Annotated in this window: 59 protein-coding genes (1 of these 59 running past the window's edge); 10 read left to right on the plus strand and 49 right to left on the minus strand. The window is 39.0% G+C overall.

What is annotated here, in order from left to right; all coding sequences use genetic code 11:
* A partial coding sequence (locus ACFSR3_RS08955) for a T9SS type A sorting domain-containing protein (RefSeq protein WP_379820602.1) occupies positions 1-611 on the plus strand: 611 nt, incomplete at its 5' end.
* Between the two features lie 109 nt (positions 612-720).
* On the opposite strand, the gene ACFSR3_RS08960 is transcribed toward ACFSR3_RS08955, so the two are convergent.
* A complete protein-coding gene (locus ACFSR3_RS08960; RefSeq protein WP_379820672.1) occupies positions 721-1,587 on the minus strand; it encodes a DMT family transporter in 867 nt (288 codons plus the stop codon).
* Between the two features lie 112 nt (positions 1,588-1,699).
* Here ACFSR3_RS08960 and ACFSR3_RS08965 point away from each other — a divergent pair, with 112 nt between their 5' ends.
* Positions 1,700-2,263: a heavy-metal-associated domain-containing protein gene (locus ACFSR3_RS08965; protein WP_379820673.1), complete on the plus strand. Its 564-nt coding sequence runs from the start codon at positions 1,700-1,702 to the stop codon at positions 2,261-2,263.
* A gap of 51 nt (positions 2,264-2,314) precedes the next feature.
* Here the strand turns inward: ACFSR3_RS08965 and ACFSR3_RS08970 are convergent, their stop codons facing one another.
* From ACFSR3_RS08970 to ACFSR3_RS09005, 8 genes are all read right to left on the minus strand, one after another.
* Positions 2,315-3,655, minus strand: coding sequence for a deoxyguanosinetriphosphate triphosphohydrolase (locus tag ACFSR3_RS08970; RefSeq protein WP_379820746.1), 1,341 nt, complete (start codon positions 3,653-3,655; stop codon positions 2,315-2,317).
* 56 nt (positions 3,656-3,711) lie between these two features.
* Entirely contained in the window at positions 3,712-4,422 is a 711-nt protein-coding gene (locus ACFSR3_RS08975; RefSeq protein WP_379820674.1) for an AAA family ATPase, read from the minus strand.
* Positions 4,423-4,442: 20 nt separating this feature from the next.
* A complete protein-coding gene (locus tag ACFSR3_RS08980) occupies positions 4,443-4,667 on the minus strand; it encodes a hypothetical protein (RefSeq protein WP_114759060.1) in 225 nt (74 codons plus the stop codon).
* Positions 4,654-5,166, minus strand: coding sequence for an RDD family protein (locus ACFSR3_RS08985; RefSeq protein ID WP_379820675.1), 513 nt, complete (start codon positions 5,164-5,166; stop codon positions 4,654-4,656). Before ACFSR3_RS08985 ends, ACFSR3_RS08980 begins: the two co-directional genes overlap by 14 nt.
* A gap of 1 nt (position 5,167) precedes the next feature.
* A complete protein-coding gene (locus ACFSR3_RS08990; RefSeq protein ID WP_379820676.1) occupies positions 5,168-5,698 on the minus strand; it encodes an RDD family protein in 531 nt (176 codons plus the stop codon).
* Between the two features lie 82 nt (positions 5,699-5,780).
* Entirely contained in the window at positions 5,781-8,204 is a 2,424-nt protein-coding gene (locus ACFSR3_RS08995) for a ribonucleoside-diphosphate reductase subunit alpha (protein WP_379820677.1), read from the minus strand.
* An 87-nt stretch (positions 8,205-8,291) separates the two neighbouring features.
* On the minus strand, positions 8,292-9,269 hold the full coding sequence (locus ACFSR3_RS09000; RefSeq protein ID WP_379820678.1) for a ribonucleotide-diphosphate reductase subunit beta: 978 nt from the start codon (positions 9,267-9,269) through the stop codon (positions 8,292-8,294).
* A 244-nt stretch (positions 9,270-9,513) separates the two neighbouring features.
* Complete coding sequence (locus tag ACFSR3_RS09005; RefSeq protein ID WP_379820679.1) at positions 9,514-10,101, minus strand: DUF3109 family protein; 588 nt, start codon at positions 10,099-10,101, stop codon at positions 9,514-9,516.
* A gap of 113 nt (positions 10,102-10,214) precedes the next feature.
* On the opposite strand from ACFSR3_RS09005, the gene ACFSR3_RS09010 reads away from it, so the two are divergent.
* The 3 genes from ACFSR3_RS09010 to ACFSR3_RS09020 all read left to right on the plus strand — a co-directional run bounded on the left by ACFSR3_RS09010 (position 10,215) and on the right by ACFSR3_RS09020 (position 11,663).
* Positions 10,215-10,790 (plus strand): MarC family protein, encoded by a 576-nt coding sequence (locus tag ACFSR3_RS09010; protein ID WP_379820680.1) that lies wholly within the window; start codon positions 10,215-10,217, stop codon positions 10,788-10,790.
* 67 nt (positions 10,791-10,857) lie between these two features.
* Positions 10,858-11,055, plus strand: a complete 198-nt coding sequence (locus ACFSR3_RS09015; protein ID WP_114759070.1) for a hypothetical protein — start codon at positions 10,858-10,860, stop codon at positions 11,053-11,055.
* Positions 11,055-11,663 carry an FAD-dependent oxidoreductase gene (locus tag ACFSR3_RS09020; RefSeq protein ID WP_379820681.1) on the plus strand — a complete coding sequence of 203 codons (609 nt, stop codon included), beginning with the start codon at positions 11,055-11,057 and terminating at the stop codon, positions 11,661-11,663. The genes ACFSR3_RS09015 and ACFSR3_RS09020 overlap by 1 nt, the downstream gene beginning before the upstream one ends.
* A 124-nt stretch (positions 11,664-11,787) precedes the next feature.
* Here the strand turns inward: ACFSR3_RS09020 and ACFSR3_RS09025 are convergent, their stop codons facing one another.
* Genes ACFSR3_RS09025 through ACFSR3_RS09035 form a run of 3 tightly spaced genes read right to left on the minus strand, consistent with a single transcriptional unit; the run spans position 11,788 to position 14,457 of the window.
* On the minus strand, positions 11,788-13,368 hold the full coding sequence (locus ACFSR3_RS09025) for a S41 family peptidase (RefSeq protein ID WP_379820682.1): 1,581 nt from the start codon (positions 13,366-13,368) through the stop codon (positions 11,788-11,790).
* Positions 13,358-13,804: a deoxycytidylate deaminase gene (locus ACFSR3_RS09030; RefSeq protein ID WP_379820683.1), complete on the minus strand. Its 447-nt coding sequence runs from the start codon at positions 13,802-13,804 to the stop codon at positions 13,358-13,360. The genes ACFSR3_RS09025 and ACFSR3_RS09030 overlap by 11 nt, the downstream gene beginning before the upstream one ends.
* A 59-nt stretch (positions 13,805-13,863) precedes the next feature.
* Entirely contained in the window at positions 13,864-14,457 is a 594-nt protein-coding gene (locus ACFSR3_RS09035) for a HupE/UreJ family protein (RefSeq protein WP_114759050.1), read from the minus strand.
* Between the two features lie 167 nt (positions 14,458-14,624).
* On the opposite strand from ACFSR3_RS09035, the gene ACFSR3_RS09040 reads away from it, so the two are divergent.
* On the plus strand, positions 14,625-15,056 hold the full coding sequence (locus ACFSR3_RS09040; protein WP_114759049.1) for a tellurite resistance TerB family protein: 432 nt from the start codon (positions 14,625-14,627) through the stop codon (positions 15,054-15,056).
* A gap of 157 nt (positions 15,057-15,213) precedes the next feature.
* Here the strand turns inward: ACFSR3_RS09040 and fbp are convergent, their stop codons facing one another.
* Positions 15,214-16,224: a class 1 fructose-bisphosphatase gene (gene fbp, locus ACFSR3_RS09045; protein ID WP_379820684.1), complete on the minus strand. Its 1,011-nt coding sequence runs from the start codon at positions 16,222-16,224 to the stop codon at positions 15,214-15,216.
* A 111-nt stretch (positions 16,225-16,335) separates the two neighbouring features.
* Between fbp and ACFSR3_RS09050 the strand changes: the two genes are divergently transcribed.
* Entirely contained in the window at positions 16,336-16,809 is a 474-nt protein-coding gene (locus ACFSR3_RS09050; protein ID WP_379820685.1) for a GNAT family N-acetyltransferase, read from the plus strand.
* 12 nt (positions 16,810-16,821) lie between these two features.
* Entirely contained in the window at positions 16,822-18,075 is a 1,254-nt protein-coding gene (locus tag ACFSR3_RS09055; protein ID WP_379820686.1) for an aspartate kinase, read from the plus strand.
* Between the two features lie 57 nt (positions 18,076-18,132).
* Here the strand turns inward: ACFSR3_RS09055 and ACFSR3_RS09060 are convergent, their stop codons facing one another.
* Positions 18,133-18,726, minus strand: a complete 594-nt coding sequence (locus ACFSR3_RS09060) for a GldL-related protein (protein ID WP_379820687.1) — start codon at positions 18,724-18,726, stop codon at positions 18,133-18,135.
* A gap of 112 nt (positions 18,727-18,838) precedes the next feature.
* On the opposite strand from ACFSR3_RS09060, the gene ACFSR3_RS09065 reads away from it, so the two are divergent.
* Positions 18,839-22,255 (plus strand): hypothetical protein, encoded by a 3,417-nt coding sequence (locus tag ACFSR3_RS09065; RefSeq protein ID WP_379820688.1) that lies wholly within the window; start codon positions 18,839-18,841, stop codon positions 22,253-22,255.
* Positions 22,256-22,384: 129 nt separating this feature from the next.
* Here ACFSR3_RS09065 and ACFSR3_RS09070 read toward each other — a convergent pair whose 3' ends face one another.
* The 31 genes from ACFSR3_RS09070 to ACFSR3_RS09220 all read right to left on the minus strand — a co-directional run bounded on the left by ACFSR3_RS09070 (position 22,385) and on the right by ACFSR3_RS09220 (position 52,306).
* Positions 22,385-23,677: a phenylacetate--CoA ligase family protein gene (locus tag ACFSR3_RS09070; RefSeq protein WP_379820689.1), complete on the minus strand. Its 1,293-nt coding sequence runs from the start codon at positions 23,675-23,677 to the stop codon at positions 22,385-22,387.
* A 1-nt stretch (position 23,678) separates the two neighbouring features.
* The gene (locus tag ACFSR3_RS09075; RefSeq protein WP_379820690.1) at positions 23,679-25,346 is read right to left on the minus strand and encodes a C45 family autoproteolytic acyltransferase/hydolase; all 1,668 of its coding nucleotides are present in this window, start codon (positions 25,344-25,346) and stop codon (positions 23,679-23,681) included.
* A gap of 1 nt (position 25,347) precedes the next feature.
* Positions 25,348-26,871: a phytoene desaturase family protein gene (locus ACFSR3_RS09080; protein WP_379820691.1), complete on the minus strand. Its 1,524-nt coding sequence runs from the start codon at positions 26,869-26,871 to the stop codon at positions 25,348-25,350.
* Between the two features lie 4 nt (positions 26,872-26,875).
* Complete coding sequence (locus ACFSR3_RS09085; RefSeq protein WP_379820692.1) at positions 26,876-30,547, minus strand: MMPL family transporter; 3,672 nt, start codon at positions 30,545-30,547, stop codon at positions 26,876-26,878.
* A complete protein-coding gene (locus ACFSR3_RS09090; RefSeq protein ID WP_379820693.1) occupies positions 30,540-31,721 on the minus strand; it encodes a DUF2062 domain-containing protein in 1,182 nt (393 codons plus the stop codon). The genes ACFSR3_RS09085 and ACFSR3_RS09090 overlap by 8 nt, the downstream gene beginning before the upstream one ends.
* Positions 31,722-31,805: 84 nt before the next feature.
* Positions 31,806-32,291: a hypothetical protein gene (locus ACFSR3_RS09095; protein ID WP_379820694.1), complete on the minus strand. Its 486-nt coding sequence runs from the start codon at positions 32,289-32,291 to the stop codon at positions 31,806-31,808.
* A gap of 50 nt (positions 32,292-32,341) precedes the next feature.
* Positions 32,342-32,713 carry a 3-hydroxyacyl-ACP dehydratase gene (locus tag ACFSR3_RS09100; RefSeq protein WP_114759038.1) on the minus strand — a complete coding sequence of 124 codons (372 nt, stop codon included), beginning with the start codon at positions 32,711-32,713 and terminating at the stop codon, positions 32,342-32,344.
* Positions 32,714-32,766: 53 nt separating this feature from the next.
* A complete protein-coding gene (locus ACFSR3_RS09105) occupies positions 32,767-33,378 on the minus strand; it encodes an outer membrane beta-barrel protein (protein ID WP_379820695.1) in 612 nt (203 codons plus the stop codon).
* A 7-nt stretch (positions 33,379-33,385) separates the two neighbouring features.
* Complete coding sequence (locus ACFSR3_RS09110; RefSeq protein WP_379820696.1) at positions 33,386-34,009, minus strand: hypothetical protein; 624 nt, start codon at positions 34,007-34,009, stop codon at positions 33,386-33,388.
* The gene (locus ACFSR3_RS09115) at positions 33,975-34,604 is read right to left on the minus strand and encodes an outer membrane lipoprotein carrier protein LolA (RefSeq protein ID WP_379820697.1); all 630 of its coding nucleotides are present in this window, start codon (positions 34,602-34,604) and stop codon (positions 33,975-33,977) included. Before ACFSR3_RS09115 ends, ACFSR3_RS09110 begins: the two co-directional genes overlap by 35 nt.
* Entirely contained in the window at positions 34,594-35,364 is a 771-nt protein-coding gene (locus ACFSR3_RS09120) for a polysaccharide deacetylase family protein (protein WP_379820698.1), read from the minus strand. Before ACFSR3_RS09120 ends, ACFSR3_RS09115 begins: the two co-directional genes overlap by 11 nt.
* Positions 35,358-36,422 carry a beta-ketoacyl synthase N-terminal-like domain-containing protein gene (locus ACFSR3_RS09125; protein WP_379820699.1) on the minus strand — a complete coding sequence of 355 codons (1,065 nt, stop codon included), beginning with the start codon at positions 36,420-36,422 and terminating at the stop codon, positions 35,358-35,360. Before ACFSR3_RS09125 ends, ACFSR3_RS09120 begins: the two co-directional genes overlap by 7 nt.
* Positions 36,422-37,618, minus strand: a complete 1,197-nt coding sequence (locus tag ACFSR3_RS09130; protein WP_379820700.1) for a beta-ketoacyl-[acyl-carrier-protein] synthase family protein — start codon at positions 37,616-37,618, stop codon at positions 36,422-36,424. Before ACFSR3_RS09130 ends, ACFSR3_RS09125 begins: the two co-directional genes overlap by 1 nt.
* A gap of 2 nt (positions 37,619-37,620) precedes the next feature.
* The gene (locus ACFSR3_RS09135) at positions 37,621-37,878 is read right to left on the minus strand and encodes a phosphopantetheine-binding protein (RefSeq protein ID WP_114759032.1); all 258 of its coding nucleotides are present in this window, start codon (positions 37,876-37,878) and stop codon (positions 37,621-37,623) included.
* Between the two features lies 1 nt (position 37,879).
* Positions 37,880-38,491, minus strand: a complete 612-nt coding sequence (locus tag ACFSR3_RS09140) for a 3-oxoacyl-ACP synthase (protein WP_379820701.1) — start codon at positions 38,489-38,491, stop codon at positions 37,880-37,882.
* Complete coding sequence (locus ACFSR3_RS09145; RefSeq protein ID WP_379820702.1) at positions 38,481-39,626, minus strand: beta-ketoacyl synthase N-terminal-like domain-containing protein; 1,146 nt, start codon at positions 39,624-39,626, stop codon at positions 38,481-38,483. Before ACFSR3_RS09145 ends, ACFSR3_RS09140 begins: the two co-directional genes overlap by 11 nt.
* The gene (locus tag ACFSR3_RS09150) at positions 39,626-40,075 is read right to left on the minus strand and encodes an acyl-CoA thioesterase (RefSeq protein ID WP_169521940.1); all 450 of its coding nucleotides are present in this window, start codon (positions 40,073-40,075) and stop codon (positions 39,626-39,628) included. The genes ACFSR3_RS09145 and ACFSR3_RS09150 overlap by 1 nt, the downstream gene beginning before the upstream one ends.
* A complete protein-coding gene (locus ACFSR3_RS09155; RefSeq protein ID WP_379820703.1) occupies positions 40,050-41,330 on the minus strand; it encodes an ABC transporter permease in 1,281 nt (426 codons plus the stop codon). Before ACFSR3_RS09155 ends, ACFSR3_RS09150 begins: the two co-directional genes overlap by 26 nt.
* Positions 41,323-42,075 carry an ABC transporter ATP-binding protein gene (locus ACFSR3_RS09160; protein ID WP_379820704.1) on the minus strand — a complete coding sequence of 251 codons (753 nt, stop codon included), beginning with the start codon at positions 42,073-42,075 and terminating at the stop codon, positions 41,323-41,325. Before ACFSR3_RS09160 ends, ACFSR3_RS09155 begins: the two co-directional genes overlap by 8 nt.
* Before the next feature lie 3 nt (positions 42,076-42,078).
* Positions 42,079-43,074, minus strand: coding sequence for a BtrH N-terminal domain-containing protein (locus ACFSR3_RS09165; RefSeq protein ID WP_379820705.1), 996 nt, complete (start codon positions 43,072-43,074; stop codon positions 42,079-42,081).
* 4 nt (positions 43,075-43,078) lie between these two features.
* Complete coding sequence (locus tag ACFSR3_RS09170; RefSeq protein ID WP_379820706.1) at positions 43,079-43,480, minus strand: hypothetical protein; 402 nt, start codon at positions 43,478-43,480, stop codon at positions 43,079-43,081.
* A complete protein-coding gene (locus ACFSR3_RS09175) occupies positions 43,477-43,926 on the minus strand; it encodes an ABC transporter permease (protein WP_379820707.1) in 450 nt (149 codons plus the stop codon). The genes ACFSR3_RS09170 and ACFSR3_RS09175 overlap by 4 nt, the downstream gene beginning before the upstream one ends.
* A gap of 4 nt (positions 43,927-43,930) precedes the next feature.
* Entirely contained in the window at positions 43,931-44,362 is a 432-nt protein-coding gene (locus ACFSR3_RS09180; protein ID WP_379820708.1) for a hypothetical protein, read from the minus strand.
* Positions 44,356-45,489 carry a beta-ketoacyl-ACP synthase III gene (locus ACFSR3_RS09185; RefSeq protein ID WP_114759022.1) on the minus strand — a complete coding sequence of 378 codons (1,134 nt, stop codon included), beginning with the start codon at positions 45,487-45,489 and terminating at the stop codon, positions 44,356-44,358. Before ACFSR3_RS09185 ends, ACFSR3_RS09180 begins: the two co-directional genes overlap by 7 nt.
* 17 nt (positions 45,490-45,506) lie before the next feature.
* Entirely contained in the window at positions 45,507-46,418 is a 912-nt protein-coding gene (locus ACFSR3_RS09190; RefSeq protein WP_379820709.1) for a dialkylrecorsinol condensing enzyme DarA, read from the minus strand.
* Positions 46,419-46,538: 120 nt separating this feature from the next.
* A complete protein-coding gene (locus ACFSR3_RS09195) occupies positions 46,539-47,420 on the minus strand; it encodes an LpxL/LpxP family acyltransferase (RefSeq protein ID WP_379820710.1) in 882 nt (293 codons plus the stop codon).
* 1 nt (position 47,421) lies between these two features.
* On the minus strand, positions 47,422-47,673 hold the full coding sequence (locus tag ACFSR3_RS09200) for an acyl carrier protein (protein ID WP_114759019.1): 252 nt from the start codon (positions 47,671-47,673) through the stop codon (positions 47,422-47,424).
* A 1-nt stretch (position 47,674) separates the two neighbouring features.
* Complete coding sequence (locus tag ACFSR3_RS09205; protein WP_379820711.1) at positions 47,675-48,892, minus strand: beta-ketoacyl-[acyl-carrier-protein] synthase family protein; 1,218 nt, start codon at positions 48,890-48,892, stop codon at positions 47,675-47,677.
* Between the two features lie 25 nt (positions 48,893-48,917).
* Positions 48,918-49,649: a 3-oxoacyl-ACP reductase FabG gene (gene fabG / locus ACFSR3_RS09210; protein WP_379820712.1), complete on the minus strand. Its 732-nt coding sequence runs from the start codon at positions 49,647-49,649 to the stop codon at positions 48,918-48,920.
* Between the two features lie 12 nt (positions 49,650-49,661).
* Positions 49,662-50,765 (minus strand): WG repeat-containing protein, encoded by a 1,104-nt coding sequence (locus ACFSR3_RS09215; protein WP_379820713.1) that lies wholly within the window; start codon positions 50,763-50,765, stop codon positions 49,662-49,664.
* 23 nt (positions 50,766-50,788) lie between these two features.
* A complete protein-coding gene (locus ACFSR3_RS09220) occupies positions 50,789-52,306 on the minus strand; it encodes an HAL/PAL/TAL family ammonia-lyase (protein ID WP_169521952.1) in 1,518 nt (505 codons plus the stop codon).
* A 130-nt stretch (positions 52,307-52,436) separates the two neighbouring features.
* Here ACFSR3_RS09220 and ACFSR3_RS09225 point away from each other — a divergent pair, with 130 nt between their 5' ends.
* The gene (locus ACFSR3_RS09225) at positions 52,437-53,678 is read left to right on the plus strand and encodes an NAD(P)/FAD-dependent oxidoreductase (RefSeq protein ID WP_379820714.1); all 1,242 of its coding nucleotides are present in this window, start codon (positions 52,437-52,439) and stop codon (positions 53,676-53,678) included.
* A gap of 27 nt (positions 53,679-53,705) precedes the next feature.
* Here ACFSR3_RS09225 and ACFSR3_RS09230 read toward each other — a convergent pair whose 3' ends face one another.
* The 4 genes from ACFSR3_RS09230 to ACFSR3_RS09245 all read right to left on the minus strand — a co-directional run.
* The gene (locus tag ACFSR3_RS09230; RefSeq protein ID WP_379820715.1) at positions 53,706-54,311 is read right to left on the minus strand and encodes a hypothetical protein; all 606 of its coding nucleotides are present in this window, start codon (positions 54,309-54,311) and stop codon (positions 53,706-53,708) included.
* 143 nt (positions 54,312-54,454) lie between these two features.
* Positions 54,455-56,608, minus strand: a complete 2,154-nt coding sequence (locus ACFSR3_RS09235) for an Ig-like domain-containing protein (protein WP_379820716.1) — start codon at positions 56,606-56,608, stop codon at positions 54,455-54,457.
* Between the two features lie 34 nt (positions 56,609-56,642).
* Positions 56,643-57,161: an ankyrin repeat domain-containing protein gene (locus ACFSR3_RS09240; RefSeq protein ID WP_379820717.1), complete on the minus strand. Its 519-nt coding sequence runs from the start codon at positions 57,159-57,161 to the stop codon at positions 56,643-56,645.
* 7 nt (positions 57,162-57,168) lie between these two features.
* On the minus strand, positions 57,169-57,671 hold the 3' portion of the coding sequence (locus ACFSR3_RS09245; RefSeq protein ID WP_379820718.1) for a YceI family protein. 49 nt of this gene lie beyond the right edge of the window; 503 of the gene's 552 nt are visible here — the last part of the coding sequence; its start codon lies beyond the right edge, outside the window; it ends in the stop codon at positions 57,169-57,171.

The following is a 57,671-nucleotide window of genomic DNA, read 5'->3' on the forward strand; positions in this document are numbered from 1 at the left end:
CAGGTTCTACAGTAACAAGCACAACAACACTATATGTTTATGCTCAGGAAGGTATAGATATTGTATGTTTTGATGAGAATACCTTCACTGTTACTGTTGCTAACGTAGCTGCTCCAACAGGAAACGCTACACAAACCATCGAAGGTGGCGTAGCTACTGACGTGACGGTTGCTGATTTAGTAACAGACGCTGTAACAGGTACAGTAACATGGTATGCTACTCTTGAGGATGCTCAGGCAGGTACTAATGCACTTGCTCCTGACACACAACTTGTTCAGGGTGCAACTTACTATGCTACACAAACTATTGATACATGTACAAGTGTTGGTGTATTTGCAGTAACAGTTGACATCGTGCTTGACAGAGGAGGATTTGATGTGAAAGCATTCTCATACTATCCAAACCCAGTTAAGGATGTGCTTAACCTTACCTATTCATCTGAAATCACTTCGGTAACGGTATTTAACCTATTAGGTCAAAAAGTTATTTCTCAGGTAGCTAATGCTACTGATGTAAGAGTTGACATGGCATCTCTTGCCGATGGGGCTTACATCGTTAATGTAACTTCAGGTAATACTGTAAAAACAGTTAAAGTGATTAAAAAGCAATAATTTGAGATAGCATTAAACTTTCTACTATTAAAATTGAAAGGGGTTGTCACTAGTGACAACCTCTTTCTTATTTAGAATATGTAATCCATCTCATAAAGCCTTCAGTAAACTATTTTCTCGCTGAAAAATAAACCCCTACAAGAATAATTGCCGCACCCAGGCCTTGTACCGGTGTTAGCGATTCACCGTCTAACAATCCCCATCCAAAAGCAACAATAGGAATAAGATAGGTTACCGAAGATGAAAAAATAGGCGATGACATCTGAATTAACCTAAAGAAAACAATATTTGCTATACCTGTACCCAACACAGCCAGTATAGCGATATACATCATCGATCTGTGGGTCTGCGGTAGCGTGGCAATATCAAAAAAGCCGGAAAAGCATAATACGAGTATCGCCGGAACAAGCATCACGGCAAAATTACCCGTACTAATAGCCAGTGGTTTGAGATCAGACAGATACTTTTTTATAAGATTTACATTGGTAGCATAGCATACAGAAGCCATAATTACAAAAAGTGCATAATAGTAGTTTTGATTAGGATTGTTGATGGCTCCATTATAGATAAGCAATACACACCCAACAAGCCCAATTACCACTCCTATGAGCTGTCTTCGCTGAAAACTCAATCCAAAAACTGTAGCCCCCAATATAAGGGTATTGAGTGGCGTAAGTGAATTTAAAATGGCACTAACCGAACTGTTAATCTCCATTTGTGCAATAGAGAACAGAAATGCCGGAAAAAAAGTTCCCATAAGGGCAGTAAGTGCAATATACTTCCATTGTCCCTGCGGAATGCTCTTTAAAGTTCTAAAGCCAATAATAAGCAAAAAAACAGCACAGAAAATAATTCGTAATGACCCGAGCTGAAACGGATTAAGACCTTCGAGTCCACGCTTGATTAGTATAAATGAGCTTCCCCATATAAGCGAAAGCAAACCCAACAGGTACCACTTAAGTTGTTTTTGTTGCATGGTTGTTATTTTGGGTCAAAAATCCAACATAATAATCAGCGTTGCAAACCGTTTTTGTATAAATTTGTAAACTCTTTTGAGAGAAGCTTTTAAAATTAAATAACAACATACTATGAAACTAGTTAAAACACTTTCATTTTTTGCTTTAGCAGCTTTACTTTTTACCAGCTGTAAAGACACTTCTAAAGATGGCAACATCGAAACTCCTGCTGAAGGAACAGTTACGGACACTACTCACGCTAAAGAAACTGCTGAGAACCTTGAAACTACAACTTTCAAGATTGACGGAATGACTTGTCCTGAAGGATGTGCAAAAGTAATTGAGAACAAACTTGCAGGTATGGAAGGCGTTCAGGAGGCAAAAGTAGATTTTGATGCCAAAACAGCTACTATTTCTTTTGATGCTGCGAAACAAACTCCTGAAAAATTTGTTGAAACTGTAGAGCATATCGCTGACGGTGCTTACAAAGTATCAGACGTTAAAAACTCAGGTGATAAAGCTTACTTTTCTTTAGATCAGGAGAAAGAAAAAAAGACAGAAAAAAAAGAAAAAACCACTGATAAAAAATCAAAAGACGGTTCTTCTTGCTCAAAAGACTCTAAACCATCATGTGGTTCTGAGAAAAAAGGAGGATGCTGTTCTGCCGGTAAAAAAACTGAAAAAGGAACAATGTAATCTTACATTCTCTTATAAAACTAAAAACCTTCGCTGATGCGAAGGTTTTTTTTATTTAGCTCCTGTTATGGTATTATAAAGCAACACCGCTTTACCATCGGTTAATGTGGACACAAAGTGACAGATATGAAGCAGCCTGTCGTAAAGGCTCATTTTTTCAGTTATAAATTTCTCAGGCATCAGTTTCAGTACTAATTTGTCATAATTACTATCTGAACCATCAAACTTATTATTGTAAGCAGTACAGAAGGTATCTAGCAACGTATTAATAATGCGATAACCAATAACCTCTTTCTCTACCACTTCCCTGCTCTGGTAAATGTTTTTTATACTGATATTAATTATATCTTTCATCTGAGCAGTATATTTACCTCTCTCAGTAAGCGCATACGGATATTCACCCTTTAGTATTGCATCTTCATTTTCAATAAACACATCAACTGCATCATTGATAAGGCTCCCTATAGCCAAAGCACGCAGGTAACTTATACGGTCTTCTTTGGTTACTAGCGATTTGTACTTCTCAACATGAACGTTATCCTTAACCAGTTTAATAAGATATTCCAGTGCATAATCCTCCGAAATAACACCCAGATTTATACCATCTTCAAAATCGATGATAGTATAACAAATATCATCTGCAGCTTCTACCAAATATGCCAGCGGATGTCGTTCATAGCCGATATCATCACCTGTTTTATTAGGTATTAAACCCAAATCATTAGCCACTTCCTGAAAGAAAGCAGCATCGCTCTGAAAGAAACCATATTTTTTATCCGCAATGTTAGGAGTCGGTTTTTTAGGCAGTGACTCTTTAGGGTATTTCATAAAGGCTCCAAGTGTAGCATAAGAAAGACGCAAGCCACCTTCAATACCGGGACGGTTTGCTGTAAGCAGGCTAAACCCGTTGGCATTTCCCTCAAAATCGATAAGATCCTGCCATTCTTTATCGGTAAGCTGACCCTTATACATCTGCCCTCTTCCAGTCTTAAAATATTCGCCTATAGCTTTTTCTCCCGAATGCCCAAAAGGCGGATTGCCAATATCATGCGACAATGCCCCAGCGGCAACAATTGCACCAAAATCGTTCATTTGGTAACCATGTACTTCCTGAAGATAAGGATGTTTTTCTAATATCTTTTTACCCACAAGCCTCCCTAACGAACGACCTACCACCGAAACCTCAAGACTATGCGTGAGACGGGTGTGCACAAAATCAGTTTTAGAAAGTGGAATAACCTGCGTTTTATCCTGAAGGCTCCTAAAAGCCGAGGAAAATATTATACGGTCGTAATCTACCTCAAAACCCAAACGGGTATCATCTTGTTCCTTTCGTAACCTTTTGCCTGTATCGCCCTGTCTTTTTAATGACAGTAACTGTTCCCATTGCATCATATCCTATTTCAGATTTATGATTTTAGATTTCAGGTTCCCTGAACCTTACTATTTTAATTTATTCCTGACTTGGCCAGTTCGGCCTGTATGATATTATTCTTTACCTGTGTAAACACTTCTGTTTTGGCTTCAGCAAAAGAGATATCGTATTTACGCTCTATAAACTGAAACTCTTCAGGGTATTTTACCAATAACCTGTCATAATAACTATCCAGCACTTCTTTTGCTGGCGATGTAAACTCGAGCCTTAATTCAAAACGACGAATGAGTGCCTCATCAATAGCTTCTATCTGATTTGTTGCTGCAATCAGCACCGAGTTCGACGGAAAATTATCTATAAGCTGAAGAATAGCATTCACAACACGCCTCATTTCGCTGCTATCACGGCTATCATGTTCCCTCACCTGACCCAAAGTATCAAATTCGTCAAAAAACAGCACAGCGTCGTGATAACTCACTTCTTTGAACAGTGTGGCGACATTCTTTGCCGTCTCCCCGAGTTTAGACGAAACAATTTGTGCCAGATTTACCACGATGAGCTTTCTTTCAAGCACTTTGGCAATAGCTTTAGCTGTCATGGTCTTGCCGCAACCGGTTTTGCCGTACAACAACATTTTATTGTTTACCGGCAACTCATATTTTTCAAGGATATCACGAAATTGATATTCTTTTAAAAATTGTTCAATTTGCACAGCCGCCCCATCATTAAAGACAATATCTTTAATATCTACCTCACTCCTGTCTGTAAAAAATAATCCGTTCAACTGTTTATTGCTTTAAATGCTTATTTCTTCAGATTGAACAAAAAGAAATCACGTGATTTCTGTGGATATTGCTCAACACTCTTATCGCTAGGATTATCAATTACCGATTTGATAGTAATCTTATCCCCTATCTTAAAATCCTTTTCTACCCTTTGGTAATCCAAAAGGTATTGACCGCAAAAATAATTACCATTTTCATCCTTTTCTATCAGTCCTGAATACACTCCTTTTTTATCCTTGCTCATCGTTACTATTTTGTTCGTTATTTTCTTTATTCGCTTGTTTTATTTGTGCTTCCCTGAAGGCTGCAATATCAACTACCAGTGTTTTAGAAAGTCCATCGTGAAGACCAACCGGACGCCTGCCGAAGAAAGTAATAAATTCCAGCGGTATAAGCCTGCATAATGTCCTTAAGAAAATACGCATGCTATCAGGCCTCGTCCCATCGGCATTCACAACCATGGTATTCGTAATATATTTACCCAATGTACGCATATTTACAGTCTCAAATAAGCCATAATACACTATACTTATACCGAGAGCTAAGATTGTGTATTTGATATTACCTAACACAGGCGGACCTACCTGAAAACCCTTTATTCCATAAATTCCATAAAGCATGTCTCCCCCTTTGGCAAATCCAATTTGCAGTAGAGTGGTAACAATACTGTCAATAATAAAATTCTGGAACCGTTTGTTTCCGGTTGCCAGCATGCCATAGGTTATTTCAAAAGGTTTTCGCATATTATATTTGTTCGGCTACTGCCGCATCATTAATCTGGTTTGCACCAATTTCATCAAAAGAGTTTTTTAACTCTAATGCTGCTTTGTATTTTTTAGCATCGACAACATAAGTTCCCGATGCACTGTCGTGCCATCCTCTTGGATAAGATCCAATAAAAGACAAAGCTTCAATAGTCAGAATCCTGCAAAGCGCCCTGATAATTATTGATCTTGGTTCCGGCTTACTTCCATCTTCCATTACCACCATTGTTCCTGTAATATATTTACCAAAGGTTCGCTGAGTAAGCACTTCCATAGTAAAAAGATACAGCACCATAACAAGGGTTGTAATTACCCTATCGGTAAATCCATCCATTTCTGTAAGCCATATTGAAAGCCCATCAAATCCAAGTAACGAAAACAACACTGCAAATACACCCAATACCACAAAGATCAGATAAATTGTAGCAGCATCAATAATTAAATTCAAAAGCCTTTTGTGCCAGGTCACAAACATATCCGGGCTAATTGCAACATAATTGGACGTCTCCATAATAATTAAAAGTTTGATTGGTTAGAAAACAAAAATAAGGAGCAATTGCTCCTTATTCTATATTATGTGAGAAATATTTTTATTATGACCCGCACATTTCACAATCTTCAGGATCAGCAGTTCTTGAACGCTCCAGCATAGCCTGGAATTCGCTTACTGCAATTGGCTGAACTTCTTCAACCGGCGCCGCAACCGCTTTTGGTGCTGCTGCCTGTGCAGGAGCCTCTTCCACTTTTTTATCGTTATTAAGCGTAAACTTAATCGCATCAACTGCACTCTTAGTCCTTAGATAGTACATACCTGTTTTTAGGCCACTTTGCCATGCATAAAAGTGCATAGAAGTAAGCTTAGAGAAGGTAGCACCTTCCATAAACAGGTTAAGTGACTGTGACTGATCGATAAAGTAACCTCTTTGACGTGACATGTCAATGATATCTTTCATACTCATTTCCCAAACCGTTTTGTAAAGGTCTTTAATGTCCTGAGGAATAATATCTATATTTTGTATCGATCCGTTAGCTCTCATAACTTCTTGTTTAAGGCTTTCATTCCATATTCCAAGGTTTACAAGATCTTCAAGAAGGTGTTTGTTCACTACGATAAACTCTCCTGAAAGCACCCTTCTTGTATAGATGTTAGAAGTATAAGGCTCAAATGCCTCATTGTTACCTAATATCTGAGAAGTAGATGCTGTAGGCATTGGCGCCATCAATAATGAGTTCCTTACACCATGCTCCATAACTTCTTTACGAAGCGAAGCCCAGTCCCAACGACCACTTAGGTCATTATCGTTAAGCCCCCATAGGTTGTACTGGAATTCACCCTGAGAAATTGGTGACCCCTGGAATGTTGAGTACGGTCCTTCTTCTTTTGCCATTTCCATCGAAGCAGTAACAGCAGCAAAATAGATCGTTTCAAATATTTCCTGGTTCAGCGCTTTAGCCTCATCACTTGTAAACGGCATACGCATAAGGATGAAAGCATCCGCAAGACCCTGAACACCTAATCCAACAGGACGGTGACGCATATTAGAGTTTTCAGCTTCTTTAACAGGATAGTAGTTTCTGTCAATAACTTTGTTAAGATTGCGCGTTATACGCTTAGTAACCTGGTATAGGAAGTCGTGGTTGAATTTACCATTCTCCACAAACATTGGCAATGAAATAGAAGCAAGGTTACATACCGCAACCTCGTCTGGAGAAGTATACTCCATAATCTCTGTACAAAGGTTTGACGAACGGATAGTACCAAGATTCTTCTGGTTCGATTTTCTGTTAGCCGCATCTTTATAAAGCATATACGGAAGACCTGTCTCAATTTGAGATTCAAGTACTTTTTCCCAAAGCTCACGTGCCTTAACTGTTTTTCTTCCTTTTCCTTCAGCTTCATATTTCAGGTAAAGTGCATCAAACTCATCACTATGAACATCATAAAGACCAGGACATTCGTTAGGACACATTAGGGTCCATGTACCGTCTTCCTGAACACGTTTCATGAACATATCCGGAATCCATAGTGCCAGGAACAGGTCACGCGTTCTCATTTCCTCTTTACCATGGTTTTTTCTCAGGTCAAGGAAATCAAAGATATCCGCATGCCAAGGCTCAATATAAATCGCAAAGCTACCTTTACGCTTTCCTCCACCCTGATCTACATAACGTGCCGTATCATTAAACACGCGAAGCATAGGCACGATACCGTTAGATGTGCCGTTAGTACCACGGATATAAGAACCTGTAGCCCTTACATTGTGTATAGATAACCCGATACCACCTGCAGACTGCGATATTTTTGCAGTATTCCTAAGTGTATCATAAATACCATCGATGCTATCATCTTTCATTGTAAGAAGGAAACACGATGACATCTGAGGCTTAGGCGTACCTGCATTAAACAGGGTAGGCGTTGCGTGGGTAAAGAATTTTTTAGACATCAGCTCATAGGTCTCTATAGCTGCCGGGATATCGTTAAGGTGAATACCTACAGACACACGCATAAGCATATGCTGTGGTCTTTCCACAATCTGTCCGTTTATTCTCAACAGGTAAGAACGCTCAAGGGTTTTAAACCCAAAATAGTCATAATTAAAATCCCTGTTGTATATAATTGTTGAATCCAGTACTTCAGCATTTGCCATAATTGCTGCGTGCACCTCGTCAGACAAAAGCGGAGACTCCTGCCCTGTTCTTGGATTCACATAATGATACATGTCGTTCATCGTTTCAGAGAACGACTTTTTAGTGTTTTTATGAAGATTCGACACCGCAATACGCGCAGCAAGCTGAGCATAATCAGGGTGCGTAATTGTCATGGAAGCAGCAGTCTCTGCCGCAAGATTATCAAGCTCAGATGTGGTAACCCCATCATACAAGCCCTCAATTACACGCATTGCCACCTTAACCGGATCAACCAGTTCATTCAGTTCATAGCACAGTTTTCTTACACGATCGGTAATCTTATCAAACATTACCGGCTCTTTTCTTCCGTCTCTTTTAACTACATACATATGGCAATAAATTTTTGGTTAATAATCAGCCCGCCACCGCGAACCTCACATTCGTATAGATGATTTTTGTACTTGTTTTTCTACTGATTAAAAATCAGCATCAAAACTAATTTTTTGTGAATCCCCCTCGTTTTTGATAACACCCGCTTTTTGGTATTCCGAAACCCTTTTCTCAAAGAAGTTCGTTTTACCCTGAAGCGAAATCATATCCATAAAGTCAAACGGATTTCCTACGTTATATTGTCTTTCGCAACCAAGCTCCACAAGAAGCCTGTCGGTTACAAACTCAAGATACTGTGTCATTAAAACAGCATTCATTCCAATAAGACTCACCGGAAGCGACTCTGTAATAAACTCTCTCTCTATAGTTAACGCATCAACAATAATTTCTTTTATCCTCGCTTTAGGCACCTTATTTACCAGGTGGTGATTGTGCAGGTGTACCGCAAAATCACAGTGAACACCCTCGTCACGGGAAATCAGCTCATTCGAGAATGTAAGTCCCGGCATCAGGCCACGTTTCTTAAGCCAGAAAATTGAACAGAATGCTCCTGAAAAGAAGATACCCTCAACCGCTGCAAAAGCAATAAGCCTCTCAGCAAATGAATCAGACTCTATCCATTTAAGCGCCCAATCCGCTTTTTTCTTAATCGCAGGAAACACCTCGATAGCATGGAAAAGCTCATTTTTCTCGTTCTCATCCTTAACATACGTATCAATAAGAAGAGAATATGTTTCGCTATGAATGTTTTCCATCATAATCTGGAAACCATAAAAGAATTTAGCCTCAGCATACTGAACCTCGTTTACAAAGTTTTCAGCAAGATTCTCATTAACTATACCGTCAGATGCTGCAAAGAACGCAAGGATGTGCTTAATAAAATATTTCTCATCTTCACTAAGCTTATTATTCCAGTCGTTAAGGTCCTGGTGAAGATCAATCTCTTCAGCCGTCCAGAAACTCGCCTCCATTTTTTTGTACCAATCCCAAATATCATGGTGTTTAATGGGGAAAATCACAAAACGGTTTTTATTTTCCTGTAATATAGGTTCAATTGCAGACATATTGTTTTGACTTTTATAGTATTATAAAATAGATGATGTTGTCGAAAGGGGTAGTACAAAGATTGGCATTTGAAATAAAAAATGAAAGCCAAACTTATTCACAATTGGCTATAGTTTTTAACAACACTTAATTTTCCTACAACACAATAAACTTTTTACAACACATTGATAATTAACATGTTGTAAAATATAAATATACGTAAAATTATTTAGAAATATTCTAAAAAAAGAGGTTTTACAGGGCTTAGCGGCACTTTTGAACCGGATTTTCCTTCAACTCTTCAGCCACCTTTTCAAGTTCAGCATACCAGTCGGCACCAAAGCGGCGAACCAGCGCTTCTTTTACAAATTTGTATACCGGCACCTCGAGTTCCTTCCCAAGCGAACAGGCATCGCTACATATATCCCACTTATCGTAGTTTACCGCAGCAAATTCAGTAAAATCTTTTACCCTTATAGGATATAAATGACAGGAAACAGGCTTTTTCCAGTCTACAATTCCCTGATTATAGGCCTGCTCAATACCACAAAGCGCAGTTTTCCCATCAAAGATCACATAGGCACAATCTTTATTATCAATTAGCGGCGTTTCAAGATCGCCATCAGTTCCGGTAATCCATGTTCCCTGAGCCTCTATCGCAGCAATACCCTCTTTTCTCAAAAACGGTTTTACTTTCGGATAAATAGCCTCCAGTATTTTGGTTTCCTCCTCATTAAGTGGTGCTCCGGCATCGCCATCTACACAGCAAGCTCCTTTGCATGCCGAAAGATTGCACACAAACTCTTTTTCCAGTATGTCCTCAGACACTATTGTTTTTCCCAGTTGAAACATGCTGCAAAGGTAAATAAAAGTTAGGAAAACAACCAGTAGCCAAAATCCTCATAAATAGCTTGTAACTGTTAAATAATAAGAATAATTTTGCAGATTAAATAAATTCTAAACTTATGGGTTTCGACTGGAGAGAAATTTTTACCGTAAGCATGGTGCTTTTTGCTGTTATAGATATAGTAGGCAGTATTCCTATTATAGTAGATCTTCGCAATAAACTGGGACATATCCAATCAGAGAAAGCTTCAATAGTAGCCATGATTATCATGATCATTTTCCTTTTTGTGGGAGAAGAGATCCTTAAACTAATAGGCATCGATGCAAGTTCGTTTGCAGTAGCCGGATCTTTCGTACTTTTTTTCCTTGCGTTGGAAATGATCTTAGGCATACGCCTTTATAAAGAAGACAACCCAAGCACGGCATCTATAGTACCTATAGCCTTCCCTTTAATTGCCGGTGCCGGAACCATGACCACACTCTTATCTCTAAGAGCTGAATATGAAAAAATCAACATTATAATAGCAATAGTAATAAATGTAATCGTTGTTTACATAGTACTAAAGTCGTCATCCCGCATAGAACGTGCATTAGGCAATAACGGACTGGGAGTAATACGTAAAGTATTCGGTGTCATATTACTTGCGATAGCTGTTAAATTATTTGCTGCGAATGTTAAACAATTATTCGTATAGAATTATATTGTTTAATTTCACATGTTGAAAACCAATGATCACCTTACCAAAAGAAACTCACACTACAATGAAAATTCTTATTTACACATTAATGGGCCTTGCTGTTGCGCTCATCATTTTTAATGTAACTCTTCTTGATTTTAACAACCTGTTTGAAGGAAATAGTTTTGCAGCCGCAGTGGGCATAGTACTTTCGCTATGTGCAATATGTGCCCTGCTTATCCTGAAAATATCTAAAAACATCGAAGAAAAATCCAGGAACTAATGTTTGATGTTTTAATTATAGGAGGAGGCGTTTCAGGCGTTTCCTGTGCTCTTATTATAGGTTCAGCACTAAAAAGGCCTTATGCTGAAGGTAAAAAAGCAGGCATCTTTACCCATCAAAAATCAACTTCACTTCAGGACGCTGTTTTTAACAACGCGTATGGCATACCTGCAGACACATTAGGCTCAAGCCTTATGGAAACCAGCCTTGAGCAACTAGCTACGCTATATCCTGAAATGGAACAATTAGCTAACGAAAAAGTGATGAGCATTGAAGGTGACGTGGGTAATTTTACCGTAACCACTAACAAAGGCTCATACAAAACTAAAGCCGTAGTAGTAGGTATAGGCTCAGCCAATACATTTGCTATAGAAGGCCTTATGGATTATGTAATTCCTCACAAAAAAGCCATCCCTGAAAAAAACCGCATTCAGCTTAAGAATGAAGATCATCTGGTTGTTGAAGGAATTTATGCCATAGGAACTCTTGCCGGTCACCGCAGTCAGCTAGCAATTGCCGCAGGAAGCGGAGCAGCAGTAGGAACTGATATCCTGACGCTATGGAATGATGGCAAACAGACACAATACCACGACAGTATAAGAAAGTAATCAGTTTGCAGTGGTCAGTAGGCAGTAAGCTTCCTCGATCCATATATAACAAAACAACAAGCCCGGATTATTGTAATCCGGGCTTGTTGTTTATGAATCTACGCCTATTGCGACTGTAAAATGATTACTTTTTCTCAGTTAGCACAGCCTTCACCATATTATCTTCTTTAAGTACCATCTGGTAGTATGCTTTTTCACTCAACAGTTGTCGTGTAAATTCGGCAGCGAGATAATGCTTAACTCTTTCTTTGTGTTTATTAAGATGAAACACCAGTCCGTTTTTAGCAAGATATCCGCTAAAAGCATCAAAGTACTTATCTCCCGTCATGACTTTGTCGGTAATCATCTGTGAATTTTGCATTCCCTTAAAGCCATTCCTGTCTTTATCAAGCTGCTCAAATACAAAATAACTCACTATACCGCTTTGCATTACCATTGTCACAGCCTCATCGCCATGTTTACCTTCCTGAGGCACAAACCTATCGGGAATGATCCCACCGCCGCCATAAACAATACGCCCTTTAGCCGTTTTAAATTTCAGGGTATCTGCAATCTTTATACTATCAGCAGAGTATAACTCTCCGCTTTCATAACGTTTTTCAAAGTCATTAAAATATTCTTCTCCGCCATGATCATAACTACGCTGTATGGACCTACCTGAAGGCGTATAATAACGTGCAACAGTAAGACGCACTGCGCTGCCGTCACCCAAAGGCATTTCACGCTGCACAAGTCCTTTGCCAAATGAACGCCTGCCAACAATAACTCCCCTGTCGTTATCCTGAATAGCCCCAGCTAATATCTCGCTTGCAGAGGCACTATTTTCATTAATCAGCACATACAACTTACCACTCTCAAAGTCTCCTTTTTTAGTAGCATAGGTTCTGTCTTCACGGTTCTTTTTGTTTTTGGTCATTACAATAAGCTGACCGTCTTTCAGGAATTCATCAGCAATCTCAACTGCCTTTTCAAGATATCCTCCACCATTATCGCGCAAATCGACAATAAGCGAAGTTGCTCCCTGAGCCTTTAAGTTTATGAGTGATCTGTGAAACTCATCAGCAGTAGTCTCCGCAAATCGATTCACTTTTATGTAACCGGTATTGCTATCTGCCATTACAGCGGCATCAACACTTTTTATAGGCACCACATCGCGAGTAACATTTACTTTAAATTTTCGGTTCTCACTTTTCCTAAAAACCGTAAGTGTTACTTTAGATCCTTCTTCCCCTTTTAGTTTAGAGAAAAGAGTATCATTTGTCATTTTACGCCCAAAAAGCTTGCTGTTATCAGCAAAAAGAATACGATCTCCGGCTTTAATACCTGCCCTTTCAGACGGACCTCCCGGAATAGGTTTAATTACAGCCACCGAATCTTTGTACATATAAAAATTAACTCCTATCCCTACAAAGTCGCCTTTCATGCTCTGGCTAACTTCATCCATTTCATTCTTAGCGATATAAATGGAATGAGGATCGAGTTTTTCGAGTATGCTGTTTACCGTAATATCTACAATTGAATCGGTGTCAATATCATCTACATATTCTCTTTCAATAAAATCGATCAGCTTATTAAGCTTACTCTTGTTTGAGCTTGAAATCATACCACGCTTCTCCACCGGAAAGTTTAAAAAACTTCCCATAAGCAGACCTATGGCAAGCGCCAGAGACAAAGCAATCGGTAAATATATTCTTTTAATTTTCATGTAAATCAGCTTCCAGATTAGGAATATGTACTATATCTACTCCGGCCTTAAGCAAAAAATCAATCCCTGAATTGTCTTTGTAACCATCAAGGTAGACCACTCTGGTAATACCCGACTGATGTATTAACTTACTACAATCTTTACAGGGTGACATTGTAATATATAATGTTGCACCATCACACGACTGTGTTGAACGGGCTACTTTTAATATCGCATTTGCCTCGGCATGGAGTACATACCATTTTGTAGCACCCTCATCATCTTCACAACAATTTTCAAAACCTGAAGGTGTTCCATTGTAACCATCAGATATTATCATCCTGTCTTTCACAATAATTGCGCCAACTTTTTTTCGTTTGCAGTATGAAAGTTGCCCCCATTCTCTTGCTATCCTGAGGTAGGCTTTATCATACTTGTTTTGTTTTTTCTCTTTCATTCCAGGAAATACCCTTGTTATCAAATATAAGCCTTCAGGGCTTTTATTACGTTAAAAAATTACCAAAATTTATTATGTATAATCATCGGCACGACAACTCCGGCCACAAAAGCAGATGTTACCAATACCCAGTCACGCCTGTTAAGCTTGAAGAATTCCGAAAGAATATACGCCAGTATCAATACACAAAGCACAATGATAAGCTGTGCTGCCTCAATACCTAATGCAAATTCCAACAAAGGTAAAAACTTATCATCGGCATTCTTATCCAGTATCAGCTTAAAATAGTTGGAAAAACCAAGGCCGTGTATAAGCCCGAAAAACAGCGTAACAATAGCTATAAAATTAAGACTGTTACTGTTTTTCTGAGATTTTTTACCCGATTTTATGATGTTAAACAATGCCGTTATCAGTATGGTAATAGGTATCAGGAATTCTACCACCCCTGCGTTTACCCTGACTACTCCATAAACCGAAAGCATGAGCGAAAGCGTATGACCAATGGTAAATATAGATACAAGCAGCAACACATTTTTCCAGTCCTTAAAGGTATAGGGAACGGTAAGCACAACTAAAAACAGTATATGATCGTAGGCATTGATATCGAGCACATGACGCAAACCTGTTTCAAAATATAGCCAAAAATCTGACATAATTCAACTGATGATTATTTAAACTGTAAACTTACGGTATTTTTAATAAACTTTTCTTGCCACAATCTGTTATAAAAAGAACGCAGGAAAAAGCTAAAATCTTTTAAAAAATTATTTCAGCACAAAATATAGAAGTATATTTGCTGTTCAATTTTAACAGAAAAAACATGTCCATTTCAGATTTATTTGATAGTGGTTTCAAGAACAGGAATAAAGGGCATTTCTCTGCAATCGTAAGAGTTGCAATGGAGAACGGTCACCTTAGTACAGAAGAGCGCCACTTCCTTGACAAACTGGCTAAAGAGCTTGAGATCTCTCCGGAAGAATACAAAGAAATACTTGATAACCCATTAAAATACCCTATTAATCCGCCGTACCTTCACGTACACAGGCTTGAGCGTCTTTTTGACCTATCAAGAATGGTATATGCTGACCACGTACTTGGACCAAAACAAAAAGAAATCCTTACCCGTTTTGCACTTGCATTAGGTTTCACTCCGGGTAACGTTCACTATATTGTAGACAAAGCATTATCGCTACTGGTTCTAAATGTAGATTTGGATACTTTCCTTTACGAAATGCAACACATGAATAAATAAGAAAGTTGCTTAGGAACTTAGTTTCTTAGTTCTGTGTTTCAAATAAAAAATCCACATTTAAATGTGGATTTTTTATTTATAACCTATTTACCTTTTAATTATGAGTGAAGCTCGCTCTTATACATTTTGCTTCTTTTGTTTCAAGACAAAAGAAGAATTACTCACCATACTTCGCCATAAACTCTTCAGCCTTTGTTACCATATTAGAACTTCCGCAGAAGAAAGGTACACGCTGGTGCAGTTCCGTTGGTTGAATTTCCATAATCCTTCCAAAACCATCTGACGCTTTACCCCCCGCCTGTTCGGCAATAAAAGCCATTGGATTACATTCATACAAAAGCCTCAGCTTTCCTTTTGGTGCTTTAGAACTTGTTGGATAAATATAGATTCCGCCCTTAATCATATTCCTGTGAATATCTGAAACAAGGCTACCAATATATCGTGAAGTATATGGCCTGTCACCTTCTTCAGACTGACAATATTTAATATAATCTTTTACACCCTGCGGGAAATGAACGTAATTACCCTCATTAATAGAATAAATGTTACCGTCTTCTGGGAACGTAAGATTTGGATGTGAAAGATAGAATGTACCTATCGCAGGGTTTAAAGTAAAGCCGTTTACACCATTCCCTGTTGTATATACAAGCATGGTTGACGTACCATAAATTACATAACCCGCCGCTACCTGATTAACTCCCGGCTGAAGAAAATCTTCTATAGTCACCGGAGTTCCTACAGGAGTTATTCGCCTGAAAACAGAGAATATGGTTCCTACCGAAACATTCACATCAATGTTAGAAGAACCATCCAAAGGATCCATAAGGAGCACATATTTGTTATTATGTGACCCGTCATTACCCTGAATTGTGATAAAGTCATCATTCTCCTCAGAGGCAATACCGCATACAATTTCACGGTTTATAAGTGTCTGCATAAAGGTTTCATTCGCATAAACATCAAGCTTTTGCTGGTCTTCACCCTGTACATTCTGCTCTCCAAACTTGCCGATAATATCTACCAAACCAGCCTTATTTACCTTATAATTAACCACTTTGGCTGCAAGCCTGATCGAGTTGATAAGCTTTGAAAGCTCTCCCGAAGAGTATTTAAAATCTTCCTGCCTTTCAATGATAAACTCACCTAGTGTCTTGTTGCGTTCTTCCATTACTATAACGTTGTAGTTGTGTTGAGGGCACAAATATCGAAATTTTTGTGATATGAAAAGAATTTATTATTTCAATACCATTTTGCACGTATTTTTGCGCAAATTTGGCAAATGATTGTACGAAAAGGACATAGAGAAGATATGCCTGCCGTTTTAGAGCTTATAAAAGAGCTGGCAGTATTTGAAAAAGAACCCGATGCAGTAATAGTAACGGTGGAAGAACTGGAACGTGATGGCTTTGGCCCTAACCCGCTCTTCAACACTTTTGTTGCGGAAGAAGATGGTGAAATTATAGGCATGGCTTTATTTTATTACCGTTATTCAACATGGAAGGGCAAGACCATCCATCTTGAAGACCTTATCGTAAAAGAAGAAAAAAGAGGTACAGGTGCCGGCAGCGCACTATACAAAGAAGTGATAAAATTTGCCAGACAGGAAGGAGTACGCCGCGCCGAATGGGCGGTACTTAACTGGAATACCCACGCTATTGACTTTTATGAGCGTTCGGGGGCTACAGTCCTGAAAGACTGGTTTACCGTGCAAATGCACGAACAGGAAATTACTAAGTTTACGTTAGATTTATAAACAACCGGAAAAATGAAAATTTTCAAATTTGGAGGAGCATCGGTAAAAGATGCCGATGGTATTAAAAACGTGTTTAATGTTCTTGAACAAGTTGGCCACGAAAACGTGTTGCTGGTTATCTCTGCTATGGGTAAGACAACCAACGCCTTCGAGGTGGTTATAAAGAACTATTTTGATAAATCACCAGAGCTTCAGGCTTCTATACAGGAAGTTAAAAAATACCATAACCAGATTTTGATGGAGCTGTTTGAGGACGAAAACGATGCTGTTTTTGGTGCAATCAACACTATTTTCAGTGATCTTGAAAGTTTCCTACAGCATAATAAATCGCCTAATTACAACTTTGTATACGACCAGATCGTAAGCCTTGGCGAGGTGCTTTCTACAACAGTAGTGAGCCACTACTTCAATTCACGCGGACTTAAAAACCAGTGGATCGATGTACGTGAACTTATAAAAACCGACAACACTTACCGTGATGCTATTGTTGACTGGGATCTTACGCAGAAAAACATCAAAGGGCTTAAGAAAAAAACCCTTAACATTACGCAGGGATTCTTAGGATCGGACGAAAACGGATTTACCACCACTCTTGGAAGAGAAGGATCAGACTATACTGCTGCTATTTTTGCATACTGCTTAGGAGCAGAAAGCGTAACCATATGGAAAGATGTACCGGGTGTACTTAATGCCGACCCCCGTTATTTTGAAAATGCAATTTTGCTTAACCAGATTTCGTATCGCGAAGCTATCGAGCTTGCATTTTATGGCGCAACGGTTATTCACCCTAAAACGCTTCAGCCACTACAGAAGAAAGAAATTCCGCTTTACGTAAAATCATTCGTAAACCCTTTATTACCGGGAACACGTGTAAGCAAAGGTGCTGATCTTGAGCCACAGGCTTCTTGTTTTATCGTAAAAAAGGATCAGCTGCTAATATCATTATCATCGCTAGACTTCTCTTTCATCATGGAAGAAAACATCAGTGAGATATTCGGACTACTGCATAAATACAAGATCAAAGTAACGCTTATCCAGAATACAGCCATCAGCTTCTCTATTTGTGTTGAAGATAAATTTGGCAACTTCCCTGAACTGAAAAATGTACTTGCTAAGAAATTCCAGGTTACGTATAACGAAAATGTATCGTTATACACCATACGCCATTTTACCGAAGCCGCCGCAGAGACTGTTGCACAAGGCAAAGAGGTACTGGTAAAACAAATTAGCCGCGAAACAATGCAGATTGTTACTAAAGAAGCTTAAATATAAATGCCCTGCAAAGCAGGGCATTATTTTTTTATGTGCTTACTGCAATAAAGATTACTCAATTGCGTCGCCATTCATTTTTTTTCGTTCTTCAATTACTTTTTCCTGCAACGTCACATCATCAGGATTTTTATCTGCCTCTTTTACAGCGTTTATATAATCCGGACAACACCTGTATTTTATATCCATAATTGTATATGACGGAAGTAAATATAGTAAAACCGACGCCGATCCAAATACTATTGTTCTTAAGAATATCCTCTTGTAATATTCATCTTTATTCCCAAAATATTTTACTATTGTTATTAGTGTCAAAACAAAAAACGGCACAATTCCCACAAGGAGCATGACAGAAGCTCCCGGCCACATCATTACTTTAAATAATATTCCAATAACTGCAACTGACGATAGCATTCCTGTAAAAATCGCTCCAGGAATACGAATTCCTTTTATACCGGCATAACTACTTTTTTTAAACATATCCCTTGCTCTAATACCATTAAAAAAGGCAAATCCAAAATAGAAATAAAGCACAGACAGTAATCCCAAGGCTAGTATTGTAAGCATATTCCCTCCAGGAATTGGAATTAAGCTTAATATGATTCCGATAACGGCAAATAAGAGTAATATTCTTTCAGTGATTTTCATAAATGTGTAGATTGGTTATACTGCGAAAATAAACAAATTGTGTTATCAGAACAGTATTTAATTCTTCCCTTTAAATACACTACTTTTGCTTTTTTGGAGTTTATAGTGTACTATGCTGAAAAAAGGGCTTTTACTGTTGTTTTTATGTTGCTTTTCTGCACTTTACGGGCAGGAGATCACTACGCCCTATAAAAACCGTAAGATTGTCGTTGCACAGGACACCATAAAAATAGACAGCGTTAGCATTAACAAAGCCTTTTTTAAGCTTCAGGATGCTGACGGAACCGACATTGACACCTCTTTTTATAAAGTAGATTTTAAAAAAAGTACGCTGGTTTTCCGCAATGGCTTTACTTCTCAGGATAGCCTGACCCTGCGTTACCTGTCCTATCCTGAATACCTTACTAAAAAATACAGCATTTATGACAAGAACAGGGTTGTTAGCAACGATGCAGGTATTACAGATCTTTATAAAGTTACCCGTGATCCGCTTACCAGCTATAAGCCTTTTGACGGGCTTACCACTTCCGGAAGCATTACCCGTGGCATTACCGTAGGAAACAACCAGAATGCGGTAGTGAACTCTAACCTTGATCTCCAGATTACAGGAAAGATATCCGATAAGGTAAGCCTTCGTGCTTCGATACAGGACACAAACATTCCACTTCAGGAAGGCGGGTATTCCCAAAAGCTGGATGAATTCGATCAGATTTTCATAGAAATGTTCAGCGACAAATGGGCAGTACGTGCCGGCGACCTTTTCCTTGAAAACCGTCAGTCCCGTTTTCTTAACTTCAATAAAAAGGTTCAGGGCTTGTCTACTACTTTCAATTTTGGGAAGGAAGGCAATAAAACATCCATTTTCGCAGCTGCTGCGTTAGTCCGTGGCCAATATGCCAGAAGTACTTTTACAGGTCAGGAAGGTAATCAGGGTCCCTATAAATTGCGCGGCCCTAATGATGAGCTTTATGTACTTGTAATATCGGGATCGGAAAGGGTTTTTGTAAACGGTATATTACTGGAACGTGGAGAAAACAACGATTACATCATCGATTACAATGCTGGTGAGATCATTTTCACCTCCTTATTCCCAATCACATCGGAAATGCGTATCAACATAGAATACCAGTATTCCGAACGTAGTTATACCCGTTTTGTAACCTATGGAGGAGTTACTCACGAAGCTGAAGACTGGAGCATTGGAGGATTTGTGTATTCTGAGAATGACGTTAAAAATCAGCAACTGCAACAAAATCTTTCCGGTGAGCAGATAGAAATACTAAAACAGGCCGGTGATGACCCTCAAAAAATGACGGCACCTTCGGCCTATGTAGACAGTTATTCCGAAAATAAGATACTCTACAAAAAAGTAACTATTAATGGCGTAGAAGCCTTTGAATATTCCAACAATCAGGAAGATGAGCTGTACAATGTGCGTTTTAGCCTTGTTGGCAATAATCTCGGAAATTATATTCTGGCTAATGCCGCGGCTGTTGGGCGCATCTATCAGTATGTTGAACCAATAAACGGCATACCTCAGGGAAATTACGAGCCTGTCATACGCCTTACCCCTCCTACAAAAATTCAGATAGCAACGGTTTTGGGTAAATACAACCCAAGTGAAAAAACACTTGTAGATTTTGAAGCAGGAATAAGCAATAATGACCTTAACCTTTTCTCTCCGTTAGATGATGACAACAACAACGGCGTAGCAGGAAAATTAAATGCAAAACAGCGACTGTATACCGTAAACTGGGAACTTGATGCTTTTGCCAATTACCAGTTTATTCAAAAAGATTTCAGGACCATTGAACGGTTATTCAATATCGAATTCAGTCGCGACTGGAACCTTACCAACATTGTTACTACAGAAGGTAACCAAAGCTATCTAATTGCAGGAACTAACTTCAGGCTGCCTAAAAAAGGAGAAGTAAACTACCAGATCGAAAAGCTTGATTTCTCTAATGCGTTTACAGGAACGCGCCATGTTGTTGACGGCAGGCTAACCTTTAATAAATTATTGATTCAGGACAGAGGAAGTATCCTAAATAGTAACAGCGACTATTCTACCTCAACATTTGTGCGTAATGAAGCACTGGCAAAATACCATTTTGGTAAAAACTGGGTGGGTGGTACTTCCAGAATAGAAGACAATCAGGAAAAACTGAAACCTTCTAAAGAATTTACCTCACTAAGCCAGCGCTTTAACGAATTCGGTGCTTTTGTTGGCCGTGGTGACAGCACCAAGGTTTATATAGAGCTGGGTTACCTGCAACGAACCAACGACAGCCTTGTAAACGGACTGCTAAAAAAAGTAAATACTTCGAGTTCATACTACATGAAATCCCGACTGCTGCAAACCGAAAAAAGTGACCTTACCCTGTTTGTAAATTACCGCAGGCTTAAATTTGAAGATCCTGCCTTTAAAGACGAACCTTCACTTAATTCAAGGTTATTATACAACGATCGTTACTGGGATCAGTTGGTACAAGTTAACACTGCCTATGAAAACACTTCAGGTACCATCGCACAGCAGGAGTTTACCTATCTTGAAGTTGAGCCTGGACAGGGTACCTATACATGGAATGATTACAACGGAAACGGCATTCAGGAGTTGCAGGAGTTTGAGATAGCCCCATTTCCCGACAAGGCTACTTTTGTGAGGGTATTTTTGCCCAATCAGGTGTTCTTAAGAACGCATCAGAATAAATTCTCTCAGTCGTTAACGCTTAATCCTGTTCAGTGGCAAAACGCAACGGGCTTTAAAAAGTTACTTTCTTATTTTTACGATCAGGCATCGTTTCTCATTGACAGAAAGATTGAGCGCGATACTGATAACTTTGACCTCAACCCATTCTCAAACAGTGAGAAAAACCTGCTGGGGCTAAGCTCTGCCATTCGAAACAGTTTATTTTACAACCGTGGCAAACAGGATCATTCAGTTACCTATACCTATCTAAAAAACCGCGCAAGAACATTGCTTACGGCAGGCTCCCAGGAAAACAGCAACAGCAGCCATCAGTTGCAATATGCCCATTTAGTGCAAAAAACATGGCTATTTGGCTTTTTAGGACAAACTATTAACTCGGCATCGTCTTCGGAAAATTACGGCAGTAAGAACTTTAAAATTGAAGGTTTCGGACTTGCGCCAAAGGTGTCGTATATTTTTTCCCGCAATGCCAGCTGGGATATTTTTTATGAATACAGAAATAAGGAAAATCAGATTGGTGACATGGAAGCCCTGGATCAGCAGCGTTTGGGAACGTCTTTTAGTTATGCTTCCGAAAAGCAGTTTACCGCCAACGGCGAATTTTCTTTTTACAACAATGCTTTTACAGGTAATGAGCTTTCCCCTGCAGCCTACCAGATGCTCGAAGGACTTCAGGCAGGACAAAACCTTACCTGGAGACTATTACTGCAAAAGAACCTAACACAATTTCTCGATGTTAATGTAAGCTATCAGGGAAGAAAGAGTGAAACCAGCAAGGCAATACATACCGGCAGCGTTCAGTTAAGGGCTTATTTTTAATATCTTTCATTATTAATTCCCTTAGGGAAAATCGGTGTGGAATTTTTATCGCGTAGCGATTTAATTTTGGTAGAAAAAAAATTAAGCCAGCCTATATTTCCCGTAGGGAATTAATACAACCTTTTCAAATCAGCTCCTTTTATCAATAAAGTTTATCGGTTTACGGCTCATCGGATTAAACATCACGTTATTTACCTCCTCTGCCGATACAAAAACAATTTTAGGGGTAACTCTCAGCTTAGCCCTGAAATGATCTTTTATCTCTGTCAGTAACGCATCAGTAGGACTGGCTGCTACCGCTTTTATAAGTATCTCATCGGTACCAAGGTCGTTTGTGCTTATCTCAATGATATGATTTTGTATTTCAGGGAAAGACCTTAGCAAATCGATCATTGCAGGAGGATATAATGTCGTACCCTTGTATTTTATCATTTGCTGTTTCCTGCCTACAACAGGCCCTATACGCATACTGTTTCTTCCACACTGGCAGGACTCCTGGTGCAGCTGAACAATATCACCGGTCTTAAAACGAACAAGTGGCATAGCCTCTATCCCGAGTGTAGTCACTACAAGCTCGCCGGCACTGCCGTCTGTAACCGGAATATCATTTTCATCAAGCACCTCTGCAATGATAAGATCCGGATGATGATGCCCACCACAGGAATATTCACATTCGGCAAAGGCAGTACTCATCTCGGTAGAGGCATAGGTAGAGAATAATTTAATATCCCATTTATCCTTAATCTTCTGTGATAGGGTATTATTAGAGAAATCCTGATTTCTCAAGGGCTCACCAATACAGATAGCCCCTTTGATACCCAAATTCCTGTAATCTATATTATGGATTTCGGCATATTCTATAAGCTTAAGCAAAAAGGAAGGTACCGTAATCAGGTAAGACGGATTATATTTAAGGATAGAATCCCATTGCAACTCAGGCACACCTGCCCCAACACGAATAACTCCGGCTTTTATTTTTCGAAGTCCTAAAAAATAAGCCAGCCCCGCCATAAAACGACGGTCAATAGTTGTCATAAGCTGAACAACATCTCCTTCTTTAATACCTGAGCACAAAAAAGATATCGCTTCATTATATGCCAACCGGTCAAGATCCTTATCGGTGAGCCCAAAAGTAACCGGTTTTCCCGATGTCCCCGATGTCGTAGTGTAATCTATAATATGCGATTTGGGCACACATAAAAAATCGTCATTAAATTCCTGTAGCTGTTCCTTGGTGGTTACCGGAAGCTTTTGCAGTTCTTCAAGTGTTGTGATCACTTTTATATCAATATTCCCGCTATCAAAAAGTCTTTTATAATACGGCGAATTAGCTGCAACATATTGTAACGCTTCTATAAGCTTTTCTTCCTGATACGATTTGATTTCGGCCTTTGAAGCCATTTCTATAGAAGGGACGTTCATGCTAATTTAGTTTCTTGCTTATTTTTTTAAGATATTCTTCCGTTTTCTCTTTATCCGGAAGGGTAGTGATTTCTTTTGTGAGGGCTTTTTCAAATTCCTTTTGGGCAGCGGTATAATAGCCTTTATTGTAAAAATACACCCCTGCTTTGTAATACACCACCCAGAAATCAGGATTTAATGCCTGATATGCTCTCAGGCGTGACGACTCAAGGTTAGTTTTATTCTTAATGGCTAAATCCACCTTACGGTCTTCTACCCTGTAAGCCTCATAATTTTTATATTCCTGCGAATTTACAAATTCATCCTGAGGTATTGCGAGGGAATCTATTGCAAGAGATACAATATTGCCTTTATGTTTTTGGCTAAATATTTCATCCAGATCATACGCCACATACTCCCCTAACTGATAAGGATTAGCTGAAACCCACACCTGTCTTTCTTCCGGCCTGAATATAACAGAATGATGTGCCAGTAACTGATTTATTGCCTTTTCATTGCCATAACCCAAAACCATTTGGTTAAGCCCTTTTGTATTTCGCATAATTGCCGCAGCCTTTTCAGGGTTTATCTTATCCTGTTCCTCTAAAAGTTCTGTCATACGTTCAAACCTGTATTCGGTATGGCTGTTTTTTATGGCGTAATTATTTTTAGGATCATCTTTATAAGCATCACTCTGAAAATGATTAGAACAAATCAGTTGCGATGTATTAGCCACTTCATAAACCCCAAACTTATCGGGCGACACTTCTATCAAAATCGTTTTATTATCATTGGCGCTGCCTACCATAATGCTTTCCGAAACAAAAACTTCATGCTTTTTTGCAATAGCAATCGCTTCTTCTGTGTTTTTAGCATACTGCAAAATCTGTCGGGTAAGCAATGATATGGGAGTTTTTGCCACCAAAGGCATATCAGACTTCCCGGAATTGATGGTAACCGTCAATCCCTCGGTATTCATTCCTGAGAGAACACCTATCATTCCTCCCCAGCCCACCGACATAAAAGGATATCCCGTGGTTGGCTTTACAAACGACACCAACTTATTCTTTGCAAATTCGTCACCTACATAAAAATCAAGATTACGGGCTATGAGCAGTGAACCGTCTTCCGTTTTATCGCCCCATACTGCGAAAGATGTACATCCCACAAGCGAAAGATCGGTTAAGGCATGCCCTATATCGTGAGCAGCATGCAAATAAAGCGATCTTAAATAGGCCGGAGCAACATAATCGTAGTCGTGGGACAGGTGGCGGGAAAGGCCATATATCTCTGTTTTATACTCAGGCTCTACATGCAGGTACAGCTTTCGGTTATACCATTTTAAGAACTGACGCAGCATTTTTTGCTTAAACTTTGAAGGTACAATATCTTTAACCTTATTAAAAAAAGCTCCCTCCTGAAAATGGATAAGTTCCTCTGAAAGCGCTCCGGTTACCATACCTCGCTGTAGCGGATCCCCCTCTACATAAAGCTCCCAAAGCCCTTGTTTGTTTTTTAGCAAAAAATTATTACCGCTTTGCAGAGTACTGTCATTTTGTCTTTGCACAACCGGAACGGAAGCATCGTACCCTGCTGTTACCGGCTTATCATGAATGGAATTATATGTTCCGCACGAAACCAACAGCAAGGCTGTACTTACTAACGCAACAAAACATACAAACTTTTTCATCTTATTGATTTAATTCGGCGTTAATTTTATTGATCAGGTACTCTTTCCCTAAAATTTCGCTACAGGTAACAACAGCACCGATAGTAACCCCTAAAATGCCGTGCATATTAATGCTCTGTCCTGTAAAATAAAAATTATCAATTTTTGTCTTAGGCGATATAAAGGTCTTCATCGGATTATTAGCGTCTTTGACATAACCATACATATTGCCGTTATGCACCCCTATATAATCCCTGTAAGACAAAGGTGTCGAGGAATGAACCGATTTTATACATGCTCTTATTCCGGGAAATTTTTTCTCTATTTCTATAAGAAGCTGTTCTGTTTTGTGTTCTTTAAAACGTGAGTATGCTTCTCCCCTGTCAGATTCTTCAGCAGTAGTATTGTGCGTGTCTGCCCAGGGTTGTACTTCTTTAAAATCCATGGCAGCAATAAGGGTCATGCTTTCAGCCCACTCATCCTGCTTTGCTGAAACATTCATAGAAGCCATGTATGCCTCCGGCCAGGATTCCGGTGTTGCCTCTATGGCTTTCCATACTTTTGTACTGTCCTTAAAATGATAATAATTATAATTCCTGTATTTAAACGTTTCAGGCTTAAAGACTATGTAAAGGCTAAAAGCAGAATATACACACTCTAATTCCTGAATACGGTTATAGTATAATTTCCTGAATCTGTCTTTGCCAATAAGGTTTAGCGTGGTTTTAGGTTCAATGTTAGATATAAATATATCGCCAAAAACCTCTTCCCCTGTTTTGATCTTAGCTGAAACAGGTTTGTCGCCCTCAAAACCAAATCCGTTTACTTCTTTATATTTATAGGTTTCACCACCATATTTCTTTAGCTGTTTAATAAGCTGTTTGGTTATCTGGCTACCCCCGTTTATGCATCGCCATGAGCTTTGCATATATGAGTTGATACACAGGGCATGCACATACAATGGCGATTTATCTTCAACACCGGCATATAAAAAATTAGATCCCGCTAAAACAGCCCTGAGCTTTTCATTTTCGGTAATGCTATCTATATATTGTTTGGCATTCTGCAAAATTACGTCCTCCCTGTATCCGGCCTCTGCGTTCTTTAGGTTATATAGCGGAAATGAATCGCAGGTATCAATAAGCTTTTGACAGTATGCTTTCAGATTTTCTTCTTCTTCCGGAAAGAACTTTACCAGCTGCTTTACAAAGTTGTCATAACCCTGCGCATGAGGATATTCATTCTCATCATCATCAAACGAAATCATATCATAGGCATCCTCATCCATCTTTTTGAGCCTCAGCCCATCCATTATGCCTATGTACTTAAAATAGCTATTAAGGTTTTCTCCCTCTCCCAAACCGCCAATATAGTGTACACCGGTATCAAAAATGGTCTTATCTCTTACAAAAGTCTGCAGATTCCCTCCAAACTGATTATTCTTTTCAAGTACGCACACGCTATAGCCTTCTTTAGCCAGTATGATTGCACATACCAGCCCTCCTAAGCCACTTCCTGTTATAACAACGTCATACTTTTTTTTCATCTGCCTATTCCTTCACCAAAATCACAAAACCTTCATCGGCCAACTCAAACCTGAAATTTTCAGGATACTCTTTATCAAAAGGCTTCATCAGCACCACTAAGTCTGCCTTATCCAACAGAGCAAGAGGAACATTCATGTTACTGTCAATAATAACAACAGAGTAGTTTGCATCCACAACATCAGCCAAAGCATCAGGATATTTAATTTCCCTTTTCCTGTTAATGTAATTTGTCCGGGCAATATCCCGTTTTTCTTCATCGGTTACATAAGCTGCAATTTTTCGCTGTGGCTCCTGTAATGCAAGCAACACTGCTGTTTCACCATAATTGTCCTCTATATGCAAGATAGAACTTTTTGCTCCAATATGCTTATCCAGATGTTTATAGGCTTCCATCTTATTTCTGAGATTTTGTTTCACCTCATTAACAATATCCGACTCCTTAAATGCGAAACTATGCATTAGCTTACTCATAAAATAACCCGCGAGCTCGCACTCGTGGCGCATCAGTGAAAACTGTTCTTTAAAATAAGCACTTATTTTTTTTGCCCTTACGGCATATCCAGTGCCAAACCTCACATCGTCCGGTGTAATTCTTTCCAGTATCTTCAGTGTCAGGCTGCCGTCATAGATAATAAAATCGCCTTTAGGCAATACTTCCGAATTCCCATGTATCAGTATCGGTACAATATCCAGTTTAAATTCTTCCGCCAGATAAAATGCGCCTTTATGAAAACGCTGAATATGATTGCTCTTCGAGCGTGTACCCTCAGGAAATATAACCAGCGAATATCCCTCTTCTATCTTTTTACGCAGGTGTTCAACACCTCCTTCAATTCCCTGTGATACCGGATAGAATCCGGCAAGCTTAACCCCAATTCCAAAAACTGGTGAATTATATACCCAATCACTAACCAGATAAATAATCTTAGGACTAAGCATCCCCAGAGACAGTATATCCAGGAAAGAGGTATGGTTAGCAATAATGATGCAGGGCTTATCAAAAGTTTCGTTATATGGATTGAGTACTTTTTTCTTTACAAATGGATTGAGGTACAATACCGACTTCATGAACTTAGACATGGTATAACGGAAAGCCATGATCTTCCATTGTTTCTTCACAGGAAGAAGCCTGACAAATACCACACTGAATATTGAAAGTAAAAATGAGCCTATACCGTAATACGCAAAAAGCAGGACAGACTGTAATAACGTCCTCAGCTCAAAAGGAGCATTGCCCTTACTTACCCTTTTGCTAAGCGCAAATCTGAAAAGTATAGGATAAAATATAAAAGTTATGATCAGCGCGGCAAATACCCCTATAAGCGATACTGAAGAAATAGATTTTAAAGCCGGATGCCCCGCAAAAACAAGCGCACCTATACCAAGCACTGTTGTTAGCACTGCAAGCAGTATAGACGTCCTGTAAGTAGCCATTTCGTTCTTTCCTGTACTGTATTCCTTTTGAAGCGCACTGGTCATAAAAATACTAAAGTCAACTCCATGCCCAAAAACCAGCGTGCAGACAATGGTACTGAATATATTCAGCTTTACATCAAATATTGCCATGATACCCGTCGTGACAATACCGGTAATAATTATTGGAATACAGCTTATGATAACAAGTTCAATCCTTCTGAAGAACACAAAAAGTATTAATACGACTGCAATAAACGAGTAATTGATGAGTGCATTAAAATCGTCTTTTAAACCACCTAAAAAGGTTTCATTCATTTGCTGCCTGTCAATAACCATTACATTCTTTTTGCGCGAAAGCTCATTGACAATAGTTTCACGTTGCCCATCAGACACCTTAACTACTGAAGAAACCGTATAAAAACCGTCCTTTACCGTTATAAACTCATTAAGGAAAAGAGCCTTTATTTTTAAATATTCCTGCAGGGATACCGGTTTAAAATCGGCAGACAGCAGCCCATAAAAATCAGCATAGGCTTCCGGCTTGAATCCCAGCTTATTCCCTTCGGCAATAAGTCCTGCCTTCACCTGCTTTTTACGTTCGGGAGTCCAGAAGTCATTCCATCGTTTAATCTTTTCCAGTTGTTCTTTCTCAGAGAAAATAATACCTCCAACGGAGCTGTAACTTAACAACTTGTCTCTTTCCTTATCGCTCTCCAGTTGGGAATACAAGTTGTTATTATTCTGCAATACTTCCTCGGCAGAGTTGCCATAAACCGCAACATACAAAGATTTTGAAGTAACATTCGTAGAAGCCTCAAGATGTTTTTCTGCCTGTTTTATATCATCAGGAACAAAGTTAAGCTGCGAAATGTCTTTATCATAAACTACCTTATTAAAGGTAAAAAAGCTTACAATGATAACAATTACACTTATAACGATAAGGGCTTTATTATTATGAAAAGAAAATTTAGCCATCTTATCTAAAACCGTATTATGCTGTACATCTGCCGTCTCTTTAGGCTTATACAAATGCGGAATGATAAGTAATGAAAATAAGGATGACACCATTACGCTCACCGCTGCAAAAATGCCCAGATCCTGAAGTGCTCCCGAGTTTACAAACAACAGGCATAAAAAAGCCAAAGCTGTTGTTGTACTGCTCATGATTAGCGGTTTCGTTATATCCTTATACAGTACCTTTACATCACTATTGTGTTTGTAATGTGTAAGTATATGCAGGGCATAATCTATAGTCACTCCCAACAATATCGAACCGATACTTAATGATATTGCCGATATGGTTCCACGCAAAAAGTACAGTAATGCCACCGCAAACAATACCCCAAACAAGGTAGGGATAATAATAATGAATGGTATAAGAATCTTACGGTAATACACCATCAGTATCAGCATAAGCAGGGAGATGGCAATCAGAGTTGTGGTTTGTATGTCGCTTTTAATCTGCTTCGCATTAGCTACCGCAATATTTGTGGCTCCAAAATATTCAACCGTTGCCGTCTTTTCAAATTTCCTGTTCAGCTCATTCTTTATAGCATCGAGCTTATCTACAAAAGCCGTATTCTTTTTAGTCTCATTACCCGGTAATTTCGGACTTACAAAAAGCAATAATTTTTGATTGTCCTTTGTGACCACATAGCCATCCTGCAGGTGGAATTCATCCCCCATACCCAACTCGCGAAGCTTGTTAAGCCCAATAAACGAAATCCCAAAAGGATCCTTAAGTATGAAGTCTTTAGTAACTAAACCCGATGGAGAAATTATAGACCTGTAATTAGCGTTTACCGTTGCTGCTATACTGTCTGAGCTAAGTTTCTGTTCAATTTTCCTGTAATCAGATTCATCAAGAAACAAAGGAACATTGTTGTAAACAAAATCAAAAGTCTCTATAATATTCTCATCTTCAACCTTACCCTGAATTCCATTTACATATTCATCATACTGCTTATATCCCTTAAGACTGTCTAAAAAGGCTCCCGCTACTTCAGTGAGCTCTTCCGGGGCAACTCCCTTTTTAGCATTGACAATAACAGTTATTTTATCAGAGAAATTAAGCTGTCCTAATACCTTAGCTGCTTCATCTGATTTTTCGTTTTTAGGAATAAGCCTGGTTATGTCTTCCTCAAACGAAATTTTAGAAGCAAAATAGCCAAACAATAATAAAAAGGCGAAGGCTATAACAATGGATAAAATCCTGTTACGGGTCACAAAAAAATGTATGCCTATAAAGAATTTATGCATTGGTCTGAATTTTATTTTTGCTGAAAACAGTAAGCACAATATACCCCGTCATACCGAAAAGGAAAGACATTAGTGAAGCCAGTAAAATACTGCCAACAAGATATTGCGCTAAGTTTTGCTTAATGGCATCAAAAGTCGTTGCTCCTTCGGCAACAACACTATTTGGAATAAACAACGATCCCATTTTTAAAGAAAAATATATAATAACAGGGATTGCCGGCGGAATACTTACGTTTGAAAATGCAAACGCAATCAGTTTATTCAGGCGAAGCACATATGCCAGAAAAAGTACAAAAACAGTCTGTAGCCCCCATAGCGGAGCAATGCCTATAAAAACACCCAAGGCTATAGACAACGCCTTTTTTGCATTACTATCGCCACTTTCAAGTACATTTTCTAAAAAGAATTGCTTAAAACTTTTTTTTTTAAAGCTCATGAAAAAATCACGCGGCTTTATATACAAAAGACTGATAACCACCAATACCGTATTTAAAATACTGATACGTGTAAAGTCAGTAAACGGGCGAAAGTGCGTTACCCTTTCGTTCATGTCATAAAGTACTTTTACAGGAACATTTTTTACCGTTATCCCTTTCCATGCAGACCGTACTATTACTTCAATCTCAAATTCGAATTTGGGAGTAAAAAATCGTTTCGGCATCCTGTCAAGCGGATAAAGCCTGAATCCGGACTGTGTGTCTTCCAGCTTTATACCGGTTTCAAACCAAAACCAAAAATTAGAAAATTTGTTTCCAAAACTACTTTTTTTAGGCACTCCATCCTGAGCCATATTACGGCTACCTATAAGCAGTAAATCTCCTTCGGCCTGAACAGCTTCAATTAAAACAGGTATATCGTCCGGAAAATGCTGCCCATCAGAGTCTATTGTTATAGCATATCTGTAACCGGCTGTACGTGCAGCTGCAAAACCTGTCCGCAAAGCATTTCCTTTCCCCCTGTTCTTCGGAAGATGAATTTGGGTAATCTGAGTATATTCCTGAAGTATCTGTGTGGTTGTGTCTGTAGATCCGTCATTAACAACAATAATATTTCCAGTATAGTTCAGTACACCGTCTAATACCCGTTTAAGGGTTTTGTGGTTATTATAAGTTGGAATAATAACACAACACTTTAGCTTGTCTATCGAACTATAATATTGTGGAGCTATGCTCATTGCAAATGATTGGTTTAAAATGGTAGGGCAAAGATACCTTTTTAATCTTTTTTGCCAAAAACCGCAATATTAATACTATGTTGCCTAATTAAACAGCGCTTTTTCCTCACTATTAAATGAAGCCGAAACTTTTACAAAACCTTTAGTATATTCTTTAAGATCGGCCTTTTGAATTTTAAAATTCCTGATAAGAAAGGATTTATCTTCAGCAATTTTCTTATTGTATCCGGTAATCTTCGGTGCATTTTCCTGAATGCTCAGCCTGAGCAGTCTTGCTTCATAATTACTGGGATCCCTTTTAATTACGGCTTCCAAAAGTTTAGCCCCCTGCGTAAAAAGATCTTTCTTTTTAAGCAGTACTTTTTCATGCTTGGCCATAAGTGTATATGCCGCAGCTTTATAGGCCACTAAAGTATTGTCAGAACTGTCATCTTTAACCGCTTTTACAGATTCGAAAAGTTCTTCGGTTACTTCCGGTGAGTTAGGAGCACCCAAATACTGTTTGCGAACTGCCGTAAGATCGGATGATAAAAACAATAACGCCGTAAAGAAAACCGCCAGTAACTTCATGATATTCTGTTTAAAACTACAGTAAAATTGGTAAATATCTGTCCAAACAACTAATTTTTACGGTAAATACAACTTAATTTTAACGCTACCGTTTCATCAAAATAAGACGTATTCTTCACTTTTATTGTCGCATCATCGGCGGTAACTATATCAAGCTCCAGCCTTAGCAAAGGATTTATCTCCGGATTGATAAGCGCCATAAATTTAATGTTACTGGCGCTTATCATTATCAACGGAGTATTTACTGCCTGCTGCGTAAGTTCTTTAATAATTTGCATCATGCACACTCCCGGTGTTACGGGATTACCAGGAAAATGACCCTTAAACACATCATGATCCTTATTGAGCATAATCGTTGCAACATATTTTTGGCCATCTGTACTTTCAAATGACTTTATGGTATAAAAATCTTTAAGCAGCATTGTATATATTAAAATGTATTCTGAAATCTCGCCGCAAATATGCAGTTTATTTTTTATTTCGTTGTGCCTGTTACATCAAAACTATACGACACTCCTACCGAAAAAACGATGTTAGTAGCATAAAGATCATCATTATAGTTGTAGTTGTCCTGAAAATAATAAGAATCTACAGGCTCAATAATACCTTTCTTAACGCGTGCTTCAATAGTAAGTCCCATAGGCAGTGTATATCCTATACCTGCAGTAATACCCAAATCAACATCATTATAAACATAGCGCCCTGAATTTGCCACAATGTCAAATGTAGGACCAACATGGACATTAAACCTGTCATTAAATGTAAATTTGCTTAAAGCGCTAAGTGAAATATACTGAATGCTTATATCAACATTTTGAGGAGAATAACTTCCATCAATATCATTATAAACAAGTGCATCACCTTTAGCTCCCTGTCTCGAATAGGTAATTTCAGGCTGAAGGGTATAAAACCTTGAAAGCTTTAGAGCTCCAAAACCACCCACATAGAAATCAGTTTTTCCATCAAGATTAGTATCGGTGATTCTTGAAAAGTTAACACCTGCCCTTAAGCCCGGCTTAAAAGTAACCTGAGCCTCTGCAGCAAACGCAGCAAAAACCAGCATAGAGAATAACAAAAGTTTTTTCATAGTAATTTTATTGTATATAGTTAAGTGAAATCTTAAGTCTGATATTTTTATGGTCAATTACAATTTTTCTGGCTAATATATTATTTTCTTCGCTGAATTTTATTACAATTTTTTCTTTTGATTTTGTGGCGTTTACGATTTTAGAAAGCATGCCACTGGCTTTGTCTGTAAACAGGTAATTGTAGCGTCCTTTATCCGCCGATTTATACACAATATTATTTTCATTTTCATATTGTGCGCTTATACTGTGGTTTGCTTTTAGCAATAACGTAAAATCACGTTTTAGCGTATTTACAATTATTCCCTTATCCAGTTCTTCAAGTATGTAATTTACCTTAAAACTATTGTCTGTAATTTCAAAATCAAACAGCTTGTTACCAAACTCCGTAGTAAAGGCTGCCCGATAAAGGGTATCATTTATCTTTTTAGCAATAAATATCCCCCCAAAGTCTTTTCCGTAAACAGAAATGTGGGCTTTGTAAACATAATCCGTTTCCGGATTGGAAAAATAGGTGGTAGTATACGTCGTAGCCTGAGGTGTTTTTTCCTCCAGCCCTTTTACCGTCTGTACAGCACAGGACGTAAGCAGGCAACTGCTAATTAGTAAAAACAGAATCAGAAACCTGCGCATTGGCAACTTTGTTTTTAAATACGATTGTAGTATAATCGCCCGAAGGTTCTATCATTTTTACCTGAGAAACCATATTCGCCTTTTTATCGAAATAAAGTTCCATTTGCTTTATGTACTTTTTTAAAGCAGCATCCTTTGGCAATAGTTTGGTAATGGTATGTTCTGCCGATTTAAAGTAAGAAATCGTAAATTCATTTTCGTCAAACATATCGCCGCTAACACTGCCTACAATCAGTTTGTTAAGTTTTGCAAACATCTTGCTGTTGCCCACGTTCATTTCGCTTTTCTTTCCTGCATCGTTTATGGCAATCTTATTGTTTTTAAAAATCACACTGTACTGATAAGGCTTTGTATATTGCCATAACAGCATACCGGGAGTCTTAAAAGCCATCTTGCCCGATGTTTCTATATCCTTTGAAAGAAAATCCATGTGTTTGTACTGAACAAAGTCCGTGGTCAGGCTTTTAGTATTTTTAGCAACAGTATTTACAGCGTTTTTAAAAGCGGTTATTTCTGCTGTACTCATTTTTTGTTCCTGAGCCACCCCAAAGACAGTAGAAATCAAAAACAAAAAATAAAAAACACTATTCTTCATAAGCAGGTATGTTTAGTAATTCATTTACGGCAACAGCCTTTAAATTTTGCTCCTTCAAAAGTATCAATAATTGTTCCAACACATTTACCGTTTTTTGCGAAGTATCATGAAGCAATATAATACTTCCCGGAGCTAAACGTGTTGTTATACGTTTAAGAATATGGTTCTCGTCGTTTATTACAGTATCAAGCGAGCGAATATTCCAGCCTATAACAGCGTGCCCTGTTCGCTTTAGAGCTTTTGCCATATTAGGATTGGTAACTCCATATGGTGGCCTGAAAAGTTTTAGTTGCAAGCCATTTCTGCTTACAAGCTCATCTGTCTTAACGATCTCAGCAAGTATTTTATCCGTTGAATAAAATCCCATTTCAGGCAAATGGTTAAATGTATGATTGCCTACAATATGGCCTCCATCTATTATTTGCTTAAAAATATCGGGGTGTTTCTCTATTTGTTTGCCAATGCAAAAAAAAGTCGCCTTTGCATCATATTTGCTCAGCAGTTCGAGAACTTTTATGGTTTCAGAAGTTGGCCCGTCATCAAATGTAATGGCAATTTTATTACCCGACTTTTCTCCTCTGTTTAATGACTTTACATGATATCCCCACTGAACAAATGCAGATCCTAATCCTGTTATAATAAACCATAAAGCCAACGGGATTAAATAAACCCACCAGGATAGCGGATCAAAAACGGAATAAGCAACCAGAAAAGCAATTACAGCGAGAAAAAATCCTGTATTTATTTTATGGATTAGCATTGAGACACTAATGTAAAACTATGGTCTTTGCCCCTGTACTGATTGTAAAGCAATATATTCTTATATCCGGCAGCCTTAACATCGTTTGCTTTTAATACCTCCGGAGCCTCTTGTAATTTTACAACATGAGAAGCCACCCAAAGCCCAAAAGCTGAAGCGGTATTAAATTCTCCGCTCAGATGTTTATAGTATAGTTGTTGCGTATTTTTTAAAACACCGTCTGCCAGTATCGTATAATAGCCATCATACAAAGTATCACCGTTATAACCCAAAACTACAGCATCGATATCATTTACTGAGAGCCCGTTACCTTTAAGAAATGATTCAAGTTTTGCCTCTACCTCATCTTTTTCAAGGGTATTGTATATGGTCACATCATTGAGTTCGGCATAGGTAGTTTCCTTTTTTTCATCTTCAAGCACAAAAAACACAGCCCCCTCTGAAAATACTGCACCTGAAGTATCAGAGTCCAGAACACTATAGGATGACTGTTCTTTGGGTTTTATAATGCCTGTAAGCTGTAAAAAATTAGTTGTCGCCTCAGCATTCTCCTCTACTCCGCCAACTAATATCGTTGCGGCCTCTTCTTCATCAAGCTGCATTTTTGCATCAATAAGCGAAGATTCAAACGAAACTGCGCCGTTTACATACGTAAAATTATATGCTTTGCATTCCAGCCCCAAAGCAATTTGCCCTCCTACGGTATTGTGTGTTGACTGAATGAATGAAGTGGGAGTAAGAAATTCTTCTTTATTATCAATAAGTGCCTTTAAGAACTTCTCAGAATCTATGCAGCATCCCATTCCTGTACCTGTAATAATCGCATCTAAATTATGGACATCGGCTTCCTTCATTGCCCAATGCGAAGCAACAATACCATTTTTTACACCTTTGGCCATTCTTCTTGCAGCCGCCGGCGGAATCACTTCTTTATAATCCGGCACTGATAATTCAAGTACATTTTCATTTTCGTTTACAATGATATCCTGCAAAAAAGCAGTGTTAATGGTTTTTTGCGACGAAACGCATCCGGTACCGTTGATATAACACTTTTTCATTAGCTCTTTGAAAACAAAAGGGTTGAACAGTTACCACCAAATCCAAATGAATTTGACAGCACATGATTGATCTCTTTTTCTTTAAGCTCCGTTTGCGGAACAATATCAAATTCTTCCATCGGTGTCTTAAAATTAAGATTAGGATATACTACACCATTTTGAAGCGCTAAAACACTATATACAGCTTCTATAGCTGCTGCCGCTGCAAGGGTATGCCCCGTAAATGGCTTGGTAGAACTAAATTCCGGCACATTACTGCCAAAAGCCCTGATTATTGCCCTGCCCTCAGAAAGATCGTTATTAGGTGTAGCAGTACCATGAGCATTGATATAATCAATATCCGAAGGAGTTAATCCTGATACCTTAAAAGCTTTTTCCATTGAGAGGAAAGCACCATCACCATTTTCCGAAGATGCTGTTTGGTGGTAAGCATCATTTGCATTACCATAACCCGAAAGGTAGGCCAGCACTTTTTTGTTTTGTTGCTTTACCACTGCATCACTTTCCAGCACTAAAAAAGCTGCCGCTTCACCTAAATTCAAACCTTTCCTGTCATTATCAAAAGGAGTATTATAGGTATCCGAAAGTATCATCAGGGTCTTAAAACCATTTATGGTAAATTTTGATAAGGCATCCGTTCCGCCAACAATAACTCGGTCCAGCTTACCATTTTTTATAAGCCTTGCGCCAAGCATAATAGCATTTGCTGCCGACGAACAGGCTGTACTAATGGTAGTAACCAAACCCTTAAGCCCTAATTGATCGGCAATTTTATGGGCTACATCACCGGCATCGTGAGACATGATATACCTTCTGTGTTCATCACTTTCGGCATAATCATAAAAGAACCTTTCGGTCATGTCCATACCTCCAACACTGGTGGCAGAGATTAGTCCTGTATTAAATTCGTTAATATCTGTAATCCCGGCATTATTAACTGCCTGTTTTGCAGCAATAGCACCAAGCATTGCGGTTCGCGAATAGTTATTATCAGCAGCAAGGCCAAGCTCGGCAGCAAGTTGCGCGTTGGTCTTTTTTATCTCGCCAACCTTAATAACGTTCTTATGAACCGTTGCTATGTTTTCAATTACCGTAATACCCGGTTTGCTTTGAATCAGGGCATTAAAATTTTCTTCGACAGAATTACCTATCGAAGAAATGATTCCCATACCGGTTATGGCAACTCCCCTGCTCATTATTATTTTGTACGGTTTTCAGAGATATATTTTGCCATAGTCTCTATAGACTGGAATATAGCTTTACCTTCCTTAGGATCGGCAAGTTTAATTCCGTAATCTTTATCAAGCATTACTATAAGCTCAAGCGCATCGATAGAATCAAGTCCAAGACCATCGCCAAAAAGCGGATCATTATCATTCACATCCTCTACAGCAATGTCTTCAAGGTTAAGAACATCGATAATTTTTTCTTTTAATTCCTGTTTTAATGCTTCCATCTTAATTGTTATATAATGTTTGTATGTTTTCTTTTGTATGAGCCGCACCCTGTTCTTTAGACACCAGGTACATAAAAGCTTTATAATCGTCTTTCAAAAAATCTACCCATCCGCACAGCACCTTATCAGCTTTAGCTGTATCCAGTAAAATTTGAGCATACGCCGCAAAAAATTCCGGATTGAAAGCCTCAAATATAAAGAAACTATTTTCAGTATAAAGCTTATGTTTTATGCTTATCTCCCCCATGCAAATGTTAGGCAAAGTATATACAAATACCGCAGGGCTCGGAAAATAGTCGTTTTTGTCGGCAATAGAGTCATTGTATTTAATATCCGTATCTAGGCTTGATGATGCATTAGCAAACAATAAGGCTGTATTGTTCGAGCCGTCTGCAACATAATCCTTGAGCAATATATCGGCCGCCAGAAAAGACAATTTGCTCAGATTATCCATCTTAAAGAACTTTGCATAATCTGTACTCAGGTGTTTATAGGCTTGTTTGGCAAAATCGGGAAACGCGGCTTCAGGCATAGCAAAAACTTCCTGCCCGTTGTGCAAAATCTTTCCCTTTTCTATGATACAGTGATCTGTTATAAAATAATTATTTGCCATTGTTTGCCTTTTCAAATATCACTGCCGTATTACAGCCTCCAAAACCGGAAGCCGTTTTAAGAACGTAATTTATTTCCTTCTCTTCTGTTTTCTCAATCACATTTATAGCCTGAGATACTCCCGGTTCATCATAACCCATCGAAGCGAAAAGCTTGTTCTTTTCCATTGCTTCCAGAGCGATAACCGTTTCCAGTAATCCCGAAGCGCCAAGTGTATGTCCGTAATATCCTTTTAAACTATTTACAGGAACTTCATTCAACCCAAGCCTGTTAAAAGCTATGGCTTCCATCTCATCATTAAAAGGGGTCGCTGTTCCGTGAGCCGAAATATAATCGATCGCTCCGGCACTAATCCCCGATTCTTTCAGGGCACTTTCTATGCTTCTAACCAGTCCTTCTCCCGTACGCGATGGTCCGGATATGTGGTTAGCATCGTTTATAGATCCGTCGCCAATGACTACTGCTTTAGCATTAACCGAATCTTTTGTCACAAATACTGCTGCTGCTGCTTCGCCCAGTGTAACTCCTGTCCTGTTGGCAGAATAAGGCCTACATGGCTCGGCACTCATCGCCTGAAACGAATTGAATCCTGAAAGTACAAATTCAGAAACCTCATCTCCCGCAACCACAAAGGCATTATCATATATCCCTGCCTGTATAAGCCTTTTTGCTACCGATATTGCCATAATACCCGACACACAGGCGTTAGACACGACCACAGGTTCTGTACTAAAACCAAAGAAATTCGCAACATTCTTTGCCAATCCCTGAAGGTAAGCCTCCTCGGGCAAGTCATTGCCTTTTGAAAGCGAAGTAATATTTCCTTTAGTGGTTGAAAGCACCAAAGCCGTTTTACTGTCCGGTTTGACTCCCGATTTCTGAAATACGGGGTACAAAGCCAGTAATATCATTTTTTCCAATCGGGTATACGATTGATTATTGCTTATTTCAGCAAAAGCAGCCTCAAGTTTATCATTATTTACAACCCCTGCATAAAACGGCATGGGCAGCATACTGTTTTCCTGTTTGCTTATACCGGTAATACCATTAGCTATAGCCTCAATATTGCTATCTACATCAAAGCCAAGCGGGGTAATACAATTGGTATGGGTTATATATATATTCTTCAATTTCATTATTTATCCAGCCCCACTTTTTTTCTCCATTCTTCAAAAAAAGGAGGATAGTTTAACACCATCTGACCTTCATCATTTACAAAAACCTGAATGGTTTCGCCGGTACAGGCCAGATTTCCTTCACCGTCATATATTTTAAACCTGTAAATCATTTTTGCAGCCGGAGTATCTACAATAGTTGTTTCTATCGTAGCAACATCGCCATACTTTAATGGCAGTTTATGCTCACAGCCTGATTTTACAATCGGCGTGGTATAACCATGCTCATGCACATCAAGATAGCCAATACCGTGTTTACGGCCAAATGCCTCACGCCCATCTTCAAAATAGGTAATATAATAGCCGTGCCATACAATACCAAGCGGATCGGTTTCGTTAAAACGAACCCTTATTTCCTGCTTAACTGTAAGCTCTGTAACTTCCCTATATTGCTCTTTTCTTCTCATCATAAATTATAGACAGGCCTATCATACCTATAAAAAACACAAATAAAGCCAACAGTAAAGGCCATATTTCTGCTATTGAATTATTTCGTAAAAGCACATCATAAAAGGCCTCAAGCCCCCAGTTCATGGGCGATGCCTTAGCCACATACTGCATTATTTCGGGCATTGCAAAAACAGGCACCCATACTCCGCCTACGGCAGCAAGTATAACTACAGACGTCGCACCAAATGGCGCCGACTGCTCCTGCGTTTTAGCAATAGTTCCAAGCAGTATCCCAAAACCTATCGCTGCCAAACCGCTAAACAATGCAACCAGACTCATCATAAAAAAGGTGCCGTTCAGCTCAAGAACCGGCAGTCCAATTTTAGGGAAGATAAACATTCCTGTAGCAAGCATCAGGAAAAACTGCAGCATACAAATAATCAGATAGGTTACTGTTTTGCCTCCAATAACTGTAGCATATGACACAGGGTTTGTCCTTAGCCTAACCTGAGTACCCTGGTTTTTCTCTTTCACCAGGTTTATTGACAATGGCACTACAATAAAGAACATGGCAAACAACGTCCATGCAGGCACATTATGCTGCGTAGAGTTTGGCACCTGCTCTTTGTTATCGAACATGGGCACTATCTCTTTAAAGCTTATATAACTCTCCTGCTTAAATGCAGCGGTACTTTCTTCTCCTAACTGTTCACTGAAAGCATCATATATCGACTTTGTTTCAATCTGCGAGATCATTTTGTCTACCGTACTTTTCACAGCTGTTTTAAAAGCTGTTTGCGAGGCTGGGTCAAAATATAGACGTACCTCTTTTGGGGTTATTTTTTGGGCTTTAGCTGCCGTAACAGAGTCCGTTGCACCAAAACCTTCCATTATTTTGGCAACATTCTCCTCCACTTTGGTTTTTAAGCCCGAGCTTAATCCTTCAGGAATAACAATTGCCAGCTGGTAGTCGCCATCAAATACTTTTTCTTTTGCAAATGCTTCATCTATATTCTTACCGTTGCTTTGGGTAATAACACTAAAAGAATCATTACCGGCAAGGTTTTTCTGCACCATCTGAGACACTTCACCCTTATCGTTATCTACCAGTAATATAGGTATCTTGCTTTCGGTTGCCGTCTTAAAAGTACTATCCTGAATAAGTGTTATGGTAATAACAAGACACAGCGGCATGATAAATAATATAACAAGCCCACCCATGTCGCGTCTTAGCAACAACATCTCTTTGTATATTGATACTAATAACTTATTCATCTCTTAGCTCATTACCTGTTAATGATAAAAACACATCTTCCAACGAATGGGCATTGTGTGTTACATCTATAATCTCTCCAGGAGCACCTTTTATAATTACTTTGCCGGTATCAATTATGGCAATCGTACTGCATAAATCCTGTGCCTCGGCAAGGTGATGCGAGGTATAAATAATAGTAGTTCCTCTTTGGTTTATCTGTTTCAGATAATCTATGATCACGTTTCGTGACTGTACATCTACACCCACAGTAGGCTCGTCCAGAAACAATACAGCCGGCTCATGCAGCAATCCGGCAATAAGATTCACCCTTCGTTTCATACCCCCCGAAAAGGTTTCTATCTGTTTGTCGGCAAACTTAAGCAGACCCAGAAAATCAAGAGAATCATTAATTCTTTGTTTCAGGTCTTTGCCTTTAAGCCCATACATGCTGCCAAAATACATCAGATTCTCATAAGCCGTAAGCGTAGGATACAATGCATATTCCTGAGGCACGACCCCGATAATCTTCTTGATCGCTTTTGCATCGTTTTTATAGGACAGTCCATCAATTGTAAAACTTCCTGATGTGGGCTTTATCAAACCGCATAACATCGAAATAAGTGTAGTCTTTCCTGCTCCGTTAGGACCAAGTAATCCAAATATTTCGCCCTTCTTAACCGATAATGACAAATCATCCACCGAAAAGAAATCGGCGTCTTTGTATTTTTTAGAAAGCGATTGTATTTCAATGATGGTGCTGCTCATTTTTTATACCGCTTTTCTTAGTTTTTTAAAGAATTCTTCTTCCCTGCCTGCTATTTCGAGCAGCCTGTCGGCCAACAGGTTATACACATCCTGCTGAGCACTTCTCTTTTTGTATACGCGCGATGCCTCAAGTGCGAAGTCACGCCACATATCACCGATTTCGGTCATTTCAAACGAAAGTGTTTTTAATGCTTCGCTCTCCATAATTACCGATGCTTCCTGTAAAAAGGCCGCATATATAAATCGGAAACCACCTCCACCGGTACCTATCTCTTCCTGCATACGCACTATTTGCGCCAGATAATGATTGGCTTTTCGAACCCCGTGCTTAGCGGGCCATTTGCGAATTTGTTTCGAAACATATCGCATTCCCGCAACACCAATAATTGGCATAGGAGCCAGCATATCACGACAGGTAGCTTTAATAGCTTTGGTGATTGCCTTCTTAAAATCTATCTCTTTAGGGATATAAACCGGATAATAAATTTGTCCTTTAGGAGCAAAAGCCCCTTTGGCAAAACGCACCCTGTCAAGCTCTTCAGCAGTAAGGGTTGTAACGGTTTCCATAACCGGATCACTAATCAGGTAATTATTTTCTTCTTTACCATACACCACAAGATTGTGTGCATTAAAGTGAAAACGATAATCATCCGGAAAATAGGTAAGGTTATACACCCCTACCTGCAGTCCTGATGGTATGTTTTTTTTCAGGTTATCTTCAAGTGCCTTTTCTGCAGCCTGAGAGCCCGAAAATTTTTGTCTTTTTATCTTAATGCCAAGCCTTTTCGCCAGCCTGCTGAAGATTATTCCCGGCAATGGCCTGTAGCTAAAAGCCGGCGCATGATTTACCTTTATAAACGGAAGATATACAAAAAACAAACCTGAACCGATACCAAAAACCATTGGTTCGCTTATGTTTAGCCCATTATGCTTTAATAAGTTGGAAGCAACACCATTCTCGCAGTGCGCTGACTGGTGATGCGTAAAATCAGTCTTCATTATATCAACCCTTAAAATTTCTTAATTCATTGACGGTAATCAAAAAAGCATCCGCATATTTTTGAAGTACCTTATCACTAAGTCCGGCAAAAACTTTTGGTTTAAAATGCCTTTTTATACGCCATTGCCATAAACCGGTATATCCGGCAAGAATACCCACATCCATTTTACTGAACTCCATAAAATACAGTATTGGGCTTGCCTCACCGTTTGCCACCTTTTGCCTTGCCTCTTCTGTTCGTTCCTTGATATCATCGATGGCATTGCTAAGGGCAATGGTTTTAGGCTCCCATCCGGAACTTAAAGCTGTGATATAGTTCCCGTTCTCATCGGTCGCATAACATAGTTCGCGCATGTTTACCGACTCTATATTACTCTTGTCCTGTGGTACTTCACTCTTTTTCATCGCTCCTGTATAAATAGGTTAATCTCGCCTTCTAATAGCAGCTCATCGTTGCAATAGCTTTTACAGTTTACCATACAGGTAGTATAACCTCCTGTATCATATCTTGATATAAGATCTGCAACTGTAGTAATTGCACTCCCCAGCCTGGGCAGTTTATGTATCTTAACTGTTCGTATAGAACTTATAAACCCAATAACATCTACATTTGGGATATCTTTTGCCTGATCATCTACCAAATAGGATTTACCTACTATAGACGAACAGGTTTGTGCCGCATTCTCTATGAGTCCTGCTTCACAAAAGACCCCATTATCTAAAAAAACATTATCCTCTTTAATTGTAAAAACGGTCTCTGCCTTTTCAGCAGTTATATTAACAATAAAATCAACCATAAGCATCGGGTCGCGATGCGGAAGATAACTATGTATATCTATAGCCTTTTGCATATTGTTACTGTGCTAATACCGTTTTCATCTGCCCGGAAGCTATCTTTATATTATTTCTTTTTGTAACTATATCTACAAGGGTTACCCCCATAAACTCATGTAAAACATTTACTTCGGTAACGATATCTTCACCCGGAAGCGGAAGCTCCAGTATAACAACATCTTTAACTGAGCCTATATAACCTGTAGGCGCAGGTTCATTCTTAAGATAAAACTGGTATCCGGTATACAAAGCTACCGACTGAGCCATATGCTCTACAATACCCGACTCGTTAAACCTGCCATTTTCTACAAAAATATTATCCGAAGCTACGGTAAGTCCTGCTGTTATGGTATTTTCTCCAAAAGCCAGCATCTTGTCTATCATTACAAAAGGTGCCTTTTGAGGAATCAGATCCTGAACGAGTTGTACTGAAATTATCGGTTCCATTAGCATACCGTTAAATAAGCTATCGAATAGGTAAACCTGCCACTTTCCGGAACCACAAGCAGTAGCTTCTCCCCTTTTTTAAGCTTTCCTGAATTCATCAGTTCCTCTACCATAAGGTAAATTGAAGCAGCCCCTACATTACCCACCCTACTAAGGTTTAAAAACCATTTTTCCTCAGGAATATCAACACCATTAGCCAGTAAAGCCTGATATAATTTGCCCCCAAAGAAATTAGAAGAAACGTGCGGTAATAAATAATCAACATCAGCCGGATTTACTCCGTGCTTATCCAGTGCATTTTTAGTACTTAAAGACCCCAGTCTCATTACATGCTCGTCAAGCAGCTTTACATCCTGCTTTACCGAGAATATAGATTGCTTTAACCACTCTTCCGCATCATAATCCTGCCACGGCTTTAATGATCCGTCTTCAAGCTTATCGCCACCTGCATACATACAGGCTTCATATTCATGTGCGTAAGAGTACGACTCCATCCACTCTATCTTAAGCGATATCTCTCCTCTTGGCTTATCTTCAAGAAGCAATGCGCCTGCACCATCCGAAAGCATCCATCTCAAAAACTCTTTTTTAAATGCAATTACAGGCTGCTCTTCTAAACTCTTAAGATTAATGATCTCGTTATTGAATTTATTCGCCAGCATCCAGGTAGCCGATCTTTCAGAACCTGTACATACTGCATTTTTAGTATTGCCCGAGCGCACACTTAAAAAACCGTATTTAAGAGCATTCATTCCCGCACAACAAACACCTGATGACGCATTAAGCTCAATGGGTCTGTTATCCATCAGTCCATGCACCATCGCGGCATGTGAAGGAAAAAGATTATCAGGAGATGCTGTACCGCATGAAAGCAGTTCTACATCATTTTTTGTAAAATCCTCATCATAAAGCTCTTTTATCGCATTATGAGTCAGCTGAGCATTATTGTGGGTTATATTACCTTGTTTATCAACAGCATAGTAACGGTTTGTAATACCATTATTGCGAAGAACAATCCTTCGGGCCTTTGATGTGGTTTCATTTATCAGCCCTAATATGCCTTCCATATCATCGTTGGAAACCGGTTCGTTAGGCAAATATTTTCCCGCTCTTGTTATATATACATCAAACATAGTATCCTAAACTCCTTTTATGCGCTTTCAACGCCTTTATAATATTGTACAGTTTTTTTGTGTGCCCTTATTTTAAAAGGATACGTAAGCATGTGCAAGATATACACAATTGGCGATATAACCCAAATTGCAAGCACCAAATAAATCACAAAAATCCTGAGTAACTTCTTACGTTTATCAGGTCTTTTACTTATAATTTTCGTCCATTTGCTAAAAACATAATTCCCTTTTTTATCTACAGCAACGAGGTAAGGACTCACCTTAACAGCCTCCTGATCAAGCAATCTTGGCTGCAGGCTTTCAAAATCATTACTTTTTAAAGCTGTGTTTATTGTATTTCCAAATTTCACAGCATCCACAATATCGTTTTGCGACACTCCCGGTAATGGAAATACCCCCAGATGTTTTTCCTTTTTTCCGCTAAACATCCACTCCACAATAGTAATAACGCTAATAAGGTTACCGGCTCTGTCTACAAGAGCAATATTGCCTTTTAGCAAAGCTCCGTTTTGCTTAAGCAATGCTTTTACTTTTTCCTGTGCCAAAAACCACATATTACGACTTCCGCTAATGGTAACTACAGGCGTATTATTAAGCAGTTGTTTTGCTTCAGGACTTTTTAAAAATGAATTTACCGGAATAGAGGGAGATAAAAACCATACCTGATAATGAAACAGTATCAAATCATATTTAATATCAAGCACAGCCTGAGGAACAGGCTTTAACCTTGCCGGAATCTGCATGAATGATTCAGGAAAAGCATCAAAAAATGATTCTTTATTCCACGGAAAAGGAAATGGCGTTTCCATTTCAATGTTATAAAACACAACATTTACCTCAGGATCATCAATCAGGGGTTTCGCAATATTATCTGCAATTTCTTTCAATTGCCCCGATTGCGAAAAGTATATTACAAGAACATTTCTCATTTAAATCTTTTATCTAAAAGTTTGTCTTTTTTCTTACAAACCCTGTTTTTCTCATCACTCCAACAGGCGTTAAAGATAGAAAAGATGGTCTACATAACTATGAGACCTTTAAAGATTTATCTATTTTTTAAAGGATTGCCAAAAATCAAAGTAATTGAACCATTGCAAAGGATATTTTTTAATCATCCCTTCAAGATTTTCAACATAAGCCGCAAGCAGTGCCTTTTCGTCACGGTGCTTAACCTCAGCTTCTCTGGCATATAAGTGATAATGAAGTTTCTTTTCTTTCATCACGTATACAAAAACCACCGGCACCCTAAGGCGTGACGCAATTAGAAAAGGACCTGAAGGAAAATTAGCTTCTTCACCTAAAAGCGGATATGTAATATGTTTTACCCCCTCCATATAACGATCTCCTGTAAGACATATAAGTTCATTATTTGCAAGGGCATTGTTTATTTCATAGATGTGAGAAAGATCATCTTTAATGATAATAAACTTAACCGAAGATTTAGATGCAATGCTTTCCAAATACTGTTTTATGGCGCGATGCTCCATATCGGTAGTCAATAAATTAATTTGGAATTTATCGTCAAGATCAGATAAAAAATATTCAGCAATCTCAAAGTTCCCGATATGGGCACTTATAAGCACTCCGCCTTTTTTATCAGCCAACAGGCTTTTCAATCGTTCGATACCGTCAAACTCATAGGTAAAACTATTGCGCATTCCGGCAGAAATAGCTGTTTTATCTATGAGTACCTGACCAAAGGTATAGTAACTCATAAAAACCATTTTCCGGGCACGAGCCCTGGAATACCCCAGGCGGTTATGAAAATAGTAAAAAGTTACCCTGTTGGTTTTTTTAAGAAAAAGAAAATAATAAGACGCAACAAAATATAAAACCGCATAAGACGGCCTTATCCCAAAGTTCCTGATACAAAATACAAATATTTTATACCCAAGGAGATTACCCTTGGACTTACCGTCCCATTCGCTCATACTATTGCAGTACTTTCAGCTTATTCTCTATAAGGTCGTAAAAATTCTGGAATGTAGCAATCCCAACAAAATCAGCCTCTCCCAGCTTTACCCCAAAGTTAGCCTCTACAGCCACTACAAGATCTACATAATCAAGACTGTCAAGTCCTAAAGTATCTTTCAGGTTAGCATCAGGTGTTATTGTATCGGCATCAACCTCAAACTCATCAGCCAAAAAATCATTTATCTTACCTATAATAACGGCTTTGTCCATTTTAGTACTTTTTTACAATTAATGCTGAATTGGTTCCCCCAAATCCAAAAGAATTCGACAAAAATATATTAAATTCTTTATTTATTGTAGCAGTGGCTAAATTTAATTTAGCCGAATCTTCATCCGGTGTTTTAAGGTTAATATTGGGTGCGATGAATGAGTTTTGCATCATAAGTATCGAATAGATAACTTCACTGGCACCTGCCATCCAGCACTCGTGGCCCGTCATCGATTTGGTAGAACTTACATAAGGCTTCTCTCCAAAAATCTCAAAAATTGCTTTTGCCTCATTGCTATCGCCCACTGGAGTAGAAGTAGCATGGGCATTTATATAATCTACATCGGCAGCAGTTATCCCAGCCTGATCTAAAGCTTTTTGCATGGCACTTGCCGGCCCTTCAACGTTAGGTGTAGATATGTGCCCACCGTTAGACGAGAAACCGTAGCCTATAATTTCGGCCAGTATAGGTGCTCCTCTTTTAACAGCCGACTCATAACTTTCTAATATCAGTGTTGCTCCACCACCACTTGGAATAAGACCGTTGCGGGAAACATCAAACGGTCTGGATGCTTTGGCCGGTTCTGCTTCATCAGGAGAAAATACGCCAAGCCCGTCAAAACTTCCCATCGCATATTTATTGATTTCCTGAGCTCCACCACAAATTATGGTATCCTGAAGCCCACTCTTAATCAAATAATATCCCATTCCTAAAGAATGCGATCCGCTTGCACAAGCTGCACTCACCGTTAAATTGATGCCCCTTAACTTAAAGATAGTAGAAAGGTTCATTGTAACAGTAGAATTCATCGATTTAAAGATCGCTCCGGAACCTATTAAGGCTGTATCTCTCTTTTCGCGTATAATATCGGTAGCATCAATAATAGCTTTCGAAACGCTATCGTTTCCATACATGATACCTACTTCATTCTTTTCAAGAAAGTCTTCATCAATCCCGGCTTGCTTTAACGCCTGCACAGTAGCCATATAAGCATATTCGGTTTCTTCACCAATGCTCATACGCTGTCTCCTGTTTAGCATATCTTTCAGTTCAGGCCTGGGAACCATTCCGGTTAGAGACGATCTAAATCCAAAATCTCTTCTATCCTCATCAATCACTATGCCCGATTTCCCGTTGTATAATGAATCTTTAACTTCTTCAAGAGATGTGCCAATACAGGAATAAATCCCCATACCGGTAATTACCACTCTTCTTTCCATCTTTTCTACTTTTGGATTTGTTTATTTATGAATAAATCCCACCATTAATATTAATCACTTCTCCGGTTATATATCCAGCCCTTTTCGATGCCAGGAAACTTACCAGATCCGCTACTTCTTCTGCCTCTCCAAATCTATTCGCGGGAACCATTTTTACAAGTTCCTTCTCGTCAAGGTCACCGGTCATATCTGTTTTTATAAAACCCGGAGCTACAGCATTAACAGTAATATTTCGTTTTGCTACTTCCTGGGCTAATGCCTTGGTTGCAGCCACAACAGCACCTTTAGCAGCAGAATAGTTGGTTTGCCCCGGAGTACCTTTTACCCCCGAAACCGAAACCATGTTTATTATCCTGCCATATTTGTTTCTAAGCAATTTCTGAATGAAGAAATTTGTCACATTATAAAAACCGTTAAGGCTGGTATTTATAACACTCGACCAGTCTTCCTGTGACATCCACATAAAAAGACCATCTTTTGTAATGCCGGCATTATTTACTATAACCTCAACTATTGCATCAGGATTGTTTTCCTGCCATTGCCCCAGTGCATCCTTAACCTCATCGGCATTAGCCACATCAAATTTGATAAGCTCGCCTGTGGCTCCGTTTTCAATAACTTTTTTCAGGGTTTCTTCCGCAGCGGCAGCATTCGACTGATAGTTAATCAATATGTGATAATTGCTGTCTGCCGCAAGTTTTTGGCAAATTGCACTGCCAATTCCTCTCGATCCACCTGTTACTAATGCACACTTCATTCGTTACCTGTCTTAATTAAATAATTCTGCATTCTCATACCACTGATTACCCAACAGCATGCCTTTGGTATCCAGGAATCCCCATTTACCATTATTTTTCACTCTGGCTACACCTTTAACAAACCCTTTTGCATCAGAACTTAAAAAACTGAAAGCAATACTAATGGAGTAATTTGTTGGTATTACCATTTTTCCTTTTACATCAATAAAACCCCAGTCTTTTTCTTTAACCGGAGCAAGGCCATCGTTACTAAAAACTTCAGCATCATTATAAACAGGCTCAATAACCGTTTTTCCCTGAATATTTACATATCCCCATTTGCTACCTATACATACAGGAGCAAGATCTTTATTAAAAGCTCTGGCCTTATCAAATTTAGGTTCAATAATCCAGTTCCCTTTAGTATCGATAAAACCTATTTTTCCACCTTTACGGGCATACGTATTATCCTGATTTTCAAAATCCCATATTTTATCGGCTCCTTCAATAACCTTAAACTGCCCTCCAATAACCAGTCCAAATTCTTTACCCCTTCTTGCCCAGGTAACCCCTTTAAAGTAATTACCAATCTCTTCATATAAAGGCTCTACAATTTGTTTTCCTGTTTTATCTATAATTCCCCAACGATCATTATTCTTCACGCGGGCATAGTTACCCTCAAACTCTTTTATAATATCATATTTAGGTTCCAGCACTACCTCTCCTTTCGGATTGATAAGTCCCACTTTTTTAGCCTGCCTGAAGAAAGCTACTCCTCCCTGAAAGCTAAAATACTTATCGGTTGCCGGCGATTTTACAGTTTCGCCTTTTTTATTGATATAAAAACGCTGCTTATCTTTTTGCACAACACAAAGTCCGCTGTTAAAGTCTTCCGCATCATCAAAGGTAGCAGGAATAACCCATTTTCCTTTAGTATCTATAAATCCCCATTTAGACTGGTCTTTTACCGCGGCAAGTCCATCCGAAAAGCTTCTTGCCGTGCCATAAGCAGGTTTGATAACCATAGTACCTGTCTTATCGATATAACCTATATTACCATTTTGTTTGACAAGCGCCAATTCCTGAGCAAATGATAACTGAGTACATAAAATTAGAAAGAACAGAATTTTTTTCATGATTGTATTGGTTGATTGATTGATTACTTCATCAGGTAGTCTTTAATCTCCTGCACATACGGATACATTGGTTTGTCTTCAGAGAAGACAGGTAATATTGCCCTTACCTCATCATATATTTTTCGGGTAGCAGGAGAAACTTCATTTTTATAATCAAGCGCATCTATCGCCTGAACAATGGCCATTATCTCTATAGCAAGAACTTCAAAGGCATTCTCAATAACCTTAGCCGTAAGGACGGCTGAATTAGTCCCCATACTTACTATGTCCTGATTATCGTTGTTGTTTGGAATACTATGTACATACATAGAGTTGGAAAGCATCTGATTTTCCGCTGTTGTAGAAACCGCTGTAAACTGAACACCCTGTAACCCAAAATTAAACCCAAGCTTACCCAAATTCGTAAAAGGAGGCAACAGCTCGTTAATTTTAGCATTCATCAGGTAGTTTAGCTGACGCTCGGCAAGCATTGATAGTTTAGTTACCACAAGACGAAGCTTATCCATTTCAAGTGAAATATAATCGCCATGGAAATTACCGCCATGATATACCTGCCTGTTCTTAACATCAACAATAGGATTATCGTTGGCAGAATTGATTTCGTTCTCCAGTACCTTAGCCGTTTCATTAATAGTATCCAGCACAGGCCCCAATATTTGAGGAACACAACGCAGCGAATAATACTCCTGAACCTTTTCCTTAAAAATGGTTTCCTGATTTTCTCCTGTGTATAAATGATCCGCTCTTTTACGGATAAGTTTGCTTCCCTCTACATGATTTCTCATGCGCTCTGCAATTTCCTGCTGACCTTTATGCAGTTTAGTACTATTCAGTTCTGCCGACAAGTGGTCGTCATATACTCTTACCACTTCATTTATGGCTGCCGAAAACTTCAGGGAAAGCTCCGTAAGCTTCTTAGCATTAACAAGATTAACTATACCAATACCCGTCATTACCGATGTACCGTTCATAAGAGCCAAACCTTCCCTTATCTCAACATTTATAGGGCTTAAGTTTTCTGCTTTAAAAACCTCTGCGGTCTTTTTTCGTTCGCCTTTATAAAACACCTCCCCTTCTCCTATAAGCACTAAAGCCAAATGTGCAAGCTGAACCAGGTCGCCACTCGCCCCTACACCTCCGTGCTCAAAAATCAGTGGTGTAATATCCCTGTTTATGAATTCTTTCATGAGGTGGATTACCGATTCATGAACTCCTGAATTACCAAGGGACAAGGTATTAAGCCTGGCAAGCATTGCCGACTTTACAAAAACAGGAGATAACGGCCTGCCTGTTCCAGACGCATGGCTTCTTATCAAATTATATTGCAGCTGATTTCTGTCTTTATCTTCAACCCGGTATTGTGCCATAGGCCCAAACCCGGTATTAACACCATAGATAATTTTGTTTTCGGAAAATGATTTCAAAAAATCAAAACTTTCCCTCACTCGCTTAAGCACATCATCACTAACCTCTACCTTACTGCCTCCAAATACAATAAATTCAAATTCTTTAAGGCTTAAATATTGGTTTATACTGCTCATTCTGTCATTAATTAGGTTACTTGGCTTTCTGTAAAAATATAATTTCCAAGATATGCAAAATTCTCATATTTTTACAGGGTTACAAATGTAGAGTTTTTTAAGAAAACATTATGACAAATCCAACCTGTAAATGTTAAAAGAGAGCACAGAAGTACTAGTTATTGGAGCAGGGCCATCGGGATGTGTTGCCGCATCTTATCTCCATAACAATGGCGTAAAGGTAAAAGTTGTTGAACGTTCTAAATTTCCACGATTTGTAATCGGCGAAAGCCTTATCCCAAGGGTGATGGACCATTTTGAGGAAGCCGGACTGCTTGACGCCCTTATCGCAAAAGATTTTGAGAAAAAATTTGGTGCACGCTTCATTAGAGGCGAAGAACTTTGTGTGTTTGATTTCAGCATAAAATTTGGTGACGGATGGGATTGGACCTGGCAGGTGCCTCGTGCCGATTTTGACAATACCCTTGCGGAAGAAGTTGTTAGAAAAGGTATCGATCTTGAATTTGAAACAGAAGTGCTTGATGTCGTCTTTAACGGAACTGACTCGGTTACAACAGTTAGAAACAAAGAAGGTGTTACCCGCGAAATACATGCTAAATTCATTATTGATTCCAGCGGTTACGGGCGTGTATTGCCACGAATATTAAAACTTGATGCTCCATCGTCTATACCCGAAAACTCTTCGATGTTTACCCATGTAAAAGACATCAAAAGACCTGTAGGAGTTGAAGGCACCCAAATTACTTTTGACATTCTTGAAACAAAAGTATGGCTATGGGTCATTCCGTTTTCAAATGGCAACACCAGCATAGGCGTTGTAGGACCTACAAGTTATATAAATGCTATTGGCGGAGCCAATAACACAGAGGCTCTTAAAAAAATAATCGCGCAATCTGATTTTTATCGTGATCGCTTTGAAGGGGTCGACTTTTTATTTGAACCTCATAAAATAGAAAACTATTCCTGTTCGGTAACGCAACTATATGGGCCTGGCTATACGCTTACCGGAAACAGTTCAGAATTCCTTGATCCAGTATTTTCATCAGGCGTATGTTTTGCAACCGAGTCCGGAATGCTGTCGGCAAAACTATTCCTTAAAGAACGAAACGGCGAAAAGGTAGACTGGGAAACAGAATATTCAGATTATATGAGACGCGGGGTAAATGTGTTTGCCACCTACGTAAAAGAATGGTACACCGGAAACCTCCAGACATTATTCTTCCACCAACCTGAAAATCCTGATGTAAAACAAAAAATATGTTCGGTACTTGCAGGTTATGTTTGGGATGAAGAAAATCCTTTTGTAAAAAAACACGACCGGGTAATAAAATCCATGGCATATATGCTACAAAACGAAAAAAGCGCCGAATAAGGCGCTTTTTATTATTTCACAAACTGCTTATTTTAACTTTTTAACGATCATCTTACCAATTGTTTTGGCAGTTTTGGCAAAACCTTCACCAATTCTTGATTCGTTACTAAAGTTACTGCCCCATTGGTCGCCTGGAGCTTCTTCAGTTTCAATTTCCATTATAACATTGCTTTTATTTGATGTTTCAACAAAGCGAAGCACTGTCGAAACTTTTGCCGGCTGTTTCATTATAGCTGCGTCCCATCCCGGATAAATCCATACAGCATCTACAATAAGCGTGTATTTAGCAGTGGCAAGACCTTCTTCAATAGTAACATCTTTTTCTTTACCGTAGGTTTTAGTCAAAAGCTCTAAAAACTTCGGATTCCATATCATCTGAGGTGCAGCAACCCATTTCTTTTTCCAGATGTTGCCGTTACCTCTATCTTTTTCATTAAGGTCGTTTACCCTTTTCTCTACATATTGAGCCTCTGTAAGATTTTCCTTCATCAGCTTCAGGTGACTGTAATCAAATTCAACATTAAGCTCCTTTTGATCTTTTAAGAAACTGAAGTCACCTTTTTTAATCTTAACATCCTGAGCAAAGCCCGTTACCGAAGCAAATAACAATGCTGCAAATAAAAATTTTTTCATGGTTATAGTATGATTTAAGTGCGCCAAAAGTACATTTTTATTTGAGTATAAAGCAATAATGATTGTCAGCAAACTTTTGTGTTTTTTTAAATAAAAAAGCCTCTGCTTTCGCAGAGGCCTCTCGAATAAACCAATCAGATTCATTACTTAACTACTTTTATCGAAGCAATTCCCTGAGCTGTAGCGACCCTTAGGATATAACTTCCGTTTTGCAGTTTTTCTGTATTAAGTTCAACTTTATCAGTATTCACTTTTTTAGACATTACTACCTGTCCAAGCATATTTATAACTGAAATCTCAGTGATAGGCTCACTGTAAGATATTGTAAGCTTATCAACAACAGGGTTTGGATACACTACAAGATTTTTAAGGGTAAATGTAGGTGATCCAAGAACCTGTTCAACGGTAATAGCTAATGGCTCACTCTCACATCCTTCAATTGTTTGTGTCACATAGTAAGTAACACCATCCTGAAGTAAATGATCCGATCCTATTTCTTCAAGTTCATCTCCATCCATTACATACCATTGTATTTCTGCTCCTACAGCAACAGTAATTTCTAAATCGCTAACCGTAGCACCAGCTTCAAACTCCTGAACTGCATTACCTCCCGGAATACTCGGTGCCGGAAGAATAGTCACGTTTACCTCTTTAGCACCGCTTGTACATCCGTTAAGTGTTTGTTTCACATAATATGTTCCAGCTTCTACAACAGCTTCTTCATCAAGAGCAGGACCATCAGGAGTTGTATACCAAGTAAGCACTGCCCCCGCAAGACCTTCTGCCTCAATATCTTCAACTTCAGAACCTGCACATATTGACTGGTTTTCCTCAGCAACCGGAATAGGAAGCTCATCAATATTTATAATTACTTTTCGGCGTCCACTTACACACTCTCCAACAGTTTGGGTAACATAGTAATCTTCACCATCTACTAAAACAGTAGAAGTTGGAATAGCATTTCCTCCCGTTTCATTTTCATACCAGGTAAATGTAGCACCTGATAATCCTGTAACCGTAAGTGAAGTAATCGTCGAACCTGTACATGTAGTAGCTGTCTCGCTAGGCACACTTGGTGCATCCAGCGTTGTAAAACTAACTACAATATGCTTTCTTTCGCTCACACACGAGCCTACAGTTTGCGACACATAATAGTCTCCTGCTACCAGTAAAGTTGTACCTGCAAGAGGAGTACCGCCAGTAGCCACATCATACCAACTTATAGTAGAACCGGCCTGTCCGGTAGCCACAAGGTCTGACACATGACTCTCTGAGCAGAATGACTGAGACTCACTGGCTGTTGGCATTGGCACAGGAACAAACTGAGGCGTAATCATTAGCCTTGCACTTGTACATCCGTTTACTGTTTGCGATACATAATAATTCGTACCGCCTGCCAGTGCAGTAGTTGTTGGCAATACTGTTCCGCCATTTGGCTCATTATACCATGTAAATGTAGCTCCAGCCTGACCTGTTACTGTTAGATTTGCAATAGTGGAAGCTGAACAAAAATCTGGCGTAGTATCTGCCGTCTGTGGCAAAGGCACTGTAGTTACAGTAACCGCAACAGCAGTTCTTGTACTTTCACACTCACCCACTGTTTGCGATACATAATAAGTAGTACCAGTAGTTAGTACAGCTGTTGAAGCTAATGCCGTACCTCCTGTGGCTGCTGCATACCATTTAAAAGTTGCACCGGCTTCGCCTGTAGCTACAAGGTTTACTACCGTTGCACCGGCACAAAATGTTTGTGCTGTTGCCGTTGGAGCTGATGGAGCAATACAGTTGTAAGCGTTATTAAGACTATACCCACGGCTTGTTCCGTGACTGATAAGTGTATTTGTTGCCGAACTACCTTTTGCCCAGGCAAAATCTACATTGATATCGGAATACACAAAAGTAAAATCGTCAGCACTACCGGTATTAAAAGCTCTTGTAGCAATAATGGTTCTTGTAGTACCCGATACTGAGTTCGTGCTTGTCCAGTCGTTTGTTGCATCGGCACTTGGAGCAGATCCAAGTCCGTTTTGATTTCCATCTACAAGAGTAGTTCCGTTCCAGTACACCACATCAGTTCCGTTTTGCATACCGCCGCTATTAGTAAAAGAACCTATCTGAAGAGCAAACCATCGGTCTGACGGACCTGTAAATGTAAGGGTTGCCGTACTGGTCGTATTATTCAGCTCCAGTTTTGCAGTCATCCCCGAGGTGAGGGTAACTACAGCTGTTGCCTTACTCTGGGCATACGCTCCTGCCGCCCCGGCGAGTAAAGCTGTAAGTAGTAATAGTTTTTTCATTGCTTAGTTTTTATTTTATATTGGTTTTATGTTTCTATTTAAGCATCTCTATGATTTCCTGATTCTTATTGAAAACAGCAAAATCCATAGCCGATTTACCGTCGTTGTTTGTAAGCTTTTTATCAGCCTTATATTTTAACAATAGCTGGATCATTTCTTTATTCTCAAACTGCGAAGCATATAAAAGTGCCGTCATACCTGTGCCATCGGCAACATCAGGGTTAGCTTTATTATCAAGCAATACCTTAACGATAGCGGTATTGCCCTTTACTGCAGAAGCTGCAAGGGCACTGCCGCTCGGACTATTGTAGTTTATGTCCCTTACGTTTTTAGCTAAATACTCTGCCACGGCATTATTCCCTCTGTAACAAGCGAGTATCAGCGGAGAAAAACCGCTTTGGTTAATCGCATTTATAGTGTCCTTCTTTATTTTTACCAACGCCTTCATTTCTTCAACACTACCCGAACGGGCAACATCAAATACATCTTTGGTTTTGGTCTGTGCACTGCTAAGTGCAGATACAAGCAACAGTAAAAAAGCTAGTTTTTTCATAATTCTTTTATTTGGCTAAAGCCAGATTATATGTTATTTCTACTTTATCAGAAATCTTACCGCTAACCAGTTTGGGTATTTCTATATTGAATTCAGCAGGCTTTACGGTAAAGCTTCCCACTATTACAATCTTGTCTCCACTCTTACTGATTTTCGCATTATCAGTAATCTTTTTTGTTTTGCCATGCAGCGTAAGATCTCCCGAAATTGGATACGTTTTTGGCTCTGCTGTAAGTTTCGAAACATCCAGTCCTTCTACCTTTCCTGTAAAAGTAGCTTTAGGATATTTGTCAGACTCCACATAGTTTTCGTTAAAATGCTCTTCCATCAGAGCAACCTTAAAACGAAAGCCTTTCATTAGTGCCAATACCGCAAAATCACCCTTAGCAGGTTCTAAAACAGCCGATGCCGTTTTGTTCTCGGCTGCCACTTCTTCAAATGACGGCATAGATGCCTCAAACTTAAGATTACCACTTCGGGTACTGTATTTTTGCCCGTAGATAACTGCCG

Origin of the sequence: Flavobacterium suzhouense (assembly GCF_042684765.1) — a bacterium.
GTDB classification, from domain to species: Bacteria; Bacteroidota; Bacteroidia; order Flavobacteriales; family Flavobacteriaceae; genus Flavobacterium; species Flavobacterium suzhouense.

Excerpts from the sequence above, each read along its gene's own strand:
- ACFSR3_RS09070 (WP_379820689.1), bottom strand. The coding sequence starts at position 23,677 with ATGAACGTCCCTTCTATAGAAATGGCTTCAAAGGCCGAAATCAAATCG.
- fabG (WP_379820712.1), bottom strand. The coding sequence starts at position 49,649 with ATGAAGTGTGCATTAGTAACAGGTGGATCGAGAGGAATTGGCAGTGCA.
- ACFSR3_RS09165 (WP_379820705.1), bottom strand. The coding sequence starts at position 43,074 with ATGAAGACTGATTTTACGCATCACCAGTCAGCGCACTGCGAGAATGGT.
- ACFSR3_RS09050 (WP_379820685.1), top strand. The coding sequence starts at position 16,336 with ATGATTGTACGAAAAGGACATAGAGAAGATATGCCTGCCGTTTTAGAG.
- ACFSR3_RS09115 (WP_379820697.1), bottom strand. The coding sequence starts at position 34,604 with ATGAAGAATAGTGTTTTTTATTTTTTGTTTTTGATTTCTACTGTCTTT.
- ACFSR3_RS09205 (WP_379820711.1), bottom strand. The coding sequence starts at position 48,892 with ATGGAAAGAAGAGTGGTAATTACCGGTATGGGGATTTATTCCTGTATT.
- ACFSR3_RS08965 (WP_379820673.1), top strand. The coding sequence starts at position 1,700 with ATGAAACTAGTTAAAACACTTTCATTTTTTGCTTTAGCAGCTTTACTT.
- ACFSR3_RS09100 (WP_114759038.1), bottom strand. The coding sequence starts at position 32,713 with ATGCTGCTTAAAGATTTTTATACCATAAAGTCATTTGAAAGTACAGAT.
- ACFSR3_RS09020 (WP_379820681.1), top strand. The coding sequence starts at position 11,055 with ATGTTTGATGTTTTAATTATAGGAGGAGGCGTTTCAGGCGTTTCCTGT.
- ACFSR3_RS09140 (WP_379820701.1), bottom strand. The coding sequence starts at position 38,491 with ATGGCAAATAATTATTTTATAACAGATCACTGTATCATAGAAAAGGGA.
- ACFSR3_RS09135 (WP_114759032.1), bottom strand. The coding sequence starts at position 37,878 with ATGGAAGCATTAAAACAGGAATTAAAAGAAAAAATTATCGATGTTCTT.
- ACFSR3_RS09175 (WP_379820707.1), bottom strand. The coding sequence starts at position 43,926 with ATGCAAAAGGCTATAGATATACATAGTTATCTTCCGCATCGCGACCCG.
- ACFSR3_RS09005 (WP_379820679.1), bottom strand. The coding sequence starts at position 10,101 with ATGTTTCAACTGGGAAAAACAATAGTGTCTGAGGACATACTGGAAAAA.
- ACFSR3_RS09075 (WP_379820690.1), bottom strand. The coding sequence starts at position 25,346 with ATGAAAAAGTTTGTATGTTTTGTTGCGTTAGTAAGTACAGCCTTGCTG.
- ACFSR3_RS08970 (WP_379820746.1), bottom strand. The coding sequence starts at position 3,655 with ATGCAATGGGAACAGTTACTGTCATTAAAAAGACAGGGCGATACAGGC.
- ACFSR3_RS09105 (WP_379820695.1), bottom strand. The coding sequence starts at position 33,378 with ATGAAAAAACTTTTGTTATTCTCTATGCTGGTTTTTGCTGCGTTTGCT.
- ACFSR3_RS09025 (WP_379820682.1), bottom strand. The coding sequence starts at position 13,368 with ATGAAAATTAAAAGAATATATTTACCGATTGCTTTGTCTCTGGCGCTT.
- ACFSR3_RS09150 (WP_169521940.1), bottom strand. The coding sequence starts at position 40,075 with ATGATGAGAAGAAAAGAGCAATATAGGGAAGTTACAGAGCTTACAGTT.
- ACFSR3_RS09065 (WP_379820688.1), top strand. The coding sequence starts at position 18,839 with ATGCTGAAAAAAGGGCTTTTACTGTTGTTTTTATGTTGCTTTTCTGCA.
- ACFSR3_RS09015 (WP_114759070.1), top strand. The coding sequence starts at position 10,858 with ATGAAAATTCTTATTTACACATTAATGGGCCTTGCTGTTGCGCTCATC.
- ACFSR3_RS09130 (WP_379820700.1), bottom strand. The coding sequence starts at position 37,618 with ATGAGCAGGGGAGTTGCCATAACCGGTATGGGAATCATTTCTTCGATA.
- ACFSR3_RS09060 (WP_379820687.1), bottom strand. The coding sequence starts at position 18,726 with ATGAAAATCACTGAAAGAATATTACTCTTATTTGCCGTTATCGGAATC.
- ACFSR3_RS09085 (WP_379820692.1), bottom strand. The coding sequence starts at position 30,547 with ATGCATAAATTCTTTATAGGCATACATTTTTTTGTGACCCGTAACAGG.
- ACFSR3_RS08985 (WP_379820675.1), bottom strand. The coding sequence starts at position 5,166 with ATGCGAAAACCTTTTGAAATAACCTATGGCATGCTGGCAACCGGAAAC.
- ACFSR3_RS09185 (WP_114759022.1), bottom strand. The coding sequence starts at position 45,489 with ATGTTTGATGTATATATAACAAGAGCGGGAAAATATTTGCCTAACGAA.
- ACFSR3_RS08980 (WP_114759060.1), bottom strand. The coding sequence starts at position 4,667 with ATGAGCAAGGATAAAAAAGGAGTGTATTCAGGACTGATAGAAAAGGAT.
- ACFSR3_RS09170 (WP_379820706.1), bottom strand. The coding sequence starts at position 43,480 with ATGAAAAAGAGTGAAGTACCACAGGACAAGAGTAATATAGAGTCGGTA.
- ACFSR3_RS09095 (WP_379820694.1), bottom strand. The coding sequence starts at position 32,291 with ATGAAGTTACTGGCGGTTTTCTTTACGGCGTTATTGTTTTTATCATCC.
- ACFSR3_RS09240 (WP_379820717.1), bottom strand. The coding sequence starts at position 57,161 with ATGAAAAAACTAGCTTTTTTACTGTTGCTTGTATCTGCACTTAGCAGT.
- ACFSR3_RS09040 (WP_114759049.1), top strand. The coding sequence starts at position 14,625 with ATGTCCATTTCAGATTTATTTGATAGTGGTTTCAAGAACAGGAATAAA.
- ACFSR3_RS09225 (WP_379820714.1), top strand. The coding sequence starts at position 52,437 with ATGTTAAAAGAGAGCACAGAAGTACTAGTTATTGGAGCAGGGCCATCG.
- ACFSR3_RS09190 (WP_379820709.1), bottom strand. The coding sequence starts at position 46,418 with ATGAGAAATGTTCTTGTAATATACTTTTCGCAATCGGGGCAATTGAAA.
- fbp (WP_379820684.1), bottom strand. The coding sequence starts at position 16,224 with ATGGAAGAACGCAACAAGACACTAGGTGAGTTTATCATTGAAAGGCAG.
- ACFSR3_RS09110 (WP_379820696.1), bottom strand. The coding sequence starts at position 34,009 with ATGCGCAGGTTTCTGATTCTGTTTTTACTAATTAGCAGTTGCCTGCTT.
- ACFSR3_RS09000 (WP_379820678.1), bottom strand. The coding sequence starts at position 9,269 with ATGTCTGCAATTGAACCTATATTACAGGAAAATAAAAACCGTTTTGTG.
- ACFSR3_RS09215 (WP_379820713.1), bottom strand. The coding sequence starts at position 50,765 with ATGAAAAAAATTCTGTTCTTTCTAATTTTATGTACTCAGTTATCATTT.
- ACFSR3_RS09195 (WP_379820710.1), bottom strand. The coding sequence starts at position 47,420 with ATGAGCGAATGGGACGGTAAGTCCAAGGGTAATCTCCTTGGGTATAAA.
- ACFSR3_RS09145 (WP_379820702.1), bottom strand. The coding sequence starts at position 39,626 with ATGAAATTGAAGAATATATATATAACCCATACCAATTGTATTACCCCG.
- ACFSR3_RS09200 (WP_114759019.1), bottom strand. The coding sequence starts at position 47,673 with ATGGACAAAGCCGTTATTATAGGTAAGATAAATGATTTTTTGGCTGAT.
- ACFSR3_RS09080 (WP_379820691.1), bottom strand. The coding sequence starts at position 26,871 with ATGAAAAAAAAGTATGACGTTGTTATAACAGGAAGTGGCTTAGGAGGG.
- ACFSR3_RS09010 (WP_379820680.1), top strand. The coding sequence starts at position 10,215 with ATGGGTTTCGACTGGAGAGAAATTTTTACCGTAAGCATGGTGCTTTTT.
- ACFSR3_RS09180 (WP_379820708.1), bottom strand. The coding sequence starts at position 44,362 with ATGCTAATGGAACCGATAATTTCAGTACAACTCGTTCAGGATCTGATT.
- ACFSR3_RS09125 (WP_379820699.1), bottom strand. The coding sequence starts at position 36,422 with ATGAAAAAGTGTTATATCAACGGTACCGGATGCGTTTCGTCGCAAAAA.
- ACFSR3_RS09155 (WP_379820703.1), bottom strand. The coding sequence starts at position 41,330 with ATGAATAAGTTATTAGTATCAATATACAAAGAGATGTTGTTGCTAAGA.
- ACFSR3_RS09235 (WP_379820716.1), bottom strand. The coding sequence starts at position 56,608 with ATGAAAAAACTATTACTACTTACAGCTTTACTCGCCGGGGCGGCAGGA.
- ACFSR3_RS09035 (WP_114759050.1), bottom strand. The coding sequence starts at position 14,457 with ATGTCAGATTTTTGGCTATATTTTGAAACAGGTTTGCGTCATGTGCTC.
- ACFSR3_RS08990 (WP_379820676.1), bottom strand. The coding sequence starts at position 5,698 with ATGGAGACGTCCAATTATGTTGCAATTAGCCCGGATATGTTTGTGACC.
- ACFSR3_RS08960 (WP_379820672.1), bottom strand. The coding sequence starts at position 1,587 with ATGCAACAAAAACAACTTAAGTGGTACCTGTTGGGTTTGCTTTCGCTT.
- ACFSR3_RS09120 (WP_379820698.1), bottom strand. The coding sequence starts at position 35,364 with ATGCTAATCCATAAAATAAATACAGGATTTTTTCTCGCTGTAATTGCT.
- ACFSR3_RS09090 (WP_379820693.1), bottom strand. The coding sequence starts at position 31,721 with ATGAGCATAGCTCCACAATATTATAGTTCGATAGACAAGCTAAAGTGT.
- ACFSR3_RS09030 (WP_379820683.1), bottom strand. The coding sequence starts at position 13,804 with ATGAAAGAGAAAAAACAAAACAAGTATGATAAAGCCTACCTCAGGATA.
- ACFSR3_RS09220 (WP_169521952.1), bottom strand. The coding sequence starts at position 52,306 with ATGAGCAGTATAAACCAATATTTAAGCCTTAAAGAATTTGAATTTATT.
- ACFSR3_RS09055 (WP_379820686.1), top strand. The coding sequence starts at position 16,822 with ATGAAAATTTTCAAATTTGGAGGAGCATCGGTAAAAGATGCCGATGGT.
- ACFSR3_RS09230 (WP_379820715.1), bottom strand. The coding sequence starts at position 54,311 with ATGAAAAAATTTTTATTTGCAGCATTGTTATTTGCTTCGGTAACGGGC.
- ACFSR3_RS09160 (WP_379820704.1), bottom strand. The coding sequence starts at position 42,075 with ATGAGCAGCACCATCATTGAAATACAATCGCTTTCTAAAAAATACAAA.
- ACFSR3_RS08995 (WP_379820677.1), bottom strand. The coding sequence starts at position 8,204 with ATGTATGTAGTTAAAAGAGACGGAAGAAAAGAGCCGGTAATGTTTGAT.